Below are 56,242 nucleotides of genomic sequence, written 5' to 3' on the forward strand. Positions count from 1 at the left end.
GTTCATCGTGATGTTTGAAGCGTTTGATCCGCGCATCTGCCTGCGCCTGGGTCAGCCCCAGGCCTACCAGCGTGCGTCGGCTCATTTCCAGACTGGAGTAGTAGGTTTCCCGAATCGCCTCGGCGCCGAGGTCGACCAAGCGGTGAACGTGCTGACGGTTGCGCGCCCGAGCGATGATTTTGATGTGCGGGTACAAGCGGTGTACCACTTCGGCAGTCTTGATGTTGGTGTCCGGGTCATCGGTGGCGATCACGAAATATTCCGCCTGCTCGACCTTGGCGGCGCTGAGGATTTCCGGGCGCATCGGGTCGCCGTAGAACACCGGCACGCCGCCGAAGCTGCGGGACAGTTCGATGGTTTCCACCGAGGTGTCCAGCGCGACGAACTTGATGTTCTGCGCGCGCAGAATCCGCGCAACGATCTGGCCCATCCGGCCCATGCCTGCGATCACCACACGCGGAGCGTCGGTGTCGATTTCACGGAATTTCTCCGGCACTACCACCGGCTGCACTTTCGGCGAATACAGCCGTGCGCACAGTAGCAACAGCAGCGGCGTCACCGCCATGGACAAGGTAATCGTCAGCACCAGCAAGTCGTACAGACGCGGCTCGAACAAGCCTTGGTCGCGACCGATCTTGAACACCACAAACGCAAACTCACCTCCCGCCGCGAGCACGATGCCGAGGCGAATCGCGCTGACCTTGCCCAAACCACCGGCCAGCCGTCCAACAACAAACAACAGCGGCAGCTTGATGGCGATCAGCAGCAGGGTCAGCCCCAGCACTGTGATCGGCGCGCTCAGGAGCAGACTCAGGTTGGCGCCCATGCCGACGCTGATGAAGAACAGCCCCAGCAGCAATCCCTTGAACGGTTCGATCTGCGCTTCGAGTTCGTGACGGTATTCGGAGTCCGCCAGCAGCAACCCGGCAAGAAATGCGCCCAACGCCATCGACACGCCGACCAGGTCCATCAACCACGCGGTGCCGATTACCACCAGCAATGCCGTGGCAGTGGAGACTTCCGGCAGCCCGGTCTTGGCCACCACCCGGAACACGGGTCGTAGCAGATAACGTCCGCCGATCACCACTACGGCAATACTGCCCAACACCCGCAAGCCGTGGTTCAAGTCTTCGGCGGCGCTCGTGGTGTGATCACCGCCGGCCAGCAGCGGCACCATGGCGATCAACGGGATCGCGGCGATGTCCTGGAACAGCAGAATCGCGAACGCCAGCCGCCCGTGGGGGCTGGTCAGTTCCTTGCGCTCGGCGAGGCTCTGCAAACCAAACGCGGTGGACGACAACGCCAGGCCCAGGCCGAGCACAATCGCACTGTTCAGCGACTGGCCGAACACGAACAACGCCAACACGCCAATCACCGACCCCGTCAGCAGCACCTGCGCCAGCCCGACGCCGAACACCGATTTGCGCATCACCCACAAACGTCGCGGCGACAACTCCAGACCGATGATAAACAGCAGCAACACCACCCCAAGCTCCGAGATGTGGCTGACGCTTTGCGGATTGCCGATCAAACCCAGCACCGACGGCCCGATGATCACCCCGGCAAACAGATAACCCAGCACTGCACCCAATTGCAGGCGTTTGGCCAAAGGCACGGTGAGCACCGCCGCGAACAGAAACACGACAGCGGCTTGCAACAGGTTGCCTTCATGGGGCATGGCGAAACTCCATAGACTCGGTACGGCAGGGGTGACAAGGATAAAGGCTGGGGCTGCGTGCGTCAGCCTGGCAGATGAAATGAGGTTGTCTGGCACACCGCTTTCGCGAGCAAGCCCGCTCCCACAGAGGATCTCGGTTCGTACACATAGCCTGTGCCCAGGCGAGCCCCACCGGTGGGAGCGGGCTTGCTCGCGAAGGGGCCATCACATCCAACATTCATTTCTCCAGACACACCGCTTTCGCGAGCAGGCTCGCTCCCACAGAGGATCTCGGTTCGTACACATATCCTGTGCCCAGCCGAGCGCCCCTGTGGGAGCGAGCTTGCTCGCGAAGGGGCCATCACATCCAACATTCATTTCTCCAGACACACCGCTTTCGCGAGCAAGCTCACTCCCACAGAGGATCTCGGTTCGTACACACATCCTGTGCCCAGGCCCGCCCCCCGGTGGGAGCGAGCTTGCTCGCGAAGGGGCCATCACATCCAACATTCATTTCTCCAGACACACCGCTTTCGCGAGCAAGCCCGCTCCCACAGAGGATCTCGGTTCGTACACATATCTTGTGCCCAGCCGAGCGCCCCTGTGGGAGCGAGCTTGCTCGCGAAGGCGTCCCCACTGGCAACATTAATTATCCAGACTAATAGGATAAGCTGATCAATCAACCCGCCCCAGAGCGCCCCTTATGGCCATCAACTTCGACCTGAACGACCTGCAAGCCTTCCGCGCCGTGGTCGAGCAGGGCAGCTTTCGCAAGGCTGCCGACACGGTGCGCATTTCCCAACCCGCCCTGAGCCGTCGCATCGAAAAGCTCGAAGATGCCCTCGGCGTAAAACTCTTCGAACGCACCACCCGCAAGGTCAGCCTGACCCAGGCCGGGCGCGGTTTCATCCCCAGCGTCGAGCGTTTGCTCGATGATCTGGACGTGGCATTGCTCGGTATCAGCGAAGTCGCCTCGACCCGGCTCGGCCATGTCACCGTCGCCTGCGTGCCGTCGGCGGCGTACTACTTCATGCCCCGGGTGATCGCTCATTACCATCGGCAATTTCCCCGAATCAAAGTCAAGGTCCTCGATTCCAGTGCCCACGATGTGCTGAGTGCCGTGGTCAACGGCGAGGCGGATTTCGGCCTGAGTTTCATGGGCACCCTCGAAGCCGAGGTCGATTTCGAACCCCTTGTGCAGGAAGGCTACGTGGTGGCCTGCCGACGCGATCACCCGTTGGCCGGGCGTAGCAGCGTGACCTGGGATGAGTTTTACCGGCAGGACTACATCTCCCTCGATAAGACCTCGGGCAATCGCTTCTTACTGGATCAAGCCCTGGCCGGGGTGGTGCCGCAGCGGCCGAGCATCTGTGAAACCCGTCACGTGACGACGATGATCGGACTGGTGGAGGCGGGGCTGGGTGTGGCGGCGGTGCCGTTGATGGCGATGCCGGCGGAGGATCATCCGATTCTGACGCGGGTGCCTCTGACCGATCCGCAGGTGATGCGCAGTGTCGGCCTGATCAAGCGCCGGGGTCGCACCTTGACCCCGGCAGCCCTGGAACTGGAACGGCTGGTGGTAGAGATGAAAGTCCAGCCGCCGGTCAGCGGTTGACCGAATCCAGCCCTGTGGCTTGTACCTGCGGTTGAACAGCCGGAGAGGCCAGGTAATCCAGCAACGCCTTGGCCTGCGTAGGGTGTTGCGCGCCCACTGGAATGCCGGCAGCGAAACGGGTCACCGATTGCACTGACTCGGGAATCTTCGCCACAAAACTCACCCCCGGCACCGGCAGCAACTCACTGACCTGCTGGAAGCCCAACTGATAATCGCCCGTGGCAACCACCGCGCCCACGGGGATTTTCGGGATCATCTTCGACTTCGGCTTGAGCTGGTCTTCGATGCCCAATTTCTTGAACAACTGTTCTTCGATGTACACACCGCTGGCGCTGTCGGAATAGGCCACCGATTGCGCATCAAGCAGGGTTTTTTTCAAACCCGCCACCGAACTGATGTCCGGTTTCGCCGCGCCTTTGCGCACCACCAGGCCGATCCGTGAATCCGCCAGTTCCACCCGTGACGCGGGGTCGACTTTGCCTTGTTTGATCAAGTCGTCCAGCGCATAGCCGACCATGATCACCACGTCGGCCTGTTCACCGCGAGCCAGGCGATTGGGGATCGCTTCCGGCGCCTTGCCCATTGATGGACCGAGGGCCGTATCCAACGTATTACCGGTGGCCGCGGCGAATTCGGGGCCGAGGATTTTGTAGGCAGCGGTAAAGCCACCCGAGGTCATCACACGAATCTCTTCGGCCTGGCCGACAGTGCTCAAACTCGCGAAGAGGACCAGCGCTGCATAGTTGAAAAGCTTTTTCATCGGATAGTTCTCGCCGTCAAAGGTCGGTTACGAGAGGGCCGGTTGCAGGCGGCCGGAGGAGCGGCGATAGAGAAACAACGTCGCGCACAAGGCACAGAGCGCGGCAAAACTCATCCAGTAACCGGGCGCCGCTTTGTCGCCGGTGTACTGGATCAGCAGCGTCGACATCGCCGGGGTGAAACCACCGAACACTGCCGTGGCCAGGCTGTACGCCAGCGAGAACCCGGCCACCCGCACTTCCACCGGCATGATTTCCGTGAGGGCGGCGACCATCGCGCCGTTGTACAAGCCATAAATGAACGACAGCCACAGCAACACCAGCAGCATGTTGATGAAACTCGGCGCGTTCACCAGATAAGTCAACGCCGGATAGGCCGTGGCCAAGGTCAGCAGCGCCATGGCGATCAGCACTGGGCGCCGACCGATGCGGTCGGACAAGGCACCGCCCAGCGGCAGCCAGAAGAAGTTCGAAACCCCCACCAGCAGCGTCACCAGCAACGCATCGGAGGTGCTCAAGTGCAGTACGGTTTTGCCGAAGGTCGGCGCGTACACGGTGATCAGGTAAAACGCGGTGGTGGTCAGGGCAACCATCATCATCCCGGCGAACACGATCACCCAGTTCTGCGCCAGGGTACGGAACACATCGCCCATGCTCGGGCGATGTTTACGGGCTGTGAACTCGGCGGTTTCTTCGAGGTTACGGCGCAGGAAGAAAATGAACGGGATGATCATGCAACCGACGAAAAACGGAATCCGCCAGCCCCAATCGGCAATCATCGCTGGCGCCATCCACTGGTTCAGCCCATAGCCCAGCGCCGCTGCGACAATGATCGCCACTTGCTGGCTGGCCGACTGCCAACTGGTGAAAAAGCCTTTGTTGCCTGGCGTGGCGATCTCCGAAAGGTACACCGAGACACCGCCCATTTCCGCACCGGCGGAGAAGCCTTGCAGCAAGCGGCCGATCAACACGATGGCCGGCGCGAATAGCCCGATGCTTTCGTAACCGGGCACCAGCACAATCAAAATCGTGCCGCTGGCCATGATCGACAGCGTGACAATCAAGCCTTTGCGCCGACCCACATCATCGATGTAGGCACCCAACACCACAGCGCCGAGCGGGCGCATCAGGAAACCGGCGCCGAATACTGCGAACGTCATCATCAACGAGGCGAATTCGCTGCTGGCCGGGAAGAACACGGCAGCGATCTGCGTGGCGTAGAAACCGAAAAGGAAGAAATCGAACTGTTCGAGGAAGTTGCCCGACGTGACCCGGAAAATCGCACCGGCCCGGGAACGACCGGAAGGGATTGCTGTTGTCATTGACCTGTACTCCACCGCTTTTATGACGTGCGCCGCGTGGGGGCCGCGCACGGTTCTTATTGGGGCGGATAGTGGAGCAGGGGCATCGATATGTTAATTGCATAGTTGGCATGCATTGATGCGCGAGGTGGATCAATGTGCCTGGGACTGTTGTTGCCAGACACACCGCTTTCGCGAGCAGGCTCGCTCCCACAGGAGCTCTTCAGCGAACATAGAATCAGCGAACAACCGCGAGAAAATGTGGGAGCGGGCTTGCTCGCGAAGGCGTCTAAACAGACAACCCACCCGTCAGATATACGCCTCGATATGCGCCATCCCCCGAGCCACATAATCTTCCTTCTCGCCCACCGGCGCGAAGTAATGCAGTACTTCCCGCGCCGCCTCAGCTCCTTTGAGCCGCGCCAAAAACCATGCCGACAGATATTGCGCCGAGAAACAGCCGCCCGCCGTGGCGATGTTGCCGTTGGCGTAGAACGCTTGGTTGATGATGTTGACGCCGGCCGCCTGCACCCAGGGCTTGCTGGTGGTATCGGTGCAGGCCGGGGCGTCGCCGAGCAGACCAAGTCTGGCCAGCAGGAACGTGCCGGAGCATTGCGAGCCCAGCAGTTGCCGCGCCGGGTCGAATTTGAGTTGATCCATGATCACCGGGTCGTCAGCCACTTCGCGGGTCTTCCTGCCGCTGCCAAACAACACCGCATCGGCGGCGCAGGCTTGCTGCAGATCGATGTGCGCATCGATGGTCAAACCGTTCATCGACGTCACACGAGGCGTTGGCGAGGCGATACTCACCCGCCAATTCTGGTCACCCAGCAGGGAAATCCGGCTGAGCATGCCGTAGGCGATCAGGGAGTCCAGTTCGTTGAAACCGTCGAAGGTCAGAATGGCGATGTGCATGGCGAATCCCGCTGGTTTTTCCCCAGCCTACGCCGCCCCGGCGTTACACCTCCAGTACAGTCGGTCGCAGAATCATCGCTACAGTAAGGAATGATTTGCCACCCGTGTAGTCGGAACTCAGTAGTCACGACATCCCAAGAGGTTCACCGATGAACAATAAAACCCTTATCGCCAGCCTCGCCCTTGTCGCAGGTATTACCGCTATCAGTCCTATCGTCCAGGCCGCCGAAACACCGCAGAAAACCGTCCAGCCCGGCGCCAACAACTCACGTAGCCTTGTGAAGGGCGACCGTGCACCGGAGGTTTATCAACGCAGCGAAAAAGCCGTGAAAAACTGGAAGGCGAAAGGCCTGAAGGCGCCGGCGTCCGACGCGCAGTGGGTGCAGATCAATGACAAGTACATGATGGTGTTGATTACCAGCGGGACGATTGTGGATGTCACGCCGGTGGAGCGGTAAGCCGCAGAGCTGGAGTTTTGGCGCGTGTTCGGCCTTATTCGCTATGAGCATGCGCCGGGCTGGTGGTCCCCAAACGATACTGATTATTCCCACTGCGTTTCGCCTCATACATCGCCAGATCCGCGATATGAATCAGCCGATCCATGCTCGGCGCATGGTCCGGGAATACCGCGACGCCAAGGCTGGTGCCGATGTGGCGCTGGTCATTGCCAATCGTCACTGGCGGTGAGAGTTCGACGAAGATTTTCTGACAGATGCTGCGCGCTTCGTCCTGCAAGTTGATGCCCGGAGGCAGGCCTTGCAGGATCACCACGAATTCGTCGCCGCCAATCCGGGCGACGGTGTCGGTGGAGCGCAGGATTCGCTTGAGTCGTGTGGCCGTAGTGACCAGCACCCGGTCGCCCGCCGCGTGACCGTAATGGTCATTGATGGCCTTGAAACCATTGAGGTCGACAAACACCAGCGCCACCCGTGTGGCGCTGATCCGCGCCTGCTCCAGTGCTTCGGACAGGCGTTCTTCCAATACAAGGCGATTGGGCAGGCCGGTCAGCGGGTCGTAGTGGGCCAGGTGTTGCAGGTAACTGGCGGAGGCTTTTTCTTCGGTGATATCGCGCACCACCCCCATCATTTTGATGGTGGTGTCGTGGTCGTTCTTCACCACATTGCCGGTTTCGCGCAGCCAGCGGATGGTGCCGTCAGGCCAGACCACGCGGTATTCCTCATCATGGTTCTCACCGGTTTCCAGGCAACGTAATTCACCGGCGCGGACCTTGGCCCGGTCGTCCGGGTGTACGCAGGAGCAGAACAAGGCGTAGGAGGGCGTGACTTCGCCAATCTTGAACCCGAACATGCCGTAGATCGCCTCCGACCAGTAGAGCTTGTCGGTGTCCACGTCCCAGTCCCAGGTGCCGATGCGGGCGAAGTACTGGCTGCGTTTAAAGCGTTCGGCGTCACCGTCCAGATGAATGTTTTGCCCTGTGGACAGGCTGGCGATCAGCGCGCGGCACTCCGTCAGTTGCCGTTGCAAGGCGTACTGGCGACAGACCAGCACAACCAGCAGGGCAAGCATCACTGAGCCAATGGCGGCGCTGATCCAGAGGAAACTCATTCAGGAATGGCCATCATGGCGTGTTTAACCGTCGGGGTGATGGCGCTTATATTAGTTCACGCTGACGGCCGGAAATAGATCCAAACCGCACCGAACGGTTGCCAATTGCCTGCAATTCTGGGAAAACGGCGCCCATGAGCCCTTGCGAGGGAGTGAACAGACGAGTGCATGTAATGAATGATGAGCTTCAGGTAATCGACCTTGAACCGGGCGACGGTAAAGCAGCGGTAAAAGGCGCGCTGATCACCACGCAATATCGCGGGTGGCTGGAAGACGGTACCGAGTTTGATTCTTCCTACAGCCGAGGGAAGCCTTTTCAGTGTGTAATCGGGACTGGGCGGGTGATTAAAGGTTGGGACCAGGGGATCATGGGCATGCAGGTGGGTGGTAAGCGCAAGCTGCTGGTGCCGGCACACCTGGCGTATGGCGAGCGCACGATGGGCGCGATTCCACCGAACTCGAATCTGATTTTTGAGATTGAGTTGTTGGAAGTGCTGACGCGGGATGATTGATGGATTGTCCGTGGATTGAAATGACAAAACCCGCCGCCTCAGTGAAATGAGGGGCGGGTTTTTTGTTGTTTTGGGCAGGAAGATCAAAAGATCGCAGCCTTCGGCAGCTCCTACGCGTAATTGTGTTGGTCGCGAATATCGGGTTGTACGCAGGACCTGTAGGAGCTGCCGAAGGCTGCGATCTTTTGATTTTGATTCAATGAGTCAAGTGAACATCTCAATATCATCAAGCGTGTCGGCCACAGTTGCTTCAAGTGCGGGCAATTTCTCCTTCGCCGCTTCTAACGCCGGCATCATAGCTTTCATATCCAGCTCACCGTGTCTGCGGGCGATGTGACCGAGCGCGATGTTCGCTTCCATACTTCCTTTGAAGCTACTGAACCTTGCGTCGTTACCTACGACCACGCCAGAGTCCGCCGGCTTGTACGCCTGAACCCCGGCATCTATCGTTTCTCCCTTTGCGAACAGGAGGTTCCACGCGTGACTGATTTCAACGTCATCATTTTCGATCTGGACGGTACCATCCTCGACTCGGCCCCCGGAATCGTCGAGAGTTTGACGTACGCCATACGTCAACTGGGCCATGACTTTGTTCCCGGCGCTGAGACGCAAAGCCTGTTTGGCCCCCCGATGAACCAGATAGTCGCAGAACTGCTGGCGCCTTTTGCCGACGACCGAGTGGAGGAGTGCGTCGACTTGTACCGCTCCCACTACCGGGAGCAAGGGCTTTACAAAAGCCTTCCGTACGCCGGTATCACCCATGCGCTCAACTACTTTTCGCAGCGTGATTATTCGCTCTTCGTGGCGACCTCCAAACGCCAGGAGTTTGCTGAAAAAATGCTCGCCTGCAATGGCTTGTCGGCGTCTTTCCAGTCGATCTTCGGCACCTCGCCCGACGGTAAGCTCGATGACAAGGCTGACCTGGTAAAGAAGCTCCTGGCATCCCAGGCGAAGCCGCCATCCAGCGTGTTCATGATTGGCGACAAGCGTGATGACATGGAGGCCGCCCGGCGAAATGCGGTGATCCCGGTGGGAGCGATTTGGGGCTATGGGTCCGTCGATGAGTTGAAGAACAGCGGAGCACTCGCCTTGGCTGATACACCGTGGGCATTACCCGGCGTTGTTGAAGGCCTGCTGCCGAAAATTTGACCAAGAGCAACATGGCCTCAATGCGCTACCCGCTCTCGTAAGTCTTTCCAGTAACACCTTGCCACTCCCTGCCATATCAACGACCATGCTCGCCATATAGGGGTAGGGGGTATAGGTATGTCGCATATTCACGAACACAAAGACGATCTGCTCAACCGCGTCCGGCGCATCGCCGGGCAGGTGCAAGCGGTGGAGAAGGCGCTGGAATCCGACGCTGACTGTGCCAAGACCCTGCACCTGGTCGCGGCGATCCGTGGCGCGGTCAACGGTTTGATGGATCAGTTCATCGACGCCCACGCCCGTGAGCACGTGGCCCATCCTGACCTCAGCAACGAAGAGCGCGCCCAGGGCGTGGAAGAGTTGTTGCAAGCCATCCGCCGTTATTCGAAATAGAGCCGCGACCCACATGACACTGACACCTCAGGCTTCAAGCTTCGCCCACGACCACGTGTTCCTCGGCGCTTCCCACGATGAAAATACCCGCCGTACGTGGTGGGTGGTGGCGCTGACCTTCGTGATGATGGTGGGTGAGATCGCCGCCGGTTACATCACCGGTTCCATGGCGCTGCTGGCGGACGGTTTTCACATGGCGACCCATGCCGTGGCCCTGGGCATCGCCGCGGCGGCCTACGGTTTTGCGCGGCGCCACGCCAATAATGCGCGATTCAGCTTCGGCACCGGCAAGGTCGGCGATCTGGCCGGTTTTGCGTCGGCCATGGTATTGGGGCTGGTGTCGCTCGGCATCGCCGGCGAGTCGATCCTGCGGCTGTTCCAGCCGACCACCGTGGCATTCACTGAAGCGACGATCATCGCGGTGGTGGGGCTGGCGGTGAACATCGTAAGCGCTTTTGTGCTGGCAGGCAGTCATGGGCATCACGGTCACGACCACGCTCACAGCCATGGCCATCATCACGACAACAACCTGCGTTCAGCCTACGTCCATGTGCTGGCCGATGCCTTGACCTCGATCCTGGCCATCGCCGCATTGCTGGCTGGCCGCTACTTGGGTTGGGTCTGGCTCGATCCGGCGATGGGGCTCGTCGGCGCCATCGTCATCGCGAAATGGGCTTATGGCCTGATGCGCGACAGCGCTGCCGTGTTGCTCGATACCACGGACGAACACGTGGCCGAGGAAATTCGCGAGTTGCTGGAGTCGTCGGGGGACGTGAGCATCAGCGACCTGCACGTCTGGCAGGTCGGCCCTGAGGCGCGGGCGGCGATTGTCAGCGTGGTGGCGGTGGCCAGCGTCAGTGCCGACGCGATTCGCGAACGTCTGGCGCCGGTTCATGAGTTGTCGCACCTGACGGTGGAATACCGCAGCGCCTGAGTGATCAGGCTTGAGCCTCGGTGAACAGCGCAATACGGCCGTTCAGGGAAGGGCGGTAGTGCCAGGTCAGGCGCTCCAGCGCGGGGTTCATCGCCAGGATTTGCGTCAACGTTGCGCTGGCGATGCTTAAGGCCAGCGTCTGTCCCGGGCATTGATGGCGGCCGCTGCCGAAGGTGAAGCTGCGACGGTTCGCACGGTCGAGGATGAAGGCGTCGGGGTTGTCGTTGAACTGCAGATCGCGATTGGCCGAGGCCAGTAGCACCAGGATGGTGTCGCCGGGGTTCAGGCTGGTGCCGCCGATTTCGCAAGGTGCGGCGACGAAGCGGCGGGTGTTTTGCACTGACGGATCGAAGCGTTGGGTTTCTGCGATCAGGTCGTCGGTGGACGGCAAATCACGTTGCAATGACGGGTTTCGGATCAACGCCACCAGCGCGTTGCCAATCAGCCCGGCGGTGGCTTCATACGCCTGGGAGCACAACCCGATCAGGTTGGCGATCAGCATTTCATTATCCGAAGACGCGAACCGCTGCCGAATGCCAAGCAGCAGCGGGCTGTGTGCGTCCGGATCATCCAGCAACTCAATGAAATCACCTCGCAACTGTTCGGCCGCCGCGTGGGCAGCAGCCAGTTGAACGGGATTACTCAGCGGCGACAGGCAAGCCACGAAATCGGCGGTCAACTCGCTGATAACCCGTGCCTGAGCGGGCGAAAACCCCAACAACGCCGCCACCACACAAACCGGCCCACGAAACATGGCTTTCGACAAACCTTCGACGTCCGGTGTGATCAACCGCGCAGCGACCAGCGCCTGCACTTCATTCACATCAATCAACGCCAACCCCGGCTCAATCGCCGACCGAGGGCAGCGCTGCCGTTCACCTTCATTCATGCGCATTAGCCGACCAAACACCTCGCCAGCCAACCCGTCAGCAATCGCCTTGGGCACCGGCTCACCCAATGGACGCACATGGCAATCCGGATGCGCCAGCACCGCCGCCACGGCAGCTGCACTGCTGGCCACCCACAGTTTCAGGCCTTGATGAAAAACCAGCCCACCCTCGGCACGCAGTTGTGCGTAATAGGGATAAGGTTCGGCATGAGTTGCAGCGATGATCGGGTCCATGGGTCGCAGCCTTGTTCGTGGTGGGGAAAGTGTTGCTACTATCTCCAGTTCACAAAGGCCTTGATTCGTCCGGGAGCGAAATATGAACGTTGAACAGCACGACATCGGCGTCTCTCAGGTAGCGGCTGCGATTGCGGAGCCGGCCCGGACGAAAATTCTCTGTTCGCTGATGGACGGCCACGCCCGCACCAGCACCGAGCTGGCGGCGATTGCCGAAGTCAGCGCCTCCACGGCCAGCGCGCACTTGGCCAAGCTCAAGGAACTGGCGCTCTTGCGGCTGCACGTCCAAGGGCGCCATCGTTATTACAGCCTTGCCGACAAACGCGTGGCCCAGGCGCTGGAAGCCTTGATGGTGATCGGCCAGAACGCGGCGCCGACCTTCAACCCCAGCACCCCGGATCGGCTGCAATTCGCCCGTACCTGCTACGACCACATGGCCGGCACCCTGGCGGTGTTGCTGCATGACCGGATGATCGAGGCGGGGTGGTTGCTGGAAACCGACGAGCAGGTTTATCAGTTGAGCGACAGCGGCGAGGCGTTGTTCGAAGGGTTGGGCATTGAGGTCAAGGACCTGAGCACGATGCGTCGTCGCTTCGCCTGCCCGTGCCTGGACTGGAGCATGCGTCGGCCGCATCTGGGTGGTTCGCTGGGGGCGGCGTTGTTGCAGGTGGCGATCAAGCGCAAATGGGTGACTCAGGACCTGGACAGTCGGGCATTGGCGTTGACGGCTGCGGGGCGCAAGGAGATGGGCGCGCGGTTTGATCTGGTGTTGCCGGATCAGTCGGTTCAACAGATCAAGATCAAAAGATCGCAGCCTTCGGCAGCGCCTACGGGGTTGGTGTGATTCAAGGAAACCGATGTAGGCGCTGGCGCAGCCTGCGATCTTTTGATCTGCCCTACGCCCGAAAATCCCAGACGTATTCAACCACCCGCACTGCCAGAATCAGGTAAATCAAAAACAAAATCACCTGGAACGCGCTGTGATAGCGCAGCCGGGACAAGCGCCGCAGACCGTCGCTGACGCTGAGCAGCATCAGCAGCGCCGACACCGCAATCAGCGCCCAACCCGCCACGTTCGAGGTGAGCAGCCCCATGTACGGATGGTGCTCGCTGTGCAACGCATTGGTGCCCGCCGCGAACAGCAACGCGCACACCAGCAGGTTCTTGATGTTGTCGAACACCTGCGTGGTGAAGTCGGTGTCCAGCAAGGCCAGATACTTTTGCCAGAGTTTGCCCATGGTTTCCTGACACCTGTCGATTGCGAGTGCTCGCGGCAAGTCTAGTGACGAATTGAAAAGGGCGCCGATTTCATCCTGTCCGATGAGAGGTGAGTTGATGGCTTGTGCCCGCAAGGCTGACTCTATACTGTATATCCGAACAGTATCAGGCGTTGCCCATGGAACTCATCGACAAGCTCAGCATTCTCGCCGACGCGGCCAAGTACGACGCCTCCTGCGCCAGCAGCGGTGCGCCCAAGCGCAGCTCCGAAGGTAAAAGCGGGCTGGGTTCCACCGATGGCATGGGCATCTGCCACAGCTATACGCCGGACGGGCGTTGTGTTTCGCTGCTGAAAATATTGCTGACCAATTTCTGTCTCTACGATTGCCAATATTGCGTCAATCGCCGTTCCAGCGATGTGCCTCGGGCGCGGTTCACGCCTGAAGAGGTGGTTACGCTGACCCTGGATTTCTACCGGCGCAACTGCGTCAGCGGCTTGTTTTTAAGTTCCGGGATCATCCGTTCGGCGGACTACACCATGGAACAGTTGATCCGCGTGGCCAAGTTGCTGCGCGAAGAGCACGAGTTCCGGGGCTATATCCACCTCAAGACCATTCCCGAAGCCGATCCGGCGCTGATCGAGGAAGCGGGGCGCTATGCCGACCGGCTCAGCGTCAACATCGAACTGCCTACCGATGCCAGCCTGCAAACCCTGGCCCCGGAAAAGCAGCTGGGCTCGATCAAACAGGCGATGCAAACCATCTATACCGGCGAGCAAACCGTACTCAACGAACCGCGGGCGCCGAAATTCGCCCCGGCGGGGCAGAGCACCCAGATGATCGTCGGCGCCGATGACACCGACGACAGCACCATTTTGCATAGCGCCCAGGCGTTGTATGGCAACTATCGCCTGCGCCGGGTCTATTACTCGGCGTTCAGCCCGATCCCCAACAGTCCGAAAAGCGTGCCGCTCGCCGCACCGCCGCTGATGCGCGAACACCGCTTGTATCAGGCTGATTTTCTACTGCGCAGCTACGGATTCACCGCTGGCGAGTTGTTCAAGGGGCCGGGGCACCTGGCGTTGGACATCGACCCGAAACTGGCCTGGGCGCTGGAGAATCGTGACGTATTTCCCCTGGACCTTAATCGCGCCGAGGCCTCGTTGATCGCTCGTATTCCCGGGATCGGATTGCGCACCACCGAGCGTCTGGTGGAACTGCGCCAGCAACGGCGTATTCGTTATGAAGACCTGGCGCGCATGCGCTGCGTGCTGGCCAAGGCCAAGCCGTTCTTCATCACCAGCGATTACCACCCGCAGCAGGCCGAAGTCACCAGCCACTTGCTCTACCAGCAACTGCGTGATCGGCCACAGCCGCAACAAATGGGGTTATGGGGATGATCAATCTGGATTGCGACGACCTGTTCCAGACCTGGCGTCAGCAGGCGCGATGGTTGCTCAGTCATGAGGTCGATCCGAGTCTGGTCAGTTGGGCGTCGGAGGGTGTTACTGACCTGTTCGCCAGCGATGATGCGCCTCCCGACGGCAACGGCCCGTTTCAGGCGCGTATCCCGTTGGCGTTGCTGGGCATCCTTGAAAGCGCCGCACGTTATCGTGGCGATCAGCGCTGGAGTTTGCTGTATGAAGTGCTGTGGCGGGTCAGTCATGGCGACCGAACGGCGATGCTGGCCGGTGACAAGCTCGGTACTGAGCTGCAACGGCGGATCAAGCAAGTACAGCGCGAAGCCCATCACCTGCATGCGTTCGTGCGTTTCGTCGAGCGACCTCAAGCCACCGAAGGTCCGCAATATGTCGCGTGGCATGAACCGGCCCACGACATCCTGCACAGCGCCAGCGAGCATTTCATCGCCCGCATGGGCCGCCACCGCTGGTTGATTGCCACGCCCCGCGACGGGGTTTATTACGATGGCGAACAATTAATCCACGAACGCCAATGCCCGATTGAATGGCAACGGCTGGCGCAGAACATTGATGACCCCCACGGTGATATGTGGCTGACCTACTACAGCCATATCTTCAACCCAGCGCGGTTGAACCCGAAGGTGATGCAGGGGCATTTGCCGGCGAGATTCTGGAAAAACCTGCCTGAAGGGGTGTTGATTCCGGGGTTGATCACTCAGGCGCGCACCGGGAAACAGCAGGATGGGCAGGCCAGTGGGATTGCCGGGAGGCAGGGGAAGCGGATTGGCATGAAGAGGTAAAGATCAAAAGATCGCAGCCTTCGGCAGCTCCTACGTGGGATTGGTGTTCACCCTGTAGGAGCTGCCGAAGGCTGCGATCTTTTGATCTTGCCTTGTTCAACAAAAAAGCCCCCATCGATCACTCGATGGAGGGCTTCTGTGCAACTGGCGTCAAATCAAACCTTGACGATCCAGCCCGCTGGCGCTTCGATGTCGCCGGTCTGTACACCGGTCAGCTCTTTGTAGAGCTTCTGGGTGACCGGGCCGACTTCGGTTTCGCTGTGGAACACGTGCAGGTGGTCGTTGTAGCTGATGCCGCCGATCGGGGTGATCACGGCAGCGGTACCGCAAGCGCCGGCTTCCTTGAAGTCCGACAGCTTGTCGATCAACACGTCGCCTTCGACCACTTCCAGGCCCAGACGCGATTTAGCCAGCTCGATCAACGACAGACGGGTGATGCCCGGCAGTACCGACGGCGAGTTCGGGGTGACGAACTTGTTGTCGTGGGTGATCCCGAAGAAGTTGGCCGAGCCGACTTCTTCGATTTTGGTGTGGGTCATCGGGTCCAGGTAGATGCAGTCGGCAAAATGCGCCTTCTTGGCCTGGGAACCTGGCATCAGGCTGGCGGCGTAGTTGCCACCGACCTTGGCCGCGCCGGTGCCTTGTGGGGCCGCGCGGTCGAAGCTGGAGATCAGGAAGTTGTGCGGGGTCAGGCCGCCCTTGAAGTAGGCGCCGACCGGAATCGCGAAGATCGAGAAGATGAACTCGGGTGCAGTGCGCACACCGATGTTGTCACCCACACCGATCACGAACGGACGCAGGTACAGCGCGCCGCCAGTGCCATAAGGCGGGATGAACCGCTCGTTGGCGCGAACCACGGCTTTGCAGGCTTCGATGAACTGTTCGGTTTCGACGAACGGCATCAGCAGGCGTGCACAGCTGCGCTGCATGCGCAGGGCGTTCTGGTCCGGGCGGAACAGGTTGATCGAGCCGTCCTTGCAACGATAGGCCTTCATGCCTTCGAAGCACTGCTGGCCATAGTGAAGGGCAGTCGAGCCTTCGCTGATGTGCAGCACGTTATCTTCGGTCAGGGTGCCTGCGTCCCACTCGCCATTGCGCCAGTACGACAGATAGCGTTTGTCGGTCTTGATGTAGTCAAAACCCAGCTTGTCCCAATTGATGCTTTCGTTACCCATGACACCCTCTATCACTTAACAACCGCCGAAACGGTTCAAGGCTTCTGACGTTTTTTGGATGGGGACAACAATACTTCATTCCGGGGTGGTTTCGCAGCCCGGACTATCGGGTGATTGGCAGATAAATGATGTCGCCCTTGAGAATTCGCGAGCAAGCCCGCTCCCACAGTGGATTTGTGTACGACACAGATCAAATGTGGGAGCGGGCTTGCTCGCGAAGAGGCCATCACCTACACCATCAATTTCCCGGAATTACAGATGCAGCGCATGCCCCAAAGCACGCAACGCCGCCTCTTGGACCGCCTCGCCCAGCGTCGGATGCGCATGGATGGTGCCGGCGATGTCTTCCAGCCGGGCGCCCATTTCCAGACTCTGACCGAACGCTGTCGACAATTCCGACACGCCAACACCCACCGCTTGCCAACCCACAATCAGATGATTATCCCGACGAGCGACCACCCGCACGAAGCCGGTTTTCGATTCCAGCGTCATCGCCCGGCCATTGGCCGCGAACGGGAAGCTGGAAACGATGCAGTCCAGCCCGGCAGCCTTGGCCTCATCCGGGGTCTTGCCGACCACCACCAGTTCCGGGTCGGTAAAGCACACGGCGGCGATGGCGGTAGGGTTGAACTCGCGGGTTTTGCCGCTGATCAGCTCCGCGACCATTTCGCCCTGGGCCATGGCCCGGTGCGCGAGCATCGGTTCGCCGCTCAGGTCGCCGATGGCGTAGACGTTGCGCATGCTGGTCTGGCAGCGGTTGTCGATCTTGATCGCCGAACCGTTCATCGCCAGGTTCAGGCCTTCGAGGTTCCAGCCCTGGGTATTCGGCTTGCGACCGACAGCCACCAGTACCTGATCGGTTTCAAGATTCAAAATGTCGCCATTCGGATCAAGCACTTGCAGTGTATTGCTAGCAGAATCAAAGGCTTGCACGCTGTGCTTCAAGTAAAGCTTCACGCCAAGTTGTTTCAGCGCTTCGTGCACCGGGTGTGTCAGTTCGGCGTCGTAGGCCGGCAGGATGCGATCCTGAGCCTCGACCACGCTGACCTCGGCGCCGAGTTTGCGATAGGCAATCCCCAGCTCCAGACCGATGTAACCGCCACCGACCACGATCAGCCGTTTAGGCACGGACTTCGGCGCCAGCGCCTCGGTGGAGGAAATGATCGGACCGCCAATCGGCAGCATCGGCAGGTTCACGCTTTTCGAACCGGTGGCCAGCACCAGGTGCTCGCACTGAATCCGCGTGTCACCGACTTCAACGGTTTTGCCGTCGATGACCTTGGCCCAGCCTTGGATGACTTGGACCTTGTGCTTCTTCAGCAGCGCCGAGACGCCAGTGGTCAGACGATCAACGATGCCGTCCTTCCACTCGACACTTTTCGTGATGTCGAGGGTCGGCGCGGAAACGCTGATGCCCAGGGCTGAATGCTGGCTGTGATGCTGCGTCTGGTGAAACTGTTCGGCAACGTGAATCAGCGCCTTCGATGGAATGCAGCCGATGTTCAGGCAGGTGCCGCCCAACGATTCGCCTTCCACCAGAATGGTCGAAATGCCCAACTGGCCGGCACGAATCGCCGTCACATAACCGCCAGGACCGCCGCCGATGATCAGCAGCGTGGTGTTCAAGTTTTGCATTGCCTACTCCACAAACAGGGTGGCGGGTTGTTCGAGCAGGCCACGGATGGCCTGGATGAATTGCGCCGCGTCCATGCCATCGACCACCCGGTGATCGAAGGAGCTGGAGAGGTTCATCATCTTGCGAATCACGATCTGGCCTTTGACCACCATCGGGCGTTCGACGATTTTGTTCACACCGACGATCGCCACTTCCGGCAGGTTCAACACCGGCGTGCTGACAATGCCGCCCAACGCGCCGAGGCTGGTCAGGGTGATGGTCGAGCCGGACAGCTCATCGCGGCTGGCCTTGCCATTGCGCGCGGCGGTGGCCAAACGCGAGATTTCCTGAGCGCTGTCCCACAGGCTGCGGGCTTCGGCGTGACGCACTACCGGCACCATCAAGCCAATATCGCTTTGGGTGGCGACGCCAACATGCACCGCGCCGAGACGGGTGATGACCTGGGCTTCGTCGTCGTAACGGGCGTTGATCTGCGGGAAGTCACGCAGGGCAACCACGAGGGCGCGAACCAGAAACGGCAGCAAAGTCAGCTTGCCGCGAGTCGCGCCATGTTTTTCGTTCAGGTGGGCGCGCAGTTCTTCCACGGCGGTGACGTCGATTTCTTCGACATAACTGAAGTGGGCGGCGCGCTGGGTGGCGTCCTGCATGCGCTGGGCGATTTTGCGGCGCATGCCGATCACCGGGATTTGCTGTTCATCAGTGCGCTGGGCGTAAGCCGCAACCGGTGCAGAGGCGTTCGACTGACCTTGAGCCAGATACGCGTCGAGGTCTTCGTGCAGAACGCGACCAGCAGGGCCGGTGCCACGCACCAGACGCAGCTGGATGCCGAGGTCCAGCGCATGTTTGCGCACGGCCGGCGAGGCCAGCGGACGTTCATCGGCTTCACGGGCAACCATCGGGCCCTGACAAACCGCTGGGCGCGGCGCTGCTACAGGCTTGTTTTCAGCGACGGCTTCAACTTTCGCAGGCGCTGCAACCGGTGCTTCTTTAACAGCAGCAACAGGCTGCGAGGACTCTTTAACGTTGCCCGCGCCTTCGACTTCAATGCTGATCAGAATGCTGCCAACCGCCATGACTTCGCCCGGCTGGCCGCCCAACGCAATCACCTTGCCGTGCACCGGCGAAGGGATGTCGACCATCGCCTTGTCGGTCATCACATCGGCCAGCACCTGATCTTCGACAACCATATCGCCGACCTTGACGTGCCACACCGACAACTCAACTTCTGCAATGCCTTCACCAATGTCCGGCATTTTAATAACGTGCGTGCCCATTCAGACCTCCATAACCCGTTTCAACGCCGCGCCCACACGGGACGGCCCTGGGAAATACGCCCACTCTTGCGCGTGCGGGTAGGGGGTGTCCCAACCGGTGACGCGTTCGATCGGCGCTTCCAGGTAGTGGAAGCAATGCTCTTGCACCAGCGCGACCAGTTCGGCGCCGAAACCGCAGGTGCGGGTGGCTTCGTGAACGATCACGCAGCGACCGGTTTTCTTCACGGACTTGACGATGGTCTCCAGATCCAGCGGCCACAGGCTGCGCAGGTCGATGACTTCCGCATCGACACCGCTTTCTTCAGCGGCGACTTGCGACACATAAACCGTGGTGCCGTAGGTCAGGATGGTCACTTCTTTGCCCGGACGGGCGATGGCGGCGACGTCCAGCGGCACGGTGTAGTAACCGTCCGGCACTTGCGCGGCCGGGTGCTTCGACCACGGGGTTACCGGGCGATCGTGGTGGCCGTCGAACGGGCCGTTGTACAGGCGTTTTGGCTCAAGGAAGATCACCGGGTCATCGTTTTCGATGGAGGCGATCAGCAAGCCTTTGGCGTCGTAAGGGTTGGACGGCATGACCGTACGCAAGCCGCAGACCTGGGTGAACATCGCTTCAATACTTTGGCTGTGGGTCTGGCCGCCGTAGATGCCGCCGCCGCAAGGCATGCGCAAAGTCATCGGTGCAGTGAACTCGCCGGCCGAGCGATAACGCAGGCGCGCGGCTTCGGAAATGATCTGGTCGGATGCCGGGTACACGTAGTCGGCGAACTGAATCTCGGCCACCGGCCGCAGACCGTAGGCGCCCATGCCCACCGCGACGCCGACGATCCCGCTTTCGGAGATCGGCGCATCGAACACGCGGGAGGTGCCGTACTTGCTCTGCAAGCCTTCGGTGCAACGGAACACGCCGCCGAAGTAACCCACGTCCTGGCCGAATACGACGACGTTATCGTCGCGCTCAAGCATCACGTCCATGGCCGAGCGCAGGGCCTGGATCATGGTCATGGTGGTCGTGGTCATGGCGGTTTCCATTTCAATGCTGGTGTTGTGGTCGTTCATGTCAGATCCCCAACTCTTGACGCTGGCGCTTCAAGTGCTCCGGCATCTCTTTGTAGACGTCTTCGAACATGGTCGCGGCGCTTGGCGTCTGGCCACCGGCGAGGGTGCCGTACTGCTCGGCTTCTTTCTGCGCGGCGATCACTTCGGCTTCCAGTTCGGCGCTGACAGCGGTGTGTTCCTCTTCGGACCATTGGCCGATCTTGATCAAGTGCTGCTTGAGGCGCGCGATCGGGTCGCCCAACGGGAAGTGGCTCCAGTCGTCGGCGGGACGGTATTTCGAAGGATCATCAGAGGTGGAGTGTGGACCGGCGCGGTAGGTGACCCACTCGATCATGGTCGGACCGAGGTTGCGGCGCGCCCGTTCGGCAGCCCAGGCAGAAGCAGCGTAGACCGCGACGAAATCGTTGCCATCGACCCGCAGGGAGGCGATACCACAACCGACGCCACGACCGGCAAACGTAGTGGCTTCACCACCGGCAATCGCCTGGAACGTGGAAATTGCCCACTGGTTGTTGACCACGTTGAGGATCACCGGCGCCCGGTAAACGTGGGCGAAGGTGAGGGCGGTGTGGAAGTCGGATTCAGCGGTGGCGCCGTCGCCGATCCAGGCCGAAGCGATTTTGGTGTCACCCTTGATCGCCGACGCCATGCCCCAGCCCACACCCTGTACGAATTGGGTGGCGAGGTTGCCGGAAATGGTGAAGAAACCGTGATCGCGTACCGAGTACATGATTGGCAACTGACGGCCCTTGAGCGGATCGCGCTCGTTGGACAGCAGTTGGCAGATCAGGTCCACCAGCGGCACTTCGCGGGCCATCAGGATGCTTTGCTGACGGTAGGTGGGGAAGCACATGTCGTCGATGTTCAAGGCCAGGGCCTGGGCGCTGCCGATGGCTTCTTCGCCAAGGCTTTGCATGTAGAACGACATTTTTTTCTGACGCTGGGCGACCACCATGCGGTTGTCGAAAATCCGCGTCTTGAGCATGGCGCGCATGCCTTTACGCAGAATCTGCGACGGCACGCCTTCGCCCCATGGGCCAAGCGCGTTGCCCTGGTCGTCGAGCACGCGAATCAGGCCCTTGGCCAGATCAGCCGTGTCGGCCGGCTCAACGTCGATTGGGGGTTTGCGCACCAAGCCTGCGTCAGTCAGATGCAGGTAGGAAAAGTCGGTTTTGCAGCCGGGACGGCCCGAGGGTTCGGGAACGTGCAGGCGCAGTGGTTCGTACGCTTGGTTCATGGCTTCTACGCTCGATCTTGTGAATTTTTTGTAGTGAGCTGACGGTCATTCCACGGATGGTGGAAATCTTGTCCTACAAACATCATAGGCCCGGCGCAGGAGAATATTTATCTGTGTTTCGTTGCGTTGGCGGTCATTTGAGGATAGAAATTCTGCGTAAACAAAAATAACAGGTGGTTTTGTCTCATGCGCAAACTGGACCGTACCGATATCGGGATTCTCAACAGCCTTCAAGAGAACGCCCGCATCACCAACGCCGACCTTGCCCGCTCGGTCAATCTGTCGCCAACGCCGTGCTTCAACCGGGTCAAGGCGATGGAAGAACTAGGACTGATTCGCGAACAAGTAACCCTGCTGGACGCCGACCTGCTGGGGCTGCATGTGAATGTGTTCATCCACGTCAGCCTGGAGAAGCAGGTGGAAGAGGCGCTGGCGCATTTCGAAGAGGCGATTTCGGATCGCCCGGAAGTGATGGAGTGCTACTTGATGGCGGGTGATCCGGATTATCTGATTCGGGTGTTGGTGCCGACGATTCAGTCGTTGGAGCGCTTTATGATGGATTTTCTGACCAAGGTGCCTGGCGTGGCCAACATTCGTTCGAGCTTTGCGCTGAAGCAGGTGCGGTACAAGACCGCGCTGCCGTTACCGGCGAATGGGTTGACCCTCGGAAGCTAGCCTTAATCCCCTGTGGGAGCGGGCTTGCTCGCGAAAGCGGTGTGTCAGGCAACAGAGATGTCGACTGATACGGCCCCTTCGCGAGCAAGCCCGCTCCCACAGGTCCCCGCGTTTAAAGTTTATTCAGGGGGATCTTCAGGTACGTCACGCCGTTGTCCTCCGCCGGCGGCATATTCCCCGCCCGTACATTCACCTGAATCGCCGGCAGCAACAGGTTCGGCATGCCCAACCCGGCATCGCGCTGCGTGCGCATGGCGACAAACGCCGCCTCATCAATGCCGTCATGCACGTGAATATTGCTTTTACGCTGTTCACCCACGGTAGTAGCGCACTGCGGCTCACGCCCCTCTGGCGGATAGTCGTGGCAAACGTAAAGCCGCACGCCAGCGGGGAAAGCCAATAGCTTGTGGATCGAGGCGAACATCTGATGGGCATCGCCACCGGGGAAGTCGCAACGCGCCGTACCGACATCCGGCATGAACAGCGTATCGCCCACCAGAATCACATCGCCATCGATCAAGTACGCCATGTCCGCCGGGGTATGACCGGGCACATGCAGGGCGGTGGCCTTGAGGTTGCCGATCATGAACGACTCGTTCGGCGCGAACAGGTGATCGAACTGCGAGCCATCCACGCAAAATGCCGGCTCCAGATTGAACAGGGTCTTGAACACGCCCTGAACCTTGCTGATCGACTGACCAATCGCAATTTTCCCGCCCAACTCCCGGCGCAGATACGGCGCGGCGGACAGGTGATCGGCGTGGGCGTGGGTTTCCAGCAGCCATTGCACTTGCAACTGGTGGGCGCGAACGAATGCGATCACACGGTCGGCCTGGACAGTGGTGGTGCGCCCGGCGGCCGGGTCGTAATCGAGCACCGGGTCGACGATCGCGCAGAGCCCGCCGTCCTGCTCGTAGACGACGTAGCTGTAGGTCGACGAGGCGGGGTCGAGGAAGGCTTCAATCAGCGCGGGCATGGACACAGACCTGTGAAAAGAGGTGGGAAGACAGTAACCGGTTGCAACACTTTATGTTTACACATAATGTCTGCAGCTTAAGTGACGTCGAAGGCATCCTGCAAATGCAATCCAGTCTGACCGAATGTGAAGTCGCCCAATTACGCGCCTCAGCCTCCAAAGCTTGCGCGCTGCTCAAGGCTTTGGCCAACGAAGATCGCTTGCTGATCCTTTGCCAGTTGACCCAGGGCGAGCGCAATGTCGGCGAACTGGAAACCATGACCGGCGTGCGCCAGCCCACACTGTCCCAACAGCTGGGCATCTTGCGCGACGAAGGCCTGGTCGCGACCCGTCGTGAAGGCAAATACATTTTCTACGGCCTGGCCAGCCACGAAGTGATTCAAGTGATGAAGACCCTGTCCGGCCTGTATTGCGGAGCGGTACTGAAAAGCTGGGCTGACCCCGGTATAGCAAACGACGAATAACCTGTGGAGAGGGAGCTTGCTCCCGCTGGGTTGCGTAGCGGCCCCAGAATTTTGTGAGCGCTACGCACTCAAGCGGGAGCAAGCTCCCTCGCCACAGGTTCAGTGTCGGGCTTAACTGATGGGCATGACCCTGCAACATGCGTGCAGCAGTAAAAAAGGAACAACCTATGAACGATCAACACTGGGGCCCAACCATCAGTGCAGACATCGTGGTGATAGGCGGCGGGACTGCCGGGATTGGTTTTGTCGCCAGCCTGCTCAAGCGCGATCCGTCGTTGAACATCACCGTTATCGAACCCAACGCCCAACATTACTATCAGCCGGCCTGGACGCTGGTCGGCGGTGGCGCCTACGCGGTGGAAGACACCGTGCGTTCAATGGCCAGCGTGATGCCGCGTCAAGCCAAATGGTTGCAGGCCTCGGTCACTGACATCGCCGCCGACACCAAGCACCTGACCCTCGATGACGGCCGCACCGTCGGCTATCAAAACCTCATCGTCTGCCCGGGCCTGCGTCTGGCCTGGGAGAAGATCGAAGGCTTGCAGCAAACCCTCGGCCAGCACGGCGTCACTTCCAACTACAGCTATCAACACGCGGCCTACACCTGGGAACTGGTCAAGGGTTTGCGCGGCGGCAAGGCGATCTTCACCCAGCCACCGATCCCGATCAAATGCGCCGGCGCGCCGCAAAAGGCTCTGTACCTGTCCTGCGATCACTGGTTGAAAAACGGTGTGCTGAACAACATCGACGTCGAGTTCAACCTCGCCGGTGCTGCACTGTTCGGCGTGCCAACCTTCGTGCCACCGCTGATGAAATACATCGAAAAATACAACGCCCGACTGGCCTTCACCTCCAATTTGATCAAGGTCGATGGCCCGGCGAAAACCGCCTGGTTCGAGGTCAAGGACGCGGCTGGCACGGTCACCGTCGAGGAAAAAACCTTCGACCTGCTGCACGTCGTGCCGCCCCAGGTTTCTCCCGATTTCATCCGCCAAAGCCCGTTGGCCGACGCGGCCGGTTGGTGCGAAGTCAACATGCACACGCTGCAACACGTGCGTTATCCAGAAGTCTTCGGCCTGGGTGATATCTGTTCTACCAGCAATGCAAAAACTGCCGCCGCCGTGCGCAAGCAGATCGTGGTGGTCGCCGAAAACCTGCTGGCCCTGCGCAAGGAACTGGCGCTGCCGCTCAAGTACGACGGCTACGGTTCCTGCCCGCTGACAGTGGAGAAGGGCAAAGTGATCCTCGCCGAATTCGGCTATGCCGGTAAGTTGTTGCCGACGTTTCCCCTCGACCCGACCGTACCGCGGCGTTCCGCGTGGTGGCTCAAGGCGAGCCTGCTGCCGTGGTTCTACTGGAACGGCATGCTCAAGGGCCGCGAGTGGCTGACTGCGTTGTCCAAGGTCGACTGAGAGAACCCTATGTTGCTGGCAAGTTTTTTTGGTGTGCTCATGGGCCTGGTCCTCGGTTTGACCGGGGCCGGAGGCGGGATTCTGGCGGTGCCGGCGTTGGTGCTCGGGCTCGGCTGGACCATGACCCAAGCGGCGCCGGTTGCCTTGTTTGCGGTAGGCAGTGCGGCGGCGGTCGGCGCCATCGACGGTTTGCGCCATGGCCTGGTGCGCTATCGCGCGGCGATGTTGATCGCCTTGATGGGGGCGATTTTTTCCCCACTGGGCATCTACTTCGCTCATCAGATGCCGGAAAAAATCCTCATGATCCTGTTCAGCCTGCTGATGGTCATGGTGGCCTGGCGGATGTTACGCCGGGAACGTCAGGACGAAGGCCCGAGCGACCACGGCCACGCCAACTGGGGCCAGAAGAACTGCATGCTCGATCAACAGACCGGGCGGTTTTCCTGGACCGCCAAATGCACCGCGACCCTGGCGGCACTGGGTGCGGTGACCGGTGTGGTCTCGGGGTTACTGGGCGTGGGCGGCGGTTTCCTGATCGTCCCGGCGTTCAAGCAACTGACCGATGTACAGATGCGCGGGATCATCGCCACCTCGTTGATGGTGATCAGCTTGATCTCAGCCATCGGCGTGATCGGTGCGTTCCATGCAGGCGTCAGAATTGACGGTTTAGGCGTGGCGTTTATCGTCGCCAGCATCGTCGGCATGATCATTGGCCGCCAGTTATGCGCCCGGGTTCCGGCTCGCGCCCTGCAAGTCGGCTTCGCCAGCGTCTGCATCGTGGTCGCCGCTTACATGCTGTTTAGAGCGGGCGTCTAGGCGGGACCGGTTCCTCCGGGCGCCAGTAGTGGCCGCAGGCGTACGCCCAAAGTTCCGGGCCTTGCCGCGGCCCGGTCTTACACCGAATTTGCCGCGCACCCCCGGCCCCTCCAAAGCAGCTCAGAACCGCCGCCAAGGCAGCGTATGACGCCGCCGGTCAGCTTTCGATAATCGCCTCCGACAACTTGTCCCCTGTTGCGGAGCGCGTCATGCACAACAATAAGAACTTCACGCATCGTTTTTTGCCTGCCGTTATCGCCGGCCTGTCGTCCTTTGGCCTGAGCCCATGGGCCGAAGCCGAAATCGTGCTGTACGACAAGGACCAGACCACATTTTCCACCGACGGCTACATCAACGCCTTCTACGTGAACAGCAAAGTCGACCGCGCCGGTGATCAGTTCGACCGTCGGCAGGCGCGGGTCAAGATGGGTTTCTTGCCCAACTACCTGGGCTTCAACATGGGCAAACAGATCGATGACCTCAAGCTCGGTGCCCGGGCTTCGTTCTGGGTGACCATCAACGACAGTCAGACCAACGGCACCGACACCGCCATCGACGTGCGGCAGTTCTACGGCACAGTGGCCAACCCGGAGTGGGGAGAGGTGCTGATCGGCAAGGACTTCGGCCTGTTTGCCCGTTCCAACATCCTGCTCGATGAACTGCTTGCCGGTTATGGCCAAGTCAGCGACAGCCTGGGGCTGGTGGACGGTGGCGGGGTGTCGTTCGGCAACATCGGTAGCGGTTATCCGTACCCGTTTCCCACGTCGCAAATCACCTACCGAACGCCGGTGATGGAAGGCTTGCGCGTAGCGGTGGGGATCATGGACCCGGTGGACACCAACGACAGCAGCCCGTTGGGCAAGGCCTATCAGGAAAACCCGCGCACCGAGAGCGAGATCACCTACCAGTTCGATGTCGCCGGGGCGAAGATCTACAGCTGGGTCAACGGCAGCTACCAGACCTCGGACAACACCGACTCCACGGTCAAATCCGTCACCTCCAAAGGCCTCGGCTACGGCGTGCAGGCGAAAATGGGCGGGCTGTCCCTGACCGGTTCCGGCTTCCAGGCCAAGGGCATCAACCCGTTCTTCACCAACAACGCCGGCGAAGCCACGCTGCGCAATGTCGACAGCACCGGTTACCTGATGCAGGGCTCCTACAAACTGGGCAAGAACCGCTTGGCGCTGTCCTACGGCAAGACCGATGACGATGGCAACGGCGTGGTTGGCAGCGGCGCGGACTACAAGACGCGCGGGATTGCGCTGTTCCATGATGTGAATGACAACCTGAAACTGGTGGCCGAGTACAACCAGTTCAGTATCGACGGCCACGACACCAGTGCGCAGAACGAAGATACCGATACGTTTGCGGTGGGGGCAGTGTTGACCTGGTAACGATGCAACTTGCATCACACAAAACCCCCTGTGGGAGCGGGCTTGCTCGCGAAGGCGTCGTGTCAGTCAGCATTTATGTCAACTGGCACACCGCTTTCGCGAGCAAGCCCGCTCCCACAGGTATGTGTGGTGTTTGGTGGGCCCTGCACAAACGCTCTCATCCCATCGAAGCCCAAGACCGCTACCCAAGTAGCATACGTCCCGGCCCGCAGGCTTCGTACACTCGCACCTCATACATGCGCACCTGCGGGAGGCGACGATGCAGCAGGTCCAGAGTGAAGGGGTGGTCAGCGCCATGTCCCAGGCTACCGATGCCCAGCAGGCGGCGCAGGAGTTGGCGCGACAGCTGTTGCATCCGCACCTGGGTTTCGTGCTGTTTTTCTGTTCCGCCGAGTACGACTTGCAGGCGCTGGGCCAGGCCTTGCAGCAAAGCTTCGGCGGGATTCGCCTGGTGGGTTGCACCAGCGCCGGGGAAATCACTCCGCAGGGCTACGGTCGCAATTGCGTGACGGCGGTGGGATTCGATCATCGGCACTTTTCCATTGCCATCGAACTGATCGATGAAATGGAACGCTTCAGCCTGATCGACGCCCAGCAAATGGTCGAACGATTGGTCAGCGGCTGCCGCAGCAACACCCTGGCGCCGATCAAGGGCAATAGCTTCGCCCTGACCCTGCTCGATGGCCTGTCCAGCCGTGAGGAAATGGTCCTCGCCGCATTGAGTGCAGCCTTGGGCGATATCCCGCATTTCGGCGGTTCCGCTGGCGATGACAACTACCTGACCCACACCCACGTGTATTTCGGCGGCGAGTTCCATAGCGGCGCGGCGGTGGTGGTGTTGGTCAATACCTGGCTCGATTTCGAAGTGTTCACCACCCACCACATCCTGCCTCGGGCGGAGAAACTGGTAGTCACCGGCGCCGACAGCGCGTCGCGGCGGGTTTTCGAACTCAACGCCGAGCCCGCCGCCGAGGAATACGCCCGGCACATCGGCGTGCCGGTGGCCGAGCTTGATCACCGGATCTTCGCCGCGCACCCATTGGCGGTGCGGATCAACGACCAGTATTACGTGCGCGCCATCCAGCAGGTGCATCCGGACCTGAGCCTGAGTTTTTACTGCGCCGTGGAAAACGGCATCGTCCTCACTGCCATGACCCCAGGTCCCATGCTGCCGAACCTGCAAGCGTTGTTCGAAGGTCTGGAAGAACGCCTCGGCGATCTGCTGCTGACCATCGGCTGCGACTGTTTTCTGCGGCGCCTGGAGCTGGAAGATCGCGGCAGCCTGGAGCCGATCGGGGCGTTTTTGCGTGAGCATCGGGTGATGGGTTTCAACACCTACGGAGAACAGTTCAATGGCATGCACATCAACCAGACCTTCACCGGGGTTGCCATTGCCCGAGGCCGTTCCCCTGGACACCGTTGAGCTCCAGGCGCAGATCGCCAACCTGCAGCGCGACAATCAAAAACTGCAGCGCATCAATGGCGCGTTGATCGAACGCATCGAATCCGGCATCACCCGGGGCAACGACCCGTATGCGGCGTTTCAGCATTCGGTGGTGCTGGCCGAGCAGGTCCGCGAACGCACCGACGCGTTGAACCAGGCCATGGCCGAACTCAAGGCCGGCAATCACTTGCTCAGCGACGCACGCCTGCGGGCGGAAACGGCGCACCAACATTTGATCGATGCCATCGAGAGCATTTCCGATGCCTTCGTGCTCTTCGATGAAGACCAGCGCATCGTGCTGTTTAACAGCCGCTTCAAGGCGTTCTGGGGCAGCAGCCGGGTGCGGATCATCGCCGGCATGCACCTGGCCGAGGTCAAGCGGCTGATGACAGCCACCGGGTTGTTTACCGAAGAACCGCGCGGCCATGCGGACCAGAGTCTGTTGTATCGCCTGCAAAATGGCCGATGGCTGCAAGTCAGCGAACGGCCGACCCAGGAAGGCGGGCGGGTGATCCTGTTCACCGATATCACCGACGTCAAACTCAGCGAAACCGTGCGCCGCGAGCAAGCGGTGGCGCAGAAATCCCACCTGCTGCAACGGGCTGTAGACAACCTGTCCCAAGGCGTGGCGATGGTCAACGCCGACGGCATCCTGGAACTGTGGAACCGGCGCTTCCTTGAGCTCAGCGGCCTGGCACCGGTGGCGGCCCATCGACCGTTTGCCGAAGTGATTGCCGACAGTGAACTGAACCTGCTGACCCCGGCCAGTCGCGACAGCAACGGGCGTTCGGTACAGGAATGCGAACAGCGACTCTACGATGGCCGGGTCCTGGAAATCCGCACCCATCCGTTGCCCACCGGCGGTTTCGTCAACACCTTCACCGACATCACCGAACGCTATCAGCACGCCGAAGCGCTCAGCGAAAGTGAACGCTGGATTCGCCTGATCACCGATCACGTGCCGGCATTAATCGCCTACCTGAACGCCGATCTGGTCTACGAATTCACCAATAAAGTCTACGAAGAATGGTACTGCTGGCCCCGGGGCGTGATGCTCGGGCAGAGCCTGCGCGAAGTGCACAGCGAGCAGCATTACCAGCGCCTGGAAGCCTACGTCGCCCGGGCCCTGGCCGGTGAGAGCGTGACCTTCGAGTTCGCCGAAACCAACATCAACAATCAGGAGCGCTACATGCTGCGCTCCTACGTACCCAATCGGTTGGCCACCGGGGAAGTGGTGGGGATTTTCGTGCTGATCCGCGACATCACCGAACGCCGCCGCACTGCCGAAGCGCTGCACCAGGCCTATCAAAACCTTGAGTTGCGGGTGCGCGAACGCACCACGGAACTCACCACCCTCAACGATCAACTGCTGCGCGAGATCGACGAGCGTCGCCGCGCGGAATCACGCCTGCGCGAGGCCAAGCTCGAAGCCGAGCAGGCCAACCTGTCGAAGACCAAGTTTCTCGCCGCCGTCAGCCACGACCTGCTGCAACCGCTCAACGCCGCGCGGCTGTTTACCAGCGCTTTGCTGGAACGCCGGGAGCCGGTGGCCAACGCGATTCTGGTGCGCAACGTCAGCAATTCCCTGGAAGACGTGGAAAACCTGCTGGGCACTTTGGTGGACATTTCCAAACTCGATGCCGGGGTGATCAAGGCCGATATCGCGCCGTTCGCCCTCAGCGAATTGCTGGAAAACCTTGCCGCCGAATACACCCAAGTCGCCCGCAGCGAAGGGCTGGAACTGCATTTCATTCCGTGTTCGGCGCTGGTGCGCAGCGATATCCAGTTGTTGGCGCGGATTCTGCGCAATCTGCTGAGCAATGCGATTCGCTATACCTACAGCGGTCGCGTGGTGCTCGGTTGCCGACGTCATCATCAGCGCTTGTCGATTGAAGTCTGGGACAGCGGCATGGGCATTGCCGAAAACCGCCTGGAGGAGATTTTCCAGGAGTTCAAGCGTGGCGATGTGCAGCGTCCGGATCAGGATCGAGGTTTGGGTCTGGGCTTGGCGATTGTCGAGAAAATTGCCGGGATCCTCGGGCACCGGATTCACGTGCGCTCATGGCCGGGCAAGGGCTCGATGTTTTCTGTCGAAGTACCGCTCAGCGCCACGGCGCCCAAAGCCGTGCCGAGTCTGTTGATGAGCGAGCCGATGCTTGAACGCCTACGCGGTGCCCGAGTGTGGGTGCTGGACAACGACGCGGCGATTTGCGCGGGGATGCGTACGTTGCTGGAAGGTTGGGGCTGTTTGGTGGTGACGGCGTTGTCGGAACAGGATTTGGCGCGGCAAGTGGACAATTATCACGAAGAGGCCGACTTGCTGATCGCCGACTATCACCTGGACGACGACCAGAACGGCGTCGATGCCGTGGCCCGGATCAACGCACGGCGCGGGTCAGCTATCCCGGCGATGATGATCACTGCCAACTACAGCAATGAGCTGAAGTTGCAGATTCGTGAGCTGGGGCACACCTTGATGCATAAGCCAGTGCGGCCGATGAAGCTCAAGACGGCGATGAGTCATCTGCTCGGTAGACCCTGAGATTTGCGGTGTTTGTGAGGGCCCCTTCGCGAGCAAGCCCGCTCCCACATTGGATCTTCAGTGAACACAGAGTTTGTGTACGACGCAGATCCAATGTGGGAGCGGGCTTGCTCGCGAAGGGCGCGACGCGGTCTTCCAGACAAACTTCAACGTCGCAGGTAAGACCCGAAATCAATATCCCCGGCACTCAAGATCGCCTGCACCCGGTTGTGCACATTCAATTTGCGCAAGATCGCCGACACATGCGCCTTGACCGTGGTTTCGGCGATTTCCAGGGTGTAGGCGATCTGTTTGTTCGACTCGCCCTTGGTCATGCGTTCCAGTACCAGCAACTGCTTGCGGGTCAGGGCCTGGAGCAGCTCAGGCGGGAAGCTCGGGTTGTCATTCATCCGACGATGGGTGCCAGGCTTTTGCGTGCGGATGATGTCCGGTGGCAGGTACACATTGCCGTTGAGAATCTGCTGGATCGCCTCGGTCATTTGCAATCTGGGCGAGGATTTGGTGATGAAACCCACCGCGCCGTAGGTGATGGCTTGCAGCACGATCTGTTTGTCCTGCTCGGCCGAGACGATCACCACCGGAATGGTCGGCGCCTCGTTGCGCAGGTTAATCAGGCCATTGAGGCCGTGCATGCCGGGCATGTTCAGGTCCAGCAGGATCAAGTCCAGGTCGTCGTGTTCCTGGGTCAGCAGCAGGGCGCTGTCCAGGTCGGCGGTTTCCATCACGTCGCTGCCGGGGAAACCGTCGCTGATGACGTTATGAATGGCTTCGCGAAACAGCGGGTGATCGTCGGCAATCAGAATTTTGTACATAGCCTTTCACCTCATTATTGTGTTTTTGGGTGGGGCAACAACACGCAGTGTTCAGTCAGGGAAAGGGCTCAGGCTGGGCCGGCGCAACGGGCAGGTTCGCCGCTTGCCAGGCATCCAGGCCATCGCGATACCAATACACCGACTTATAGCCCATGGCGGCGGCGCGTTTTACCGCGTTCCAGCTCAACCAGCAATCGGAGCGGCAGTAGAAGACCAGCGATTGCTGGCGGTCGCCATCGGTGAATGTGTCCAGATTACGCGCAAAGTAAGCCTGCCAGTCGGGCGTCAGATCACCGTCACCGGTATTGGCCAGCCAATGGCTGCCGGGCAGGTTCGCGTGGGGCTGGTCTTCGATGAACCGCCCTTGCAGCCATTGGCGGCGATAGACGTCGATCAGCACCGGGCGCGGGGTCTGGTTGAGCAGGGTTTGCAGGGCGGGGGTGTCGAGGATGGTCGCGCCTTGCAGCTGATTAGGCGTCGGGCTGCGGTACAGGCCGATGCGGTAACCGTCGGCGGAGAAAAGCGGGGTTTCGGCCTGTGCGGCACTCAGCATCAGGCTGAGCGACAGGGCAGCGAGGCAAGGGCGTAGCAGACGACGTCGGGCACGCGGCATGGGGTTCAATCCTTATAGTTATGAACCCATTACATGCCAGTCGCGGTGCGAAGGGAATGCGACGATAGACAGGTAAAGCAGTACTAAAGTAGTAATTTCCCCAAGTTTGATGGAGATCTAATTGTGGGAGCGGGCTTGCTCGCGAATGCGGTGTATCAGTCAGCATTGATGTCAACTGACACACCGCATTCGCGAGCAAGCCCGCTCCCACAAGGGGAAATTCACAGGGGGATTTGTGTGGTCAGGTAGATTTGCGCAGGGCCGCGTGTTGCGGGTTGAAGGTGAGTACGGCAAGCAGCACGAACACCAGCGTCAACCCGACGCACACCGCCAGCGCCAGCGGATTAAACCGCTCATACAAGGCAAACCGCACCAGCTCAACAGCATGGGTAAACGGGTTCAACGCACACAGCCAATACAACCACTCACTCGACTCGCGCATTTTCCACAGCGGATACAACGCCGAAGACAGGAAAAACAGCGGGAAGATCACGAAATTCATCACCCCGGCAAAGTTCTCCAACTGGCGGATCGCGTTGGACAGCAACAACCCCAGCGCACTGAGCATCAACGCCACCAGCAGCAACGCCGGCAACGCCATTAGCAAGCCCATTGCCGGTGGTTGCACGCCGTAGATCCAGGCAATCGCCAGAAAGGCATACACCTGCAACAGCGAAATCAGCGACGTGGCCAGCAACTTGCTGCACAGCAAAAAGGTCCGGGGCAGGGGGCTGGTCAGTAGCACGCGCATGCTGCCCATTTCCCGGTCGTAGACCATCGACAGCGAACCTTGCATGCCATTGAACAGCAGGATCATGCAGGCCAGCCCCGGAATGATGTACACCTCGTACGGAATGTAGGTGTCGTAAGGCTCGATGATCGCGATGCCCAGCGCCGCGCGAAACCCGGCGGCAAACACCAGCAGCCACAACAACGGCCGCACCAAAGCACTGAGAAATCGTGTGCGCTGCAACACAAAACGCAGCCATTCGCGCAGCACGATGCCGCTGAAACACTGCCAATACGCATTCATCGGGCGGCTCCTGCGGTAGTCAGTCGAGCGAAAGCAGAACCAAGGTCGCCGCCGTGTTCCAGGCTCAAGGTATCGGCTTGTCCGCTGGCGACCAGCCGGCCTTGATGCAGGATCAACAAGTCATCGCTGGCCTGCACTTCATCGAGCAAGTGGGTGGTCCAGAGCACGCTGATGCCGTGTTCGCGGCACAGGCTGCGGATGTGTTGACTAAGCGCCAGGCGACTGGCCGGGTCGAGGCCGACGCTGGCCTCATCCAGCAGCAACAAACGCGGCTCATGCAGCAACGCCCGGGCGATTTCCACCCGACGACGGTGGCCGCCATTGAGTTCGCGCACTTTTTCGCGACGGCGTTCGGTCAGTGCCTGACGAGCCAGTTCAGCCTCGACCCGCAGGCCAGTCTGGCGCCGGGACATGCCGTGCAACGCGGCGTGATAACGCAGGTTTTGCTCGACGCTGAGGTCCAGGTCCAGCGTGCTTTGCTGAAACACCACGCCCAATTGCTTGAGTGCCGGGCGCGGGGTATCACGCAACGAACAACCGCCGACCCGGATATCACCACGCTGCAAATCATAAAGCCGCGTCAGCAGAGCAATCAGCGTCGACTTACCCGCACCATTCGGCCCCAGCAACGCTGCAAAGCGTCCAGGCATCAGGCTGAAACTCACCTGACGCAACGCCTCTTTTGCGCCATAAGCGAAGCTCAACTCGCTGACTTCCAGGGCGTTCATGGGGTCACCACCACGCCCCACGGATAGCGCCCGACCTTGATCGATTTGCTGACCTTGAGACTGTCGACATCAATCACCGACACATCGCCGCTGACGCCATTGGTGGCGAGCAATTGTTTCTGGTCCGGGGTGAACGACATCTGCCAGACGCGCCGGCCGACCAACAGGTAATCGAGCACTTCGAAGGTCTTGGCATCGACTACCGCCACATGGTTGGCCGGGCCGAGGGCGACGAAACCGTACTTGCCGTCGGCGCTGAGTTTGATCCCCACTGGCTGCACTTTGTCCGGGTGCACGCCCTTGATCTGAAAGGTCACGGTCTTGAGGATTTTGCGCGTCGCCACGTCAAGAATGGTTACTGTGCCGCCGATTTCCGCCGAGGCCCACAGCTGCGAGCCGTCCGGCGAAAACTCGACGAAGCGCGGCCGCTGATCCACCAAGGTGCTGTCGGCCAACGTCTGGGTGCTGGTGTCGATCCAGTGCAGCATGTTGGTGGTTTCGCTGGTGTTCACCGCCCACTTGCCGTCGGGGCTGACGGCCATGCCTTCCGGTTCGACGCCGACGTTGATCTGGCTCAGCACCTTGGAGGTTTCGGTGTCGATCACCGTCACCAGTGCATCGTCTTCGTTGGAAACGTAGAGCCAGCGATTATTCGGATGCAGGGCGAATTGCTCAGGGTCTTTGCCCGATGGCAATTCCTTGATGATCTTGCGCGTGGCCACGTCCATCACCTGGACCCGGTCCGAATCACTGGCGCAGATGTACAACAGCTTGCTGTCGTGGGACAGCAACAGACCGCGCGGGCGTTGGCCGACGGGCAGGGTGTCGGTGACTTGCAGGGTCTGCATGTCGATCAGGCTCAGGCTGTTGTCCTTTTCATTGGAGACCCAAGCGGTGCTGGCCACGGCGTGCCCGGCGGCAAGCAGCAGGGCGCATGAGAGCAGGGTACGGCGCATGGCGGATTCCTTTTTTATTGTCGTTGTGGTGGAAGAAAAATCAGGGAAAGCGGCAGGTCACTTCGGGCTTGTCGTAACCCAGGCTGTCCATTTCGTTGAACGGGTGCAGGAAACCGTCCTGGGGCGAGGTGCTGACCAGCGCGCGCGGTTGCACGATGGGAATCGGTTGGCGTAACTGACCGTTCCACGGGCGATAACTGAGCTTGCGACCCTTGAAACCGTCCAGCGGCAACTGATCGCTGATTTCCAGCGCCCGGATCGCCATCGGATCGACCTGACGCAGTTTACTCACGGCGCTGGCGATGCTGCGCACGGCCATCCATGCGGCGAAATCCCGGTCATTCATCCAGCGCCCGGCCATGGCTTCGAAGCGTTTTTGCAGTTGCGCGGCGCCGTAGGTTTCCACGGTTTTGTGCCAGCCCACCGGGGTCAGGCCCTGAGTACCGGCCACCGGACGCGGATACCAGGTCTGGTAAGGCACGTATTCGCCGAAGTCGCCGCGTTCATCGGCCACCAGCACCACGTCGTACTCGGCGGTCTGGGTGAACAGCGGCATGTCGGCCTGGGCGCTGCGGCGTTGATCGTTGTCGAAGCTCCAGGCTTTTTCCGCCACCAGTTTCAGGCCAAAGCGCTTGGCGGCGCGGCGCAGGGCGGCGGCATAGGCTTGATCGTCCGGGGTCGGGCCGACGATCAGCAGTGCCCGCTGCCATTTGCGCACCACCAGGAATTGCGCCAGCGCATCGGCGAGCATCGCCCGGCTCGGCAGGCTGTGCAGCACGTTCGGCAAGCAGTCGGTGGTGCGCAGGCTGTCATCCGGGCTACCAGCGTTGAACAGCAAACTGTCGGTCAGTACCGCACTGAGCCGACGCAGGGTTTCCACCGGCGCATTCACCACAAACAGGCGCAGGCCTTGTTCGTGCTGGGCTTTGGCCGCTTCGATCAGCGCATCCGGGGTCTCGGCGCTGGCGCTGATCAGGCTGTAGCTGTGGTTGAGAAAACGTCCGGTGCTGTTGCTGTCGGTGATCGCCAGTTCGGCGCCGCGCAGCCCGGCATCGGTCGGTTCGGGAATCACATTCGACAGCAGCGGTCCCGGATCGGGGCGATAGCCCAGGTAACCGATCTGCACCTGCAACGGCGCGTCGGCGGCCTGGCTCTGGGTCGCCAGCCCGGCGGCGCAGGCAATCGCCAGCAGGTAGATCAAGGCGTAAGGGGCAAGCTGGCGCATAAGGCACTCCACGACGGGTAGCGCCAGCATAGGAAGCCTGCGGAGTAGAGGAAATATGCAGAAAGTACCGCTAAGGCAGTACCAAGGTAGTAAGCCATCCGTTGCGGCGCGGTTTTAGCATGGGTTTGAACGGTCATCACTGAAGAGGAGATCGACCATGCGAATTCTCAAGGCGCTGCTCCTGCCGTTGTTGCTGATCCTGACATTGATCGGTGTCGACAAACTTCATGGCCCACCACCCGCGCTGGAGCAGGTGATGCCTACGACACCCGGAAACTAGGCGTTGTGGCCCGGCGGCGCGGTGGTTTTTGCGCCCCGGTCCAGGCCTCGGCACGCCACAAGCCCTACTACCAAGGTACTGGGCGGCGGCCACCAAAGCAGCATGGGGTTGCTGCGAAGCGGTTCCTAAGATGGGTGCCATAGCCTCTTCCAAGAGGTTTTGCGTGCAACCCTGAGGGCATAACAATGACAACAAAACGCAACGCCTTGCTTGTTGCCGGACTGCTGGCCGGTTTTATCAGCGCAGGTCCGGTCTGGGCCCATGGCAACGTGGTGCCGCAAGCGGTGGAAACCCCGGGCCTGACCCCGATCAAGGACGCCGGTGTGCCGGTGGATGGCGATGGTTGGGCGGCGGTGAACCCCTATCGCACCTCGCCGCAACACGATAAAGCGGTGGAAATCGGCTCGTCGGCCTACAACCAGAATTGCGCCGCCTGCCATGGCCTGGAAGCCAAGTCCGGCGGCATTGCCCCCGACTTGCGCCTGCTCGATGTCGGCGACGCTGGTGATGAATGGTTTGTCGAACGGGTGCGTCACGGCGCGGTGCGCGATGGCCGGGTCTACATGCCGAAGATGGCCGATTACCTGAGTCAGGAAGCCCTGTGGGCGGTGCGTACTTACCTGGATAGCGTGCACGTCGAGGAGTAGTCCATGCGCCTGCTCGCTGTGTTGATCAGTGCTGTGTTGCTGTGCTGCCAGGTGGCGCAGGCGCAGGTCCGTACCTATGACCAAATGATCGCCGCCGGGGAGCTGAAAGTCGCGGTCTACAAGGATTTCGCCCCCTACAGTTTCGAGGATGCCGGTCAGGCTCGGGGCGTTGATGTCGATCTGGCGCAAGCCTTGGCCACGGCGCTGGGCGTGAAGTTGAAACTGATCTGGGCGCCGGCCGGGGAGAAGCTCGACGACGACCTGCGCGATTACATCTGGCGCAGCAGCCAATTGCACAACCAGCAACTGGCCGACCTGATGATGCGCGTGCCCTATGACCGCGATTACTCACAAAAGCGCAACGAACTCGGTGAGCTGGAAAACGATCACGTGGTGATGTTCGGCCCGTACCAGAACGAACAATGGCAGGTTGCTTTTGACCGCCGTCGGCTGGACTCCGTGGGCAGCGTTGCGGTGTTCGAGCAGCACCCGATCGGTGTCGAAGTCGACAGCGTGCCGTCGTTCTACCTGACCTCGGTGTTCAACGGCATGCTCGCCGCCAAGACCCACCACTATCCCGGCGTGCCCCAGGCCTTTGCGGCGATGAAGGCCGGTGAAGTCGATGCGGTGATGGCGATGCGCGGCGAGGTCGATTGGCAAGTGCATGAGGCCCACGACCCGCAAGTGGCACTGGCGGAAAACGCCTACCCGAACATGGGCAAGCAACGCTGGGAGATCGGCATGGCGGTGCATGAGAGCAACCGGCAATTGTCGTATGCCGTGGAAGAGGCGCTGGAAGCCTTGATTCGCGACGGCAAGGTGCAAGCCATTTACGCCGGTTACGGCCTGCAATACGAAGTGCCGGAGATGTATCAATAGTGAACTGGCGAGCGAGTTGCCTGTTGGCCTGCTGGTTGCCGATGGCCGCCCACGCAGCAGACATCGATCCGGGCAAGGACCCGGTGCCGTCGGTGATGTGGGCGTTCTATCACAAGCAAATGCTCGGTGACGGGCCGTTCGTGTTCGATGATCGGGTCAAGCTGCTGGCCCCGCCGTTCGCCGAAGATGCGCGCCAGGTGCCGCTGGAAATCGACGCCCGGGCGTTCAAAGGCGAAGTGGTGAAAATCCTCGCCTGGGCCGAACTCAATCCGTTGCCGAAAATTGTCGATTTCCAACCGCTGGACCGGGTGTTGCCGTGGCTGTCGATCCGCATCCGCATCGAGCAGGCCACGCCATTGCGCGCAGCGGTGCTGACCCGCGACGGGGTGTGGCACGTCGGTTCAACCTTGATCGACGCGGCGGGCGGCGGTTGCACGGCGCCGAGCGTGGTGCGTACCCAGCCGGGTTGGGAAGAGCACATCGGCGAAGTGCTTGGCGGGCGTTATCCCCGTGGCGAATACAGCCGCGTGCGCTTGCAGGTGGCGCACCCGATGGACAACGGCATGGTCAGCGGCATCCCCGAATTCTTTATCAACCACGCCGAACTGCGGGATCAGAACGATCAACTGTTGGCGCGCCTGGAACTGTTTCCCGCCGTCAGCGAAAACCCCAACCTGACCTTCGACATCGAAGGGGCAGGGCAGACGCGCCTGTTGCTGCGCGACAACAGCGGCAATCAATTCGATGCGGCGATACCCTGAGCCAAAGGAGCGCGTCATGCGTTGGATGTTGCTGTTGTTCATCGGTTTAAGCCTGCCGGCCCTGGCGGAGCTTGAATACTCGCTCAAGCCTCGGCTGATCGCCGCCGACACTTGGCTGCTGGAAGGCAGCACCGAGAATTTCGCCAAGGCCAACGGCGGCAACATCGTCAACACCGGGTTCATCGTCACCGAGCGCGGGGTAGTGGTGATCGACACCGGGCCGTCGAAACGCTACGGCGAAGCACTGCGCAAAGCGATTGCGACGGTCACCGATAAATCGGTGATCGAGGTGCTGCTGACCCACCATCACCCCGACCATGCGCTGGGCAATCAGGCGTTCACCGACGTGCCGATCGGCGCGCTGGCCGGCACCACCGAGCTGTTGCACCAACAGGGTGATGCCATGGCCGAGAACATGTATCGGCTGGTGGGCGACTGGATGCGCGGCACCGAAGTGGTGTTGCCCACCGAGACGCTGACACCGGGCGTGCGCAGTTTTGGGAACCACGATTTGCGTCTGCTAGGCCTGGGTGGGCATACGGGCGCAGATCTGGCTATTCTCGACCAGCAAACCGGCGTGCTGTTTGCCGGGGATCTGGTGTTTTATCAACGAGCCCTGACCACCCCGAACAGCCCGGGGCTGGCGGTATGGCTGGCGGACATCGCCACCCTGCAGGGTTTGCCCTGGACCCTGATCGTGCCGGGCCACGGACCGGTGGCCATGGATGCCAAACCCTTCGAGCAAATGCGCGACTACCTGACCTGGCTCGATCAACTGCTGCGCGACGGCGCCGCGAATGGCAGCGACATGGCGGAGATGATCCGCAGCCCTATACCGGAGCGTTTTGGCGGGATCAGCCTGAGTCGGTATGAGCTGATTCGCAGTGTCAGCCATCTGTACCCGCGTTACGAACGCGCACAAATGACCCGCATCGACTCCACCGCAACCCAATGACCAAACACAGAACCCCCTGTGGGAGCGGGCTTGCTCGCGAAAGCGGTGTGCCAGGCAACATCACTGTCAACTGACACACCGCCTTCGCGAGCAAGCCCGCTCCCACAGGGGTTTCATGGCGATCGCTACATCGACCCGGTACTAAGGAACTAGCAATCTCAACACTGCGGGCAATTGTTGAAAGGGTGGCGGCGCCCAAGAATCTGCACCAGACCGGGAAAATTTCCCGGGTATAACAAAAACCGCAGAGGTAGCCGTCATGACCCAACCCGCACGTCGCCAACCCTTCGTCTTGAGTGTGCTGCTCAGTGCCATGCTGTTGTCCGGCTCGGTATTGGCCGCCGTCTCCGACCAGGACATCCTCCAGGACCCCAAGAACCCGGAGCAGATCGTCACCAACGGTCTGGGCGTCCAGGGTCAGCGCTACAGTCCGCTGGACACCCTCAACGTCGACAACGTCAAGGACCTGCGGCCGGTCTGGGCCTTTTCCTTTGGCGGTGAAAAACAGCGCGGCCAGCAAGCGCAGCCAATGATCAAGGACGGCGTGATGTACATGACCGGCTCCTACTCACGGGTGTTTGCGGTGGATGCGCGCACCGGCAAGAAACTCTGGCAATACGACGCGCGCCTGCCGGATGACATCCGTCCGTGCTGCGACGTGATCAACCGTGGTGTGGCGCTGTATGGCGACCTGGTGTTCTTCGGCACCCTCGACGCCAAGCTCGTGGCCCTGAACAAAGACACCGGCAAAGTGGTGTGGAGCAAGCAGGTGGCCGACCACAAGGAAGGCTATTCCATCAGTGCCGCGCCGCTGGTGATCAACGGCAAACTGATTACCGGCGTGGCCGGCGGCGAGTTCGGGGTGGTCGGCAAGATCTCCGCCTACGACCCGAAAAACGGTGACTTGCTGTGGGTTCGCCCAACCGTCGAAGGTCACATGGGCTATGTCTACAAGGACGGCAAAGCGATAGAGAACGGCATCTCCGGCGGCGAAGCGGGCAAGACCTGGCCCGGCGATTTGTGGAAAACCGGCGGCGCTGCCCCTTGGCTCGGCGGCTACTACGACCCGGAAACCAATCTGCTGCTGTTCGGCACCGGCAACCCGGCGCCGTGGAACTCGCACCTGCGCCCTGGCGACAACCTCTATTCGTCCTCGCGCCTGGCGCTTAACCCGGACGACGGCACGATCAAATGGCACTTCCAGAGCACGCCTCACGACGGTTGGGACTATGACGGCGTCAACGAGCTGATCTCGTTTAACTACACCGAGGGCGGCAAGGAAATCAAAGCCGCCGCCACCGCTGACCGTAACGGTTTTTTCTACGTGCTGGACCGCACCAACGGCAAGTTCATCCGTGGCTTCCCGTTCGTGGACAAGATCACCTGGGCCACCGGCCTGGATAAGGATGGCCGGCCGATCTATAACGAAGCCAGCCGTCCCGGCGCGCCCGGCTCTGAAGCCAAGGGCAGTTCTGTATTCGTAGCCCCGGCATTCCTCGGCGCGAAAAACTGGATGCCGATGGCCTACAACAAGGACACCAAGCTGTTCTACGTACCGTCCAACGAGTGGGGCATGGACATCTGGAACGAAGGCATCGCCTACAAGAAAGGCGCGGCGTTCCTCGGTGCCGGCTTCACCATCAAACCGTTGAACGAAGACTACATCGGCGTGCTGCGCGCCATCGATCCGGTCACCGGTAAAGAAGTCTGGCGCCACAAGAACTACGCGCCGCTGTGGGGCGGGGTGCTGACCACCAAGGGCAACCTGGTGTTCACCGGCACGCCGGAAGGTTTCCTCCAGGCCTTCAACGCCAAGACCGGTGAAAAAGTCTGGGAATTCCAGACCGGCTCCGGTGTGCTTGGCTCGCCTGTGACCTGGGAAATGGACGGCGAACAGTACGTCTCGGTGCTCTCCGGTTGGGGCGGTGCGGTGCCGCTGTGGGGCGGCGAAGTGGCCAAGCGCATCAAGGACTTCAACCAGGGCGGGATGCTCTGGACCTTCAAATTGCCGAAGGACCTGGTAGTGGCCAAACACTGATCCCAGGCCCACCGCATAACCCCCTGTGGGAGCGGGCTTGCTCGTGAAAGCGGTCTGTCAGTCACATCACTGTTGGATGTGCCGCCGCCTTCGCGAGCAAGTCCGCTCCCACACTGGATTTGTGTGAAATCTACGACCAAATAACGAGAGTCCCCCCTCCAACGGCGCATTCGTCTGGCACGCGGGGCTCTCTACTATCGGTGCATCGCCTGTTTGCCCGACAGGCATCGACCCAGACAGAGGCCCACCATGATCTACGCACAACCTGGCACCCCCGGCGCCGTCGTTTCCTTCAAGCCGCGCTATGGCAATTTCATCGGTGGCGAATTCGTGCCGCCGGTCAATGGTGAGTACTTCACCAACACTTCGCCGGTCAACGGCGAAGTGATCGCCGAGTTCCCGCGCTCCAGCGCCGCCGACATCGACAAAGCCCTCGATGCTGCGCATGCCGCTGCCGATGCCTGGGGCAAGACCTCGGCGCAGGACCGTTCCCTGGTGCTGCTGAAAATCGCCGACCGTATCGAGCAGAACCTGGAAGTCCTCGCCGTCGCCGAAACCTGGGACAACGGCAAAGCCGTGCGCGAAACCCTCAACGCCGACGTGCCGCTAGCCGCTGACCATTTCCGTTACTTCGCCGGCTGCATCCGCGCGCAAGAGGGTGGCGCCGCCGAGATCAACGAGCTGACCACCGCCTATCATTTCCACGAGCCGTTGGGTGTGGTCGGGCAGATCATCCCGTGGAACTTCCCGCTGCTGATGGCCGCGTGGAAACTCGCCCCGGCCCTGGCCGCCGGCAACTGCGTGGTGCTCAAACCCGCCGAGCAAACCCCGCTGTCGATCATGGTCTTCGCCGAGCTGATCGGCGATTTGCTGCCGGCCGGTGTGTTGAACATCGTGCAAGGTTTCGGTCGCGAAGCCGGTGAAGCCCTGGCCACCAGCAAGCGCATCGCCAAGATCGCCTTCACCGGTTCCACCCCAGTGGGCGCGCACATCATGCATTGCGCCGCTGAGAACATCATCCCGAGCACCGTGGAACTGGGCGGCAAGTCGCCGAACATCTTCTTCGAAGACATCATGAACGCCGAGCCGCAGTTCATCGAAAAAGCCGCCGAAGGTTTGGTCTTGGCGTTCTTCAACCAGGGCGAAGTCTGCACCTGTCCGTCCCGGGCGCTGGTGCAGGAATCGATTTACGACGACTTCATGAAAGTGGTGATGCAGAAGATCGTCAAGATCAAGCGCGGCAACCCACTGGACACAGAAACCATGGTCGGCGCCCAGGCGTCCGAGCAGCAATACGACAAGATCCTCTCGTACCTGAAAATTGCCCAGGAGGAGGGCGCGGAGCTGCTCACCGGCGGCGCGGCGGAACGCCTTGAGGGCGACTTGTCGACGGGTTATTACATCCAGCCGACCCTGCTCAAGGGCCACAACAAAATGCGCGTGTTCCAGGAAGAAATCTTCGGCCCGGTGGTGGGCATCACCACCTTCAAGGACGAAGCTGAAGCCCTGGCGATTGCCAACGACAGCGAGTTCGGCCTCGGCGCCGGCCTGTGGACCCGCGATATCAACCGCGCCTACCGCATGGGGCGGGCGATCAAGGCTGGTCGCGTGTGGACCAACTGCTACCACCTGTACCCGGCCCATGCCGCGTTCGGTGGCTACAAGAAGTCCGGCGTTGGGCGTGAAAACCACAAGATGATGCTCGACCATTACCAGCAAACCAAAAACCTGCTGGTGAGCTACGACATCAACCCGATGGGGTTCTTCTGATTCGACACGAGACCGTGTGATGGCCTTCGCGGGCAAGCCTCGCTCCTCCAGATCACCTAAATCTGTTGGAGCGAGGCTTGCCCGCGAATGGTTGTGTCTGACACCCCGCAACACCCCCTACCAACGCACGCCGCCACCTCCTTCGAAAGTAGCATTCGGACACGTGGCGGCCCGTGCATTAATGGCTTTACCGGAATTGCCCGGCACAAGAAGAGGATTGACCCATGTGGACTAAACCCGCGTTTACCGATCTGCGTATTGGCTTCGAAGTGACGATGTATTTCGCCAACCGTTGATTGACCACCCGGCCAGCCGCAGCGTTGGCCGGGCCTGCCTTCTGGAGCATTGCTCATGCACATCCGCGTTCTCGGTTCCGCCGCTGGCGGTGGTTTCCCGCAATGGAACTGCAACTGCCGCCAGTGCACCGGCGTGCGCAACGGCAGCCTGCGTGCACAACGGCGGACGCAGTCGTCGATTGCCGTCAGCGACAACGGCGTGGACTGGGTGCTGTGCAATGCTTCACCGGACATTCGTGCGCAACTGGAAAGTTTCCCGGCGCTGCAACCGGCTCGTCGATTGCGTGATACCGCGATTGCCGGGATTGTCCTGCTGGACAGCCAGATCGACCATTGCACCGGCCTGTTGAGCCTGCGCGAAGGCTGCCCGCATGACGTGTGGTGCACCGAGCGGGTGCATGAGGATTTGAGCAGCGGTTTTCCGTTGTTCACCATGCTCAAGCACTGGAACGGCGGCTTGCAGTGGCAACCGATTGGGCTGGCGCGCGAGCCGTTCAGCATCGCGGCTTGCGAGTACCTGCGATTTCACGCAATTCCCTTGGTCAGCAATGCACCGCCGTACTCGCCCAATCGCGGTAACCCGCAACCGGGAGACACCATTGGCCTGTTTATCGAAGACCTGCGCAACGGCGCCTCGGTGTTCTATGCGCCGGGGCTGGGGCAAGTTGACGAGGAAGTATTGAGCTGGATGCAGCGCGCCGATTGCCTGCTGCTGGACGGCACATTGTGGCGCGACGATGAAATGCGTGTGTGTGAAGTCGGGCAGAGTCTGGGCAGTGAAATGGGACATCTGCCGCAAAGCGGGCCTGGCGGGATGCTCGAAGTGCTGGAAGGTTTTAGCCGTCAGCGCAAGGTGCTGATCCACATCAACAACACCAATCCGATCCTCGATGAAGACTCGGCTGAGCGGGCGTTGCTGGAGCGGCGCGGGGTTGAGGTGGCTTATGACGGCATGAGTCTTGTGTTGTAGCCGGCGGCCTCTTCGCGAGCAAGCCCGCTCCCACAGGGGATCTCCACTGGCCACAAAATGTGTGAACAACAGAAATCCCCTGTGGGAGCGGGCTTGCTCGCGAAGGCGCCAGACCAGACACCGCAAAACGCCCAGGAGAACCGCAATGACCAACCCCCCAATGTCTTCCACCGAATTCGAAGCCGCGCTGCGCGCCAAAGGCGCCTATTACCACATCCATCACCCGTTCCACCAAGCCATGTACGCCGGCCGCGCCAGTCGCGAGCAGATCCAGGGCTGGGTCGCCAATCGCTTCTATTACCAGGTCAACATCCCGCTCAAGGACGCCGCGATCCTCGCCAATTGCCCGGACCGCGATGTGCGCCGGGAATGGCTGCAACGGATTCTCGACCACGACGGCGCGCCCGGCAGTGAAGGCGGGATCGAAGCGTGGCTGCGCCTGGGCGAAGCGGTGGGGCTGGACCGCGAACAAATCCTCTCCCAGGAACTGGTGCTGCCCGGCGTGCGATTCGCCGTCGACGCCTATGTCAATTTCGCCCGTCGTGCCTGTTGGCAGGAAGCGGCCAGCAGCTCGTTGACTGAGCTGTTCGCCCCACAAATCCACCAATCCCGACTCGATGCCTGGCCCACGCATTACCCGTGGATCGACGTCAGCGGTTACGACTATTTCCGCACGCGGTTGAGTCAGGCGCGGCGCGATGTCGAGCACGGTTTGCGCATCACCCTGGCGCATTACGTCACGTTCGAAGGTCAGCAACGCATGCTGGAAATCCTCCAGTTCAAGCTCGATGTGCTCTGGAGCATGCTCGATGCGATGAGCATGGCTTACGAACTGGAACGCCCGCCGTACCACAGCGTCACCCGCGAAAACGTCTGGCACCGGGGGATTGCCCTGTGAGCCTGATCATTCGCGAACAGTCACCGGCCTTGCGCCAGGGTTTCCGTTTGCAATGGGAGCCCCGGCAGGATTGCCACGTGCTGCTGTACCCCGAAGGCATGATCAAACTCAACACCAGCGCCGGGCAGATCCTCGATCTGGTGGATGGCAAACGCAGTGTGGCGGTGATTATCAATTTGCTGTGCGCGAGTTTCCCCGGTGTATCGGACATCGACGAGGACGTGCTGGCGTTTCTGGAGGTGGCCCGTGCGCAATTCTGGATCGAGTGATTCGCCACCGGGGCCGCCGCTGTGGCTGTTGGCGGAACTGACTTATCGCTGCCCGCTGCAATGCCCGTATTGCTCCAATCCGCTGGATTTCGCCCAATCAGGTGAGGAACTGAGCACCGAAGAATGGATTCGCGTGTTCCGCGAGGCGCGGGACATGGGCGCCGCGCAACTGGGATTCTCCGGTGGCGAACCGTTGGTGCGCCAGGACCTCGCCGAGCTGATCAAAGCTGCGCGGGACATGGGTTATTACACCAACCTGATCACCTCCGGCATCGGCCTGACCGAGCAAAAGGTCTGCGACTTCAAGGTTGCCGGGCTCGACCATATCCAGATCAGTTTCCAGGCCGCCGACGAAGCGGTGAACAACATGCTAGCCGGCTCACGCAAGGCCTTCGCCCAGAAACTGGCGATGGCCCGTGCGGTTAAAGCCCAGGGCTACCCGATGGTGCTGAACTTCGTCACCCATCGGCACAACATCGACCGCATCGACCGGATTATCGACTTGTGTCTGGAGCTGGAGGCGGATTTCGTCGAGTTGGCCACGTGTCAGTTCTACGGCTGGGCTGAACTCAACCGCGTCGGCCTGTTGCCAACTCGCGATCAATTGCAGCGCGCCGAGCGCATTACCAACGAGTACCGCGAACGGCTTGAGGCCCAGGGCCATCCGTGCAAACTGATCTTCGTCACCCCGGACTATTACGAAGAACGCCCGAAAACCTGCATGAACGGCTGGGCCAACCTGTTTCTCGACATCACTCCAGACGGCACCGCATTGCCGTGCCACAGCGCTCGACAGCTGCCGGTGCAGTTTCCCAATGTGCGCGAGCACAGCATCGAACACATCTGGACCGACTCCTTCGGCTTCAATCGCTTTCGCGGCGATGACTGGATGAAAGAGCCGTGCCGTTCTTGCGATGAAAAACACAAGGACCTCGGCGGTTGCCGCTGCCAGGCGTTCATGCTTACCGGCGATGCCGAAAATGCCGACCCGGTGTGCAGCAAGTCGCCGCACCACGGGGTGATCCTCAAGGCTCGGGAAGAAGCCGACGCGCCGGGGCTGGGCATGGAACACCTGACCTTGCGCAATGAGAAGGCTTCGCGGCTGATCTATCGCGGATAAGCCTGGAGTTGACACAAATCCCCCTGTGGGAGCGGGCTTGCTCGCGAAGGCGTCGTGTCAGCCAGCATTCATGTCAGCTGACCCACCGCTTTCGCGAGCAAGCCCGCTCCCACAGGGGATCACCACTGGATTTAAAGCCTGGGTACGCCCAATCCGTGCTACCCATTGGTCTGATTGCATTCGCAGCCGGATGCTTTAGTGTGGATCTACCTTCCAAAACAATAAAAACAGGCTTTCCAATGAGCCAGAATCTCAGCCAGCTGCGTAAATTCGTTTCGCCTGAAATCATTTTTGGTGCCGGTTGCCGGCACAACGTCGGCAACTACGCCAAGACCTTCGGCGCTCGCAAGGTGCTGGTGGTCAGCGATCCCGGGGTGATTGCCGCCGGTTGGGTCGCGGATGTCGAGGCCAGCCTGCAAGCCCAGGGCATCGATTACTTCCTGTATAGCGATGTCTCGCCCAACCCCCGGGTCGAAGAAGTCATGCTCGGCGCCGAGTTGTACAAGGAAAATCACTGCGATGTGATCGTGGCGATCGGTGGCGGCAGCCCGATGGATTGCGGCAAAGGCATCGGCATCGTCGTGGCCCACGGGCGCAACATTCTGGAATTCGAAGGTGTGGACACCATCCGCGTGCCCAGCCCGCCGTTGATCCTGATCCCGACCACTGCCGGCACCTCGGCGGACGTCTCGCAATTCGTGATCATTTCCAACCAGCAAGAGCGCATGAAATTCTCCATCGTCAGCAAGGCCGTGGTGCCCGACGTGTCGCTGATCGACCCGGAAACCACCCTGAGCATGGACCCGTTCCTGGCGGCCTGTACCGGCATCGACGCGTTGGTGCATGCCATCGAAGCCTTTGTCTCCACCGGTCACGGCCCGCTGACCGACCCCCATGCCCTCGAAGCCATGCGCCTGATCAACGGTAACCTGGTGCAAATGATCGCCAACCCGACGGACATCGCCCTGCGCGAGAAAATCATGCTCGGCAGCATGCAGGCCGGGTTGGCGTTCTCCAACGCGATCCTTGGCGCGGTGCACGCCATGTCCCACAGCCTCGGTGGTTTTCTCGACTTGCCCCACGGCTTGTGCAACGCGGTGCTGGTGGAACACGTGGTGGCGTTCAACTACAACTCGGCACCGGATCGCTTCAAGGTGATCGCCGAGACCTTCGGCATCGATTGCCGGGGCCTGAATCACCGGCAGATTTGCGGGCGCCTGGTGGAACATCTGATCGCGTTGAAACACGCGATCGGCTTCCACGAAACCCTGGGCCTGCACGGGGTCAGCATGGCGGACATTCCGTTTCTGTCGCAGCACGCCATGCACGACCCGTGCATTCTGACCAACCCGCGCGAGTCCAGTCAGCGTGATGTCGAGGTCGTCTATGGCGAAGCCCTCTGACGAGCAGCAACGGGCGCTCGCCGGACTGCTGGGATTAGGCAGTCACTCGGCGCGCAAGAGCCACTACCCGGAACTCAACGCGCGCCTTGACGAGCTCGAAGCCGAACGCAATCGCTACAAATGGCTGTTCGAAAACGCAGTGCACGGGATCTTCCAGGCCAGCCTGCTGGAAGGCATGCGCGCGGCCAACCCGGCACTGGCGCGCATGCTTGGCTACGACAATCCGCAAGAGGTGCTGTTTTCTCTGGCAGACCTGGCCAGCAACCTGTTTGTCGGCGGTGCCAAGGAGCTGGCAAACATCGGCGAAATCCTCAAGACCGAACGCAGCCTGCACGGCTATGAAACCCAGTTGCGGCGCAAGGACGGCAGCAGCCTCGACGTGCTGATGAACCTGTTGCTCAAACCCGATCAGGAAGGCCTGGTGGAAGGCTTTGTCGCCGACATCACCGAACGCAAACTTGCCCAGCAACGCTTGCAACAACTCAACGACGAACTGGAACAGCGGGTCACTGCGCGCACCGACGAATTGCTCGAAGCCAACCGCAACCTGCAACAGCAGATCACCCAACGGAAACAGATCGCCCAGGCCCTACGCGATGCCCGCGACGCCGCCGAAGCCGCCAATCGCAGCAAGGACAAATACCTCGCTGCCGCCAGCCACGACCTGCTGCAACCGCTCAACGCTGCACGGCTACTGATCTCGACCTTGCGCGAACGCAAATTGCCTGATGTCGAGCAGGTGCTGGTGGAGCGCACGCATCAGGCCCTGGAAGGTGCCGAGGATTTGCTCACGGATTTGCTGGATATTTCCCGGCTTGATCAGGCGGCGGTGAAGCCGGATGTCGCGCTGTACCGGCTCGACGAATTGCTCGCGCCGCTGGTCTCGGAGTTCCAGTCGGTGGCCGAGGCGGCGGGGCTGAACCTGCGGGTGCACATGGGCGACTTCGCGATCAGCACCGACCTGCGGCTGATGACGCGGATTTTGCGTAACTTCCTCAGCAATGCCTGCCGCTACACCGACGAGGGCTGCATCCTGCTAGGGGCGCGTCGTCGTGGCGACATGCTGCGCCTGGAAGTCTGGGACACCGGGCGCGGGATCGCGGCGGATCGGCTTGATTCGATCTTCCTGGAGTTCAATCAACTGGACGTTGGCCGCGCCGCTGACCGCAAAGGTGTGGGACTTGGTTTGGCGATCGTTGAGCGCATCGCCAAGATTCTCGGCTACCGGATTCAGGTGCGTTCATGGCCGGGACGCGGGTCGGTGTTCAGCATCGACGTGCCGATTTCCCATGAAGTGCCGCTGCCGATCAGCCTCGCTGCGCCGCAACCGGGCACCGGTAATCCTTTGCCCGGACGACGCTTGCTGGTGCTGGACAACGAAGTCAGCATCCTCGAAAGCATGAGCGCGTTACTCGGGCAATGGGGCTGCGAAGTGGTGATCGCCACCGATGAGTTCTCGGCGTTGGCGGCGCTGCAGGGGCGCGCGCCAGAGCTGATTCTGGCGGACTATCACCTCGACCACGGGGTGGTGGGCTGTGATGTGGTGCGACACTTGCGCGAGCATTTCGACCGGGCCATTCCGGCGGTGATCATCACCGCCGACCGTACCGACCAGTGCCGCCGATCCCTGCAACGACTCGACGCGCCATTGCTGAACAAACCGGTGAAGCCCGGCAAGTTGCGCGCGGTGCTGAGTCAGTTGCTGGGTTAGGCGAGTGCGCGGTATTGCAGGCTGAAACCCAGCTCAGCAGATTGGTCTTGTTCCAGCAAACGCAAGCCTGGCCGACCGGGCAAGTGGTGCGCGTTGACCGGGTGGCTCACCGGTTCGATGCAGAAAAACCCCAGGCCCACCGGGCAATAGAGCAGGTAGTAATCGCTGCCGGTGGCTTGGCATTCCAGCTCATAACCCAGCTCCGGTTGCTGGATCAGGCAGTGGCCGTCCCATTCGCAGAAGCCGTTATCCACCAGGGTTTCAGGCAAAGCCTTGAGCTGCGGGAAATCCCAGGCTTCGGGGATCGGGCTGAGTTGGGTCGGCAGTTTCGCGGCGTCGCACAACCAGATTTGCCGGGCCTTTGCCTGCAATTGGGTGTGTGCGGTGCGTGGAAAATAAGGGTGCAAACCGAGGCCGTGCCACACCGCGTGGTCGCCGAGATGGGTGACTTTCAGATCGATGCTCAACCGACCTTCACTCAAGCGCAAACGCTGCTCGGCGCGGTAGGCGAAAGGGCGGGTGCTATCGAGTTGCAGGACGGCTTCGTTGGCGGTCTGGGAAACGATACGCCACGTCTGTTGCCAGGCGCTTCCATGGATCGGCAGAGGATCGGTGAGGCTGTTGGGCTGCAGCGCGAGCCAGCCTTCGGGACAGTCGAAACCGCCCTCGGAAATCCGGTTGGACCAAGGGGCCAAGGGGTAGCAGCCGAGTTTGCCGGGCAGGCCGGTGTTCAGCGCTTGGGCGTCACTGTGGCGCAGCAATGGTTGTCCGGTGCTGCGTACCGTCCAGTTGACGATACTCGCACCGAGTTCCGGGGCGAGGGTGAGGTGGGTGAGGTTGTCTTCGAGTTCGAGCAGTTTCATGATTTTTGTTCTGCGTTGAATGGTTGAAAAGATCGCAGCCTTCGGCAGCTCCTACAGGTATGGCGTTCGCCTGATATTTTTCGGGTGTAAGCAATTGCACTGTAGGAGCTGCCGCAGGTTGCGATCTTTTAGGCTTCTCAACAATCTAGAAACAACGGTTCAGGCAAGCCTTTCACCCCAGGATTAAGGGCAAACACTCCACCTGCCAAAGACTGTTCATCATGATCATCCCCAGGGCGAATCGAGGTCACGAACAATGTGTCCAGTCCACTGCCACCAAAGGCGCACATTGTCGGTTTCTTCACCGGCACGGCGAGGGAACGGTCCAGGCGACCATCCGGGGTAAACCGGTGAATCAGCCCGGCATCATTGGCGCAAATCCAGTAGCAACCTTCGGCATCCACAGCGGCGCCGTCGGGGCGGCCGCAGTAGTGATTCATGTCGACGAACAACCGCTGATTGCTCGGTGTGCCGCTGTCGATGTCGTAATCGAAGGCCCAGATCTGCTGGGCCAAAGGGTGGGAGTCGGACAAGTACATGGTCCGGCCATCCGGACTGAACCCCAAACCGTTGGGGACGATAAAGCCAGTCAGTCGTGGTTCAAGCGGCCCGCGTTGCCCATGACTGTAGCGATACAACGTGCCGTCGGCCGCGTTGGCGCCCATGTTCAGCACCATGCTGCCGGCCCAGAAACGCCCTTGGCGATCACAACGCCCATCGTTCAGGCGCATGTCGGGGCGGGCGTGATCGACGTGGGCGAGCAGTTCGCTGTCGAGGCTGCCGTCGTTGTGCGGGCGCAGATGAAAGAACCCGCTTTCCATCCCGGCGACCCAGCCGCCATCGCGGTGACGGGTGATGCACGCGAGCATTTCCGGGGCGGTCCAGGCATGCACGTGACCGGTGGCAGCACTCCAGCGCTGCAAGCCCCCGGCGGGAATATCGACCCAGTACAGGGCGTTTTCCTCGGGGACCCAGACCGGGCATTCACCGACCGCATTACGGGCATCGACAATCAATTCGGCTTGCATGGCGACTCATTCCTTTGGACGTTGGCTCAATCGCCGAACGGGCCGGACGCGACAAACGCACCACCCTGATAAACCATCGCCGGATCATCCGTGGCTGGCATCGGCTGCGCTTCGATTTTCTCGCGGAACACTTCGGAGTTGTCCTGCGGCACATAACCCAGGCCCGCAGCGTAGCGGTTGTCCCACCAGACGTTCTTGTTATCGGACACGCCGTAGACAATGGTGTGGCCGACATTCGGCGCATACAGCGCGCGTTCGAGCAATTGGGTCAGGTCGCCGAAACTCAGCCAGGTGCTCATCATGCGGCGGTTCTGCGGTTCCGGGAACGAGGAACCGATGCGCACGCTGACGGTTTCGATGCCATAGCGATCGAAGTAGAAACTGGCGATGTCTTCGCCGTAGGACTTGGACAAACCGTAGTAGCTGTCCGGGCGGCGAGGGGAGCGGGCGTCGATCACTTCGTCCTGTTTGTAGAAGCCGATGACGTGGTTGGAGCTGGCGAAAATCACCCGCTTCACACCATGGCGGCGAGCGGCTTCATAGATGTGGTACACGCCGCAGATGTTGGCGCCGAGGATCTCTTCGAACGCGTGCTCGGTGGAGACACCGCCAAAGTGCAGGATCGCGTCCACGCCTTCGACCAGTTGATGCACGGCTTGCTTGTCGGCGAGGTCGCAGGTCACCACTTCTTCGCGGTCATCGATGGCCGGGGCGATGTCGGCAATGTCTGAGAGGCGAATGACATTGGCGTAGGGGCGCAGGGTTTCGCGCAACACTTTACCGAGGCCACCGGCGGCGCCGGTCAGCAGCAGGCGATTGAAAGGGGCAGGGGAAGTCGAGGTCATGGCGGTTCCTGAATACGGAGTCATTGCAGTTGTTGTAAGTTGTCGTATGACTTGAGCGAAGTATCGTTAGGCTCTCTGGTGCTTGTCAACGCACCAGCGTTGGAAGTTGACGGAGGGTAACTCAGTAAAGCACTGACCCTGTGGCGAGGGAGCTTGCTCCCGCTGGAGTGCGAAGCGCTCCCCAATATTTTGGGTCTGCTGCGCAGCCCAGCGGGAGCAAGCTCCCTCGCCACAGGGTTTGTGTTCGCCGTTTTACAACAACGAAATCGGATAGCTGATAAAGATCCGGTTCTCATCAAACTCGTTGGTGCTGAAGTCCTTGCGGATACTCGCATTACGCCATTTGACGTTGAGATTCTTCAGCGCACCGCTCTGCACGGTATACGCCAGTTCCGATTCGCGGCCCCATTCCTTGCCGTCGGTGATTGCCCCGGTGTGCACGTTATCGCCGCTGATGTAGCGGTTCATCAAAGTCAGACCGGGAATGCCGAGGGCGACGAAGTTGTAGTCGTGGCGCACTTGCCAGGATTTTTCCTTGGCGTTGTCGTAGCTGGAGTTGTAACTGTCGTTGGCCAGCGTCCCGCCGCTGGTGCCGTTGACGCGCATCCAGGCACTGTCGCCGGTGAGTTTTTGCAGGCCGACATAGAAGGTGCTACCGCCGTACTTAGCCGAGAGCAAGGCGAAGGTGGTTTTGTTGTCCAGCTCGCCGGCCAGGGCACTGCCGTCCTCTTTGCCGGTGAAGAACCCGAGGTTGGCGCCCAAGGTCCAGTCGCCGATGGGTTGGCTGTGGCTCAGGTTGAAATATTCTTGCTGGTAAATATCGCTGAGTTGCGAGTACCAGACACCGACCAGGGTGCGCTTTTCATTGAAGGTGTATTCACCGCCGCCGAAGTTGAAGCGGTCCGAAGTGAACGCCGCTTTGCCGTTCATCGACATGTCGTCCATGCTCGAATCGTTGCGTGGGCTGTTGGCGCGGAACTGGCCGCCGTAGAGCTTCAGCCCATCGATTTCGCTGGAGGTGATCTGCCCGCCGCGGAAGGTTTGCGGCAGGGAACGGCCGTCATCCGAGCGCAGGACCGGTAGCACCGGCATCCATTCGCCGACCTTCAATTCGGTCTTCGATACCTTGGCCTTCAGCGCCACGTTGGTGCGACCGAAGCTGTCCGCCGGGCGCCCGTCGTGATCCAGCGGCAGCAGTTGCGTGCCGCCGGTGCCTTTACCGCCGTCGAGCTTTAGCGAGTACAGCCCCAGTACATCCACGCCGAACCCGACGGTGCCTTGGGTAAAGCCGGACTTGGCGTCGAGGATGAAGTTTTGCGTCCATTCTTCAGCCTTGCCCTGGGGGTAGGCCGGGTTGGTGAAGTTGCGATTGAAGTAGGCGTTGCGCAGGTTCAGCGTAGCGCTGGCATCATCGACGAAACCTTCGGCGTGGCTGCTCATGGGCAAGGCGAGGGCCAGGCTGCTGCAACCGATCAGGCTCAGGGTGTGGCGGCGGACAAAGGTCGGGCGAGGGGTGCAGACGGAGGAATGACGGACGAGCTTGCTCACAGTGACGCTCCCTTGTTTCTTTGTTGTTTTTATTTTTTGTTATACGTCGTCGTACAACATTGGCGGCGATTATTTGCGAGGCTTTGCGGGATTGTCAATAACAAGTTGTACGATGACATGGGGCTTAAACCCAAACCCCTGTGGGAGCGGGCTTGCTCGCGAAGAGGCCGTCACATCCAACATCAATGTCGCCTGACACTCCGCTTTCGCGAGCAAGCCCGCTCCCACAGGGATTTGTGTGTTGACGGTGATTTTCCGGCAAACTGGCACGGTCCCCAGAACAAGGCCCTTGAATGGATCATTACGCCCCGCGCAACTGGCAGCCCCACGAGCGGCCCAGTTTGCCCGGCTCGCCCTCGACGCCCGAGCACTCCAATCCCAAACGCCTGGCGTATGCGCTGGTGGGTTTGCTGGTGGCATTGACCGGTGGCCTCGGCAATTCGTTGGTGATCGCCAACCTGCCTTACCTGCAAGGTGCTCTGGGCGCGACCACCGCTGAAATGGCCTGGCTGCCCGCGGCTTATGTGATGACCAACGTCTCGATGAACCTGCTGCTGGTGAAGTTTCGCCAGCAGTTCGGCTTGCGCGCGTTCACCGAAGTGTTCCTGGTGCTCTACGCGCTGGTGACCTTCGGCCACTTGTTCGTCAACGACCTGAGTTCGGCCATCGCCGTGCGCGCGGCCCACGGCATGGTCGGTGCGGCGCTGAGTTCGCTGGGTCTGTATTACATGATTCAGGCGTTCCCGGCGAAATGGCGGATGAAGGCGTTGGTGCTGGGTTTGGGCACTTCACAACTGGCATTGCCGCTGGCTCGATTATTCTCCGAAGACCTGATGCAGATCGCCGAATGGCGCGGCTTGTATCTGTTTGAACTGGGCATGGCGCTGCTGACGCTGGGCTGCGTGTTCCTGCTCAAACTGCCACCGGGTGATCGCTTCAAAACCTTTGAAAAACTCGACTTCCTGACTTTCGCTATCCTTGCCAGCGGCGTGGCTCTGCTGTGCGCCGTGCTGTCCCTGGGACGCATCGACTGGTGGCTGGAAGCGCCGTGGATCGGCGTTGCGTCGGCGGCGTCCATCGTGCTGATCCTTGCCGGTTTGGCCATCGAACATAACCGCAGCAACCCGAT

At 60.6% G+C, this 56,242-nt stretch carries 55 protein-coding genes (2 of these 55 cut by a window edge); 31 read left to right on the top strand and 24 right to left on the bottom strand.

The annotated features are described in order from the left end of the window. Positions 1-1,678, bottom strand: the 5' portion of a protein-coding gene (locus ACWIKB_RS20015; protein ID WP_475268990.1) for a monovalent cation:proton antiporter-2 (CPA2) family protein. It extends 134 nt beyond the left edge of the window; 1,678 of the gene's 1,812 nt are visible here — the first part of the coding sequence; it begins with the start codon at positions 1,676-1,678; the stop codon falls past the left edge of the window. Between the two features lie 682 nt (positions 1,679-2,360). On the opposite strand from ACWIKB_RS20015, the gene ACWIKB_RS20020 reads away from it, so the two are divergent. Then, entirely contained in the window at positions 2,361-3,272 is a 912-nt protein-coding gene (locus tag ACWIKB_RS20020) for a LysR family transcriptional regulator (protein WP_475268991.1), read from the top strand. Here ACWIKB_RS20020 and ACWIKB_RS20025 read toward each other — a convergent pair. From ACWIKB_RS20025 to ACWIKB_RS20035, 3 genes are all read right to left on the bottom strand, one after another. Further along, the gene (locus ACWIKB_RS20025) at positions 3,262-4,032 is read right to left on the bottom strand and encodes a substrate-binding domain-containing protein (RefSeq protein ID WP_475268992.1); all 771 of its coding nucleotides are present in this window, start codon (positions 4,030-4,032) and stop codon (positions 3,262-3,264) included. The two genes, ACWIKB_RS20020 and ACWIKB_RS20025, sit on opposite strands and share 11 nt — an antisense overlap. A gap of 27 nt (positions 4,033-4,059) precedes the next feature. After that, positions 4,060-5,352, bottom strand: coding sequence for a tricarballylate/proton symporter TcuC (tcuC, locus tag ACWIKB_RS20030; protein ID WP_475268993.1), 1,293 nt, complete (start codon positions 5,350-5,352; stop codon positions 4,060-4,062). A 288-nt stretch (positions 5,353-5,640) separates the two neighbouring features. Next, positions 5,641-6,246, bottom strand: a complete 606-nt coding sequence (locus ACWIKB_RS20035; RefSeq protein WP_475268994.1) for a DJ-1/PfpI family protein — start codon at positions 6,244-6,246, stop codon at positions 5,641-5,643. A 149-nt stretch (positions 6,247-6,395) separates the two neighbouring features. Between ACWIKB_RS20035 and ACWIKB_RS20040 the strand changes: the two genes are divergently transcribed. Then, positions 6,396-6,704, top strand: a complete 309-nt coding sequence (locus ACWIKB_RS20040; protein WP_475268995.1) for an RcnB family protein — start codon at positions 6,396-6,398, stop codon at positions 6,702-6,704. A 34-nt stretch (positions 6,705-6,738) separates the two neighbouring features. Here the strand turns inward: ACWIKB_RS20040 and ACWIKB_RS20045 are convergent, their stop codons facing one another. Further along, positions 6,739-7,812 carry a diguanylate cyclase domain-containing protein gene (locus ACWIKB_RS20045; RefSeq protein ID WP_475268996.1) on the bottom strand — a complete coding sequence of 358 codons (1,074 nt, stop codon included), beginning with the start codon at positions 7,810-7,812 and terminating at the stop codon, positions 6,739-6,741. Between the two features lie 173 nt (positions 7,813-7,985). Between ACWIKB_RS20045 and ACWIKB_RS20050 the strand changes: the two genes are divergently transcribed. Beyond that, the gene (locus ACWIKB_RS20050) at positions 7,986-8,324 is read left to right on the top strand and encodes an FKBP-type peptidyl-prolyl cis-trans isomerase (RefSeq protein ID WP_475268997.1); all 339 of its coding nucleotides are present in this window, start codon (positions 7,986-7,988) and stop codon (positions 8,322-8,324) included. A 204-nt stretch (positions 8,325-8,528) separates the two neighbouring features. Here the strand turns inward: ACWIKB_RS20050 and ACWIKB_RS20055 are convergent, their stop codons facing one another. After that, positions 8,529-8,684, bottom strand: coding sequence for a hypothetical protein (locus tag ACWIKB_RS20055; protein ID WP_475268998.1), 156 nt, complete (start codon positions 8,682-8,684; stop codon positions 8,529-8,531). 120 nt (positions 8,685-8,804) lie between these two features. Here ACWIKB_RS20055 and ACWIKB_RS20060 point away from each other — a divergent pair, with 120 nt between their 5' ends. The 3 genes from ACWIKB_RS20060 to dmeF all read left to right on the top strand — a co-directional run bounded on the left by ACWIKB_RS20060 (position 8,805) and on the right by dmeF (position 10,800). Next, the gene (locus ACWIKB_RS20060; protein ID WP_475268999.1) at positions 8,805-9,473 is read left to right on the top strand and encodes an HAD hydrolase-like protein; all 669 of its coding nucleotides are present in this window, start codon (positions 8,805-8,807) and stop codon (positions 9,471-9,473) included. 117 nt (positions 9,474-9,590) lie between these two features. After that, positions 9,591-9,866 carry a metal/formaldehyde-sensitive transcriptional repressor gene (locus ACWIKB_RS20065; RefSeq protein WP_149661361.1) on the top strand — a complete coding sequence of 92 codons (276 nt, stop codon included), beginning with the start codon at positions 9,591-9,593 and terminating at the stop codon, positions 9,864-9,866. A gap of 13 nt (positions 9,867-9,879) precedes the next feature. After that, on the top strand, positions 9,880-10,800 hold the full coding sequence (gene dmeF / locus ACWIKB_RS20070; protein ID WP_475269000.1) for a CDF family Co(II)/Ni(II) efflux transporter DmeF: 921 nt from the start codon (positions 9,880-9,882) through the stop codon (positions 10,798-10,800). Positions 10,801-10,804: 4 nt separating this feature from the next. On the opposite strand, the gene ACWIKB_RS20075 is transcribed toward dmeF, so the two are convergent. Then, on the bottom strand, positions 10,805-11,923 hold the full coding sequence (locus ACWIKB_RS20075) for a cytochrome P450 (protein ID WP_475269001.1): 1,119 nt from the start codon (positions 11,921-11,923) through the stop codon (positions 10,805-10,807). Between the two features lie 82 nt (positions 11,924-12,005). On the opposite strand from ACWIKB_RS20075, the gene ACWIKB_RS20080 reads away from it, so the two are divergent. Beyond that, entirely contained in the window at positions 12,006-12,767 is a 762-nt protein-coding gene (locus ACWIKB_RS20080; RefSeq protein WP_475269002.1) for an ArsR/SmtB family transcription factor, read from the top strand. Between the two features lie 52 nt (positions 12,768-12,819). Here the strand turns inward: ACWIKB_RS20080 and ACWIKB_RS20085 are convergent, their stop codons facing one another. After that, entirely contained in the window at positions 12,820-13,161 is a 342-nt protein-coding gene (locus ACWIKB_RS20085; protein WP_475269003.1) for a hypothetical protein, read from the bottom strand. A gap of 158 nt (positions 13,162-13,319) precedes the next feature. Here ACWIKB_RS20085 and ACWIKB_RS20090 point away from each other — a divergent pair, with 158 nt between their 5' ends. After that, entirely contained in the window at positions 13,320-14,540 is a 1,221-nt protein-coding gene (locus ACWIKB_RS20090) for a putative DNA modification/repair radical SAM protein (RefSeq protein ID WP_475269004.1), read from the top strand. Continuing rightward, entirely contained in the window at positions 14,537-15,361 is an 825-nt protein-coding gene (locus ACWIKB_RS20095) for a TIGR03915 family putative DNA repair protein (RefSeq protein WP_475269005.1), read from the top strand. Before ACWIKB_RS20090 ends, ACWIKB_RS20095 begins: the two co-directional genes overlap by 4 nt. 155 nt (positions 15,362-15,516) lie before the next feature. Here ACWIKB_RS20095 and ACWIKB_RS20100 read toward each other — a convergent pair whose 3' ends face one another. The 5 genes from ACWIKB_RS20100 to ACWIKB_RS20120 all read right to left on the bottom strand — a co-directional run bounded on the left by ACWIKB_RS20100 (position 15,517) and on the right by ACWIKB_RS20120 (position 21,742). Beyond that, positions 15,517-16,536: a branched-chain amino acid aminotransferase gene (locus ACWIKB_RS20100; protein WP_475269006.1), complete on the bottom strand. Its 1,020-nt coding sequence runs from the start codon at positions 16,534-16,536 to the stop codon at positions 15,517-15,519. A 252-nt stretch (positions 16,537-16,788) separates the two neighbouring features. Beyond that, the gene (gene lpdA / locus ACWIKB_RS20105; protein ID WP_475269007.1) at positions 16,789-18,171 is read right to left on the bottom strand and encodes a dihydrolipoyl dehydrogenase; all 1,383 of its coding nucleotides are present in this window, start codon (positions 18,169-18,171) and stop codon (positions 16,789-16,791) included. Between the two features lie 3 nt (positions 18,172-18,174). Then, positions 18,175-19,446 carry a dihydrolipoamide acetyltransferase family protein gene (locus ACWIKB_RS20110; RefSeq protein ID WP_475269008.1) on the bottom strand — a complete coding sequence of 424 codons (1,272 nt, stop codon included), beginning with the start codon at positions 19,444-19,446 and terminating at the stop codon, positions 18,175-18,177. Further along, positions 19,447-20,505 (bottom strand): alpha-ketoacid dehydrogenase subunit beta, encoded by a 1,059-nt coding sequence (locus tag ACWIKB_RS20115; RefSeq protein ID WP_475269009.1) that lies wholly within the window; start codon positions 20,503-20,505, stop codon positions 19,447-19,449. Between the two features lies 1 nt (position 20,506). Then, the gene (locus ACWIKB_RS20120; protein WP_475269010.1) at positions 20,507-21,742 is read right to left on the bottom strand and encodes a thiamine pyrophosphate-dependent enzyme; all 1,236 of its coding nucleotides are present in this window, start codon (positions 21,740-21,742) and stop codon (positions 20,507-20,509) included. Positions 21,743-21,928: 186 nt separating this feature from the next. Here ACWIKB_RS20120 and bkdR point away from each other — a divergent pair, with 186 nt between their 5' ends. Further along, the gene (gene bkdR, locus ACWIKB_RS20125; RefSeq protein WP_092269679.1) at positions 21,929-22,417 is read left to right on the top strand and encodes a Bkd operon transcriptional regulator BkdR; all 489 of its coding nucleotides are present in this window, start codon (positions 21,929-21,931) and stop codon (positions 22,415-22,417) included. 112 nt (positions 22,418-22,529) lie between these two features. Here bkdR and ACWIKB_RS20130 read toward each other — a convergent pair whose 3' ends face one another. Then, a complete protein-coding gene (locus ACWIKB_RS20130) occupies positions 22,530-23,393 on the bottom strand; it encodes an MBL fold metallo-hydrolase (protein WP_475269011.1) in 864 nt (287 codons plus the stop codon). A 104-nt stretch (positions 23,394-23,497) separates the two neighbouring features. Between ACWIKB_RS20130 and ACWIKB_RS20135 the strand changes: the two genes are divergently transcribed. The 6 genes from ACWIKB_RS20135 to nahK all read left to right on the top strand — a co-directional run bounded on the left by ACWIKB_RS20135 (position 23,498) and on the right by nahK (position 31,465). Next, positions 23,498-23,857, top strand: coding sequence for an ArsR/SmtB family transcription factor (locus ACWIKB_RS20135; protein WP_290027388.1), 360 nt, complete (start codon positions 23,498-23,500; stop codon positions 23,855-23,857). A 167-nt stretch (positions 23,858-24,024) separates the two neighbouring features. Continuing rightward, the gene (locus ACWIKB_RS20140) at positions 24,025-25,269 is read left to right on the top strand and encodes an NAD(P)/FAD-dependent oxidoreductase (RefSeq protein ID WP_475269012.1); all 1,245 of its coding nucleotides are present in this window, start codon (positions 24,025-24,027) and stop codon (positions 25,267-25,269) included. Between the two features lie 9 nt (positions 25,270-25,278). Beyond that, the gene (locus ACWIKB_RS20145) at positions 25,279-26,085 is read left to right on the top strand and encodes a sulfite exporter TauE/SafE family protein (RefSeq protein WP_475269013.1); all 807 of its coding nucleotides are present in this window, start codon (positions 25,279-25,281) and stop codon (positions 26,083-26,085) included. Between the two features lie 209 nt (positions 26,086-26,294). Further along, positions 26,295-27,479 (top strand): porin, encoded by a 1,185-nt coding sequence (locus ACWIKB_RS20150; protein ID WP_475269014.1) that lies wholly within the window; start codon positions 26,295-26,297, stop codon positions 27,477-27,479. Positions 27,480-27,738: 259 nt separating this feature from the next. Continuing rightward, the gene (nosP, locus tag ACWIKB_RS20155) at positions 27,739-28,902 is read left to right on the top strand and encodes a nitric oxide-sensing protein NosP (RefSeq protein WP_290027385.1); all 1,164 of its coding nucleotides are present in this window, start codon (positions 27,739-27,741) and stop codon (positions 28,900-28,902) included. Beyond that, positions 28,871-31,465, top strand: coding sequence for a hybrid sensor histidine kinase/response regulator NahK/ErcS' (nahK, locus tag ACWIKB_RS20160; RefSeq protein WP_475269170.1), 2,595 nt, complete (start codon positions 28,871-28,873; stop codon positions 31,463-31,465). The genes nosP and nahK overlap by 32 nt, the downstream gene beginning before the upstream one ends. A gap of 146 nt (positions 31,466-31,611) precedes the next feature. Here nahK and ACWIKB_RS20165 read toward each other — a convergent pair whose 3' ends face one another. The 6 genes from ACWIKB_RS20165 to ACWIKB_RS20190 form a co-directional block, all read right to left on the bottom strand. Next, the gene (locus ACWIKB_RS20165) at positions 31,612-32,277 is read right to left on the bottom strand and encodes a response regulator transcription factor (RefSeq protein ID WP_054047333.1); all 666 of its coding nucleotides are present in this window, start codon (positions 32,275-32,277) and stop codon (positions 31,612-31,614) included. Positions 32,278-32,332: 55 nt separating this feature from the next. Next, positions 32,333-32,890, bottom strand: a complete 558-nt coding sequence (locus ACWIKB_RS20170) for a PQQ-dependent catabolism-associated CXXCW motif protein (RefSeq protein ID WP_475269015.1) — start codon at positions 32,888-32,890, stop codon at positions 32,333-32,335. A gap of 241 nt (positions 32,891-33,131) precedes the next feature. Further along, the gene (locus ACWIKB_RS20175) at positions 33,132-33,923 is read right to left on the bottom strand and encodes an ABC transporter permease (protein ID WP_475269016.1); all 792 of its coding nucleotides are present in this window, start codon (positions 33,921-33,923) and stop codon (positions 33,132-33,134) included. After that, positions 33,920-34,651 (bottom strand): ABC transporter ATP-binding protein, encoded by a 732-nt coding sequence (locus ACWIKB_RS20180; RefSeq protein WP_475269017.1) that lies wholly within the window; start codon positions 34,649-34,651, stop codon positions 33,920-33,922. The genes ACWIKB_RS20175 and ACWIKB_RS20180 overlap by 4 nt, the downstream gene beginning before the upstream one ends. After that, the gene (locus tag ACWIKB_RS20185) at positions 34,648-35,607 is read right to left on the bottom strand and encodes a YVTN family beta-propeller repeat protein (protein WP_475269018.1); all 960 of its coding nucleotides are present in this window, start codon (positions 35,605-35,607) and stop codon (positions 34,648-34,650) included. Before ACWIKB_RS20185 ends, ACWIKB_RS20180 begins: the two co-directional genes overlap by 4 nt. A 40-nt stretch (positions 35,608-35,647) precedes the next feature. Continuing rightward, a complete protein-coding gene (locus ACWIKB_RS20190; RefSeq protein WP_475269019.1) occupies positions 35,648-36,832 on the bottom strand; it encodes an ABC transporter substrate-binding protein in 1,185 nt (394 codons plus the stop codon). Positions 36,833-36,989: 157 nt separating this feature from the next. Here ACWIKB_RS20190 and ACWIKB_RS20195 point away from each other — a divergent pair, with 157 nt between their 5' ends. The 14 genes from ACWIKB_RS20195 (at position 36,990) to ACWIKB_RS20260 (ending at position 50,829) form a co-directional block, all read left to right on the top strand. Next, complete coding sequence (locus ACWIKB_RS20195) at positions 36,990-37,112, top strand: hypothetical protein (protein ID WP_475269020.1); 123 nt, start codon at positions 36,990-36,992, stop codon at positions 37,110-37,112. A 185-nt stretch (positions 37,113-37,297) separates the two neighbouring features. Beyond that, positions 37,298-37,759: a cytochrome c-550 PedF gene (gene pedF / locus ACWIKB_RS20200; protein ID WP_475269021.1), complete on the top strand. Its 462-nt coding sequence runs from the start codon at positions 37,298-37,300 to the stop codon at positions 37,757-37,759. Between the two features lie 3 nt (positions 37,760-37,762). Continuing rightward, entirely contained in the window at positions 37,763-38,638 is an 876-nt protein-coding gene (locus ACWIKB_RS20205; RefSeq protein ID WP_475269022.1) for a substrate-binding periplasmic protein, read from the top strand. Continuing rightward, positions 38,638-39,399 (top strand): quinoprotein dehydrogenase-associated SoxYZ-like carrier, encoded by a 762-nt coding sequence (locus tag ACWIKB_RS20210; protein ID WP_475269023.1) that lies wholly within the window; start codon positions 38,638-38,640, stop codon positions 39,397-39,399. Before ACWIKB_RS20205 ends, ACWIKB_RS20210 begins: the two co-directional genes overlap by 1 nt. Before the next feature lie 16 nt (positions 39,400-39,415). Then, positions 39,416-40,354: a quinoprotein relay system zinc metallohydrolase 1 gene (locus tag ACWIKB_RS20215; protein WP_475269024.1), complete on the top strand. Its 939-nt coding sequence runs from the start codon at positions 39,416-39,418 to the stop codon at positions 40,352-40,354. Positions 40,355-40,613: 259 nt separating this feature from the next. Continuing rightward, positions 40,614-42,392 carry a PQQ-dependent methanol/ethanol family dehydrogenase gene (locus ACWIKB_RS20220; protein ID WP_475269025.1) on the top strand — a complete coding sequence of 593 codons (1,779 nt, stop codon included), beginning with the start codon at positions 40,614-40,616 and terminating at the stop codon, positions 42,390-42,392. Between the two features lie 249 nt (positions 42,393-42,641). Further along, positions 42,642-44,162 carry an acetaldehyde dehydrogenase ExaC gene (gene exaC, locus ACWIKB_RS20225; RefSeq protein WP_475269026.1) on the top strand — a complete coding sequence of 507 codons (1,521 nt, stop codon included), beginning with the start codon at positions 42,642-42,644 and terminating at the stop codon, positions 44,160-44,162. 224 nt (positions 44,163-44,386) lie between these two features. Next, a complete protein-coding gene (gene pqqA / locus ACWIKB_RS20230; protein WP_003253598.1) occupies positions 44,387-44,458 on the top strand; it encodes a pyrroloquinoline quinone precursor peptide PqqA in 72 nt (23 codons plus the stop codon). A gap of 55 nt (positions 44,459-44,513) precedes the next feature. Beyond that, complete coding sequence (gene pqqB, locus ACWIKB_RS20235; RefSeq protein WP_475269027.1) at positions 44,514-45,428, top strand: pyrroloquinoline quinone biosynthesis protein PqqB; 915 nt, start codon at positions 44,514-44,516, stop codon at positions 45,426-45,428. Positions 45,429-45,573: 145 nt separating this feature from the next. Then, the gene (gene pqqC / locus ACWIKB_RS20240) at positions 45,574-46,326 is read left to right on the top strand and encodes a pyrroloquinoline-quinone synthase PqqC (protein WP_475269028.1); all 753 of its coding nucleotides are present in this window, start codon (positions 45,574-45,576) and stop codon (positions 46,324-46,326) included. Then, entirely contained in the window at positions 46,323-46,595 is a 273-nt protein-coding gene (gene pqqD / locus ACWIKB_RS20245; protein WP_475269029.1) for a pyrroloquinoline quinone biosynthesis peptide chaperone PqqD, read from the top strand. The genes pqqC and pqqD overlap by 4 nt, the downstream gene beginning before the upstream one ends. Beyond that, a complete protein-coding gene (gene pqqE, locus ACWIKB_RS20250; RefSeq protein ID WP_475269030.1) occupies positions 46,573-47,715 on the top strand; it encodes a pyrroloquinoline quinone biosynthesis protein PqqE in 1,143 nt (380 codons plus the stop codon). The genes pqqD and pqqE overlap by 23 nt, the downstream gene beginning before the upstream one ends. Before the next feature lie 239 nt (positions 47,716-47,954). Continuing rightward, positions 47,955-49,118 (top strand): alcohol dehydrogenase-like regulatory protein ErcA, encoded by a 1,164-nt coding sequence (ercA, locus tag ACWIKB_RS20255; protein WP_054047363.1) that lies wholly within the window; start codon positions 47,955-47,957, stop codon positions 49,116-49,118. Beyond that, positions 49,102-50,829, top strand: coding sequence for a PAS domain-containing hybrid sensor histidine kinase/response regulator (locus ACWIKB_RS20260; protein ID WP_475269031.1), 1,728 nt, complete (start codon positions 49,102-49,104; stop codon positions 50,827-50,829). Before ercA ends, ACWIKB_RS20260 begins: the two co-directional genes overlap by 17 nt. Here ACWIKB_RS20260 and ACWIKB_RS20265 read toward each other — a convergent pair. From ACWIKB_RS20265 to ACWIKB_RS20280, 4 genes are all read right to left on the bottom strand, one after another. After that, positions 50,826-51,692, bottom strand: coding sequence for an aldose 1-epimerase (locus ACWIKB_RS20265; protein ID WP_475269032.1), 867 nt, complete (start codon positions 51,690-51,692; stop codon positions 50,826-50,828). The genes ACWIKB_RS20260 and ACWIKB_RS20265 overlap by 4 nt on opposite strands. Positions 51,693-51,829: 137 nt before the next feature. After that, positions 51,830-52,720, bottom strand: coding sequence for an SMP-30/gluconolactonase/LRE family protein (locus ACWIKB_RS20270; RefSeq protein WP_475269033.1), 891 nt, complete (start codon positions 52,718-52,720; stop codon positions 51,830-51,832). A 26-nt stretch (positions 52,721-52,746) separates the two neighbouring features. Continuing rightward, positions 52,747-53,565, bottom strand: coding sequence for an NAD-dependent epimerase/dehydratase family protein (locus ACWIKB_RS20275; protein WP_475269034.1), 819 nt, complete (start codon positions 53,563-53,565; stop codon positions 52,747-52,749). A gap of 252 nt (positions 53,566-53,817) precedes the next feature. Beyond that, positions 53,818-55,113, bottom strand: a complete 1,296-nt coding sequence (locus ACWIKB_RS20280) for an OprD family porin (RefSeq protein ID WP_475269035.1) — start codon at positions 55,111-55,113, stop codon at positions 53,818-53,820. Positions 55,114-55,406: 293 nt separating this feature from the next. Here ACWIKB_RS20280 and ACWIKB_RS20285 point away from each other — a divergent pair, with 293 nt between their 5' ends. Continuing rightward, positions 55,407-56,242, top strand: the 5' portion of a protein-coding gene (locus ACWIKB_RS20285) for an MFS transporter (RefSeq protein WP_475269036.1). 829 nt of this gene lie beyond the right edge of the window; 836 of the gene's 1,665 nt are visible here — the first part of the coding sequence; the start codon lies at positions 55,407-55,409; its stop codon lies beyond the right edge, outside the window.

This window comes from Pseudomonas sp. 5Vm1k (genome assembly GCF_056161485.1).

What these genes read in the sequence shown, in the direction of transcription:
- ACWIKB_RS20095 (WP_475269005.1), top strand. Translation starts at nt 14,537, where the DNA reads ATGATCAATCTGGATTGCGACGACCTGTTCCAGACCTGGCGTCAGCAG.
- ACWIKB_RS20185 (WP_475269018.1), bottom strand. Translation starts at nt 35,607, where the DNA reads ATGCGCCGTACCCTGCTCTCATGCGCCCTGCTGCTTGCCGCCGGGCAC.
- bkdR (WP_092269679.1), top strand. Translation starts at nt 21,929, where the DNA reads ATGCGCAAACTGGACCGTACCGATATCGGGATTCTCAACAGCCTTCAA.
- ACWIKB_RS20075 (WP_475269001.1), bottom strand. Translation starts at nt 11,923, where the DNA reads ATGGACCCGATCATCGCTGCAACTCATGCCGAACCTTATCCCTATTAC.
- ACWIKB_RS20130 (WP_475269011.1), bottom strand. Translation starts at nt 23,393, where the DNA reads ATGCCCGCGCTGATTGAAGCCTTCCTCGACCCCGCCTCGTCGACCTAC.
- ACWIKB_RS20175 (WP_475269016.1), bottom strand. Translation starts at nt 33,923, where the DNA reads ATGAATGCGTATTGGCAGTGTTTCAGCGGCATCGTGCTGCGCGAATGG.
- ACWIKB_RS20040 (WP_475268995.1), top strand. Translation starts at nt 6,396, where the DNA reads ATGAACAATAAAACCCTTATCGCCAGCCTCGCCCTTGTCGCAGGTATT.
- pqqC (WP_475269028.1), top strand. Translation starts at nt 45,574, where the DNA reads ATGACCAACCCCCCAATGTCTTCCACCGAATTCGAAGCCGCGCTGCGC.
- nosP (WP_290027385.1), top strand. Translation starts at nt 27,739, where the DNA reads ATGCAGCAGGTCCAGAGTGAAGGGGTGGTCAGCGCCATGTCCCAGGCT.
- ACWIKB_RS20065 (WP_149661361.1), top strand. Translation starts at nt 9,591, where the DNA reads ATGTCGCATATTCACGAACACAAAGACGATCTGCTCAACCGCGTCCGG.
- lpdA (WP_475269007.1), bottom strand. Translation starts at nt 18,171, where the DNA reads ATGCAAAACTTGAACACCACGCTGCTGATCATCGGCGGCGGTCCTGGC.
- ACWIKB_RS20260 (WP_475269031.1), top strand. Translation starts at nt 49,102, where the DNA reads ATGGCGAAGCCCTCTGACGAGCAGCAACGGGCGCTCGCCGGACTGCTG.
- ACWIKB_RS20205 (WP_475269022.1), top strand. Translation starts at nt 37,763, where the DNA reads ATGCGCCTGCTCGCTGTGTTGATCAGTGCTGTGTTGCTGTGCTGCCAG.
- ACWIKB_RS20180 (WP_475269017.1), bottom strand. Translation starts at nt 34,651, where the DNA reads ATGAACGCCCTGGAAGTCAGCGAGTTGAGCTTCGCTTATGGCGCAAAA.
- ACWIKB_RS20150 (WP_475269014.1), top strand. Translation starts at nt 26,295, where the DNA reads ATGCACAACAATAAGAACTTCACGCATCGTTTTTTGCCTGCCGTTATC.
- ACWIKB_RS20100 (WP_475269006.1), bottom strand. Translation starts at nt 16,536, where the DNA reads ATGGGTAACGAAAGCATCAATTGGGACAAGCTGGGTTTTGACTACATC.
- ACWIKB_RS20085 (WP_475269003.1), bottom strand. Translation starts at nt 13,161, where the DNA reads ATGGGCAAACTCTGGCAAAAGTATCTGGCCTTGCTGGACACCGACTTC.
- ACWIKB_RS20270 (WP_475269033.1), bottom strand. Translation starts at nt 52,720, where the DNA reads ATGCAAGCCGAATTGATTGTCGATGCCCGTAATGCGGTCGGTGAATGC.
- tcuC (WP_475268993.1), bottom strand. Translation starts at nt 5,352, where the DNA reads ATGACAACAGCAATCCCTTCCGGTCGTTCCCGGGCCGGTGCGATTTTC.
- dmeF (WP_475269000.1), top strand. Translation starts at nt 9,880, where the DNA reads ATGACACTGACACCTCAGGCTTCAAGCTTCGCCCACGACCACGTGTTC.
- pedF (WP_475269021.1), top strand. Translation starts at nt 37,298, where the DNA reads ATGACAACAAAACGCAACGCCTTGCTTGTTGCCGGACTGCTGGCCGGT.
- ACWIKB_RS20170 (WP_475269015.1), bottom strand. Translation starts at nt 32,890, where the DNA reads ATGCCGCGTGCCCGACGTCGTCTGCTACGCCCTTGCCTCGCTGCCCTG.
- ACWIKB_RS20165 (WP_054047333.1), bottom strand. Translation starts at nt 32,277, where the DNA reads ATGTACAAAATTCTGATTGCCGACGATCACCCGCTGTTTCGCGAAGCC.
- ACWIKB_RS20020 (WP_475268991.1), top strand. Translation starts at nt 2,361, where the DNA reads ATGGCCATCAACTTCGACCTGAACGACCTGCAAGCCTTCCGCGCCGTG.
- ACWIKB_RS20045 (WP_475268996.1), bottom strand. Translation starts at nt 7,812, where the DNA reads ATGAGTTTCCTCTGGATCAGCGCCGCCATTGGCTCAGTGATGCTTGCC.
- ACWIKB_RS20140 (WP_475269012.1), top strand. Translation starts at nt 24,025, where the DNA reads ATGAACGATCAACACTGGGGCCCAACCATCAGTGCAGACATCGTGGTG.
- ACWIKB_RS20115 (WP_475269009.1), bottom strand. Translation starts at nt 20,505, where the DNA reads ATGAACGACCACAACACCAGCATTGAAATGGAAACCGCCATGACCACG.
- ACWIKB_RS20090 (WP_475269004.1), top strand. Translation starts at nt 13,320, where the DNA reads ATGGAACTCATCGACAAGCTCAGCATTCTCGCCGACGCGGCCAAGTAC.
- ercA (WP_054047363.1), top strand. Translation starts at nt 47,955, where the DNA reads ATGAGCCAGAATCTCAGCCAGCTGCGTAAATTCGTTTCGCCTGAAATC.
- ACWIKB_RS20265 (WP_475269032.1), bottom strand. Translation starts at nt 51,692, where the DNA reads ATGAAACTGCTCGAACTCGAAGACAACCTCACCCACCTCACCCTCGCC.
- ACWIKB_RS20220 (WP_475269025.1), top strand. Translation starts at nt 40,614, where the DNA reads ATGACCCAACCCGCACGTCGCCAACCCTTCGTCTTGAGTGTGCTGCTC.
- ACWIKB_RS20120 (WP_475269010.1), bottom strand. Translation starts at nt 21,742, where the DNA reads ATGAACCAAGCGTACGAACCACTGCGCCTGCACGTTCCCGAACCCTCG.
- ACWIKB_RS20035 (WP_475268994.1), bottom strand. Translation starts at nt 6,246, where the DNA reads ATGCACATCGCCATTCTGACCTTCGACGGTTTCAACGAACTGGACTCC.
- ACWIKB_RS20190 (WP_475269019.1), bottom strand. Translation starts at nt 36,832, where the DNA reads ATGCGCCAGCTTGCCCCTTACGCCTTGATCTACCTGCTGGCGATTGCC.
- pqqB (WP_475269027.1), top strand. Translation starts at nt 44,514, where the DNA reads ATGCACATCCGCGTTCTCGGTTCCGCCGCTGGCGGTGGTTTCCCGCAA.
- ACWIKB_RS20215 (WP_475269024.1), top strand. Translation starts at nt 39,416, where the DNA reads ATGCGTTGGATGTTGCTGTTGTTCATCGGTTTAAGCCTGCCGGCCCTG.
- ACWIKB_RS20110 (WP_475269008.1), bottom strand. Translation starts at nt 19,446, where the DNA reads ATGGGCACGCACGTTATTAAAATGCCGGACATTGGTGAAGGCATTGCA.
- ACWIKB_RS20135 (WP_290027388.1), top strand. Translation starts at nt 23,498, where the DNA reads ATGCAATCCAGTCTGACCGAATGTGAAGTCGCCCAATTACGCGCCTCA.
- ACWIKB_RS20080 (WP_475269002.1), top strand. Translation starts at nt 12,006, where the DNA reads ATGAACGTTGAACAGCACGACATCGGCGTCTCTCAGGTAGCGGCTGCG.
- ACWIKB_RS20145 (WP_475269013.1), top strand. Translation starts at nt 25,279, where the DNA reads ATGTTGCTGGCAAGTTTTTTTGGTGTGCTCATGGGCCTGGTCCTCGGT.
- ACWIKB_RS20025 (WP_475268992.1), bottom strand. Translation starts at nt 4,032, where the DNA reads ATGAAAAAGCTTTTCAACTATGCAGCGCTGGTCCTCTTCGCGAGTTTG.
- ACWIKB_RS20275 (WP_475269034.1), bottom strand. Translation starts at nt 53,565, where the DNA reads ATGACCTCGACTTCCCCTGCCCCTTTCAATCGCCTGCTGCTGACCGGC.
- ACWIKB_RS20050 (WP_475268997.1), top strand. Translation starts at nt 7,986, where the DNA reads ATGAATGATGAGCTTCAGGTAATCGACCTTGAACCGGGCGACGGTAAA.
- ACWIKB_RS20055 (WP_475268998.1), bottom strand. Translation starts at nt 8,684, where the DNA reads ATGGAAGCGAACATCGCGCTCGGTCACATCGCCCGCAGACACGGTGAG.
- ACWIKB_RS20195 (WP_475269020.1), top strand. Translation starts at nt 36,990, where the DNA reads ATGCGAATTCTCAAGGCGCTGCTCCTGCCGTTGTTGCTGATCCTGACA.
- exaC (WP_475269026.1), top strand. Translation starts at nt 42,642, where the DNA reads ATGATCTACGCACAACCTGGCACCCCCGGCGCCGTCGTTTCCTTCAAG.